Origin of the sequence: Pectobacterium hainanensis (assembly GCF_046237015.1) — a bacterium.
Lineage (GTDB): Bacteria > Pseudomonadota > Gammaproteobacteria > Enterobacterales > Enterobacteriaceae > JBJYIN01.
On the sequence record NZ_JBJYIN010000009.1, the window covers coordinates 1 to 57,671 of the forward strand.

Below are 57,671 nucleotides of genomic sequence, written 5' to 3' on the forward strand. Positions count from 1 at the left end.
ATGTGAGAGTAGGGAACTGCCAGGCATCAAATAAGTGAAGAAGCCTCATGTGAAAACATGAGGCTTTTTTGCGTTGGGGGTTTTAGTCCGGTTAGTGCGGAATATGGCGTTGGTAATACCTTTCCAGTTTTACCTGTAAGGTACTGAGCACGGTGCTGAACATTAAGTAGATGAGTGCGGCTTCAACGTAGAGGAGCAGGGGCTCGTAGGTAACAGAAACAATTCGTTGTGCGGACAAAAACATTTCTGGAACGGTAATGACGGCTGCTAATGATGTATCTTTAATCAATGAAATAAAGGTATTAGACAGCGGTGGTAGTGATACAAAAACAGATTGTGGGAAGATAACCCAGCGAATGGTTTGTGTGCCGTTCATACCAAGCGAGTAGGCCGCGCTCCACTGTCCCTTAGGGACGGATAGGATGGCTCCTCGGACAATTTCAGAGCTGTAGGCACCGACGCTGATAGTAAAACCGATTAATGCAGCGGGGAATGCATCGAGTGTGATACCCGCACTGGGAAGTCCATAAAATATGAGGAAGAGTTGTACCAGAAGTGGTGTTCCTCGGATGACCCAAACGTAGAAATCACCAAACCATTTTAGCGGTTTTGGGCCATAGAGACGGACTAATGCCACGATCACACCAGCGGTTAACCCAAAGATAAAAGCAAGAATGGCGAGAGGGACGGTGAATTTTAGTCCCGCAGACAGCAGACTCCAAAAGGAGTCTGCCATAAGTTGTAGCCAAGGTGGCATGAAAAAATAACTCCGATAATAGTGTGATTATTGAGATACATCCTGACCAAAATATCGCACCGATATTGTTTTATAAGTGCCATCCGCTTTAATGTCGTCGAGCGCTTTATTTAGCGCTTCAGTCAGTGATGCCTGATTTTTGCGGATCAGTATTGCGGAAGGTTCACCTTCCTGTGAAGTGGCGGTGACCTTCACATTAGCGTCTGGTTTGTGTTTTTTGAAATCCAGAAACGATAGATTATCGTTCAGTGTGGCTTCAGCCCGTCCGCTGAGTACCAAATCCAGTGATTGGTTAAAACCATCCGTAGGCACAATTTCTGCACCGTGACTGGTAGCTAGTTGGGCAAAATTACTGGTTAAGCTTTGAGCTGATTTTTTGCCTTTTAGATCGCTGAAATCCTTGATGGAGGTATTGTCACGCCGTGTGATTAACACTGCTTTTGATGCAATATAGGGCTTTGAGAAGTCATATTTAGCCTGACGCTCTTTGGTCACGCCAACTTGGTTAATCACGGCGTCATAGCGTTTGGCATCTAGACCAGCAATGAGTCCATCCCAACGACCTTCAATAAACTGTGCTTTGACTCCTAGTTTTTCCGCGATGGCACGTCCGATTTCTACATCGAAACCAACGAGTTCGCCTGATTTATCGTGATAAGTATAAGGTGCATAGGTACCTTCGGTCCCAATTTTAATGACCCCGGAAGATTTGATTACACTGAGATCGTCTTGTGCCTGAGCAAACGCAATTGAGGCGAATAAGGTACTGGCCAGTAAAGCAAAGCTGATTTTCTTCATGAATGAATACCTGCATTGTGATGTGTATCGATATCATTATCGGTACTAAATAATTTACGGTGTAAGCATTGTGGTTATAAATCACAATAACTGATGGTTTAGAACGGAAATGAATATAGCGTTAGTGTGATAAAACACTAATGGTGAAAAGTGTGCTTAATCAATGGATTGAGTCGGTATGAAGTGATAAATGCATCATAAAAAATAGTTATGATTAAATCAGATAATAATTTATAAAAGCATTTATAAAACATATTGTTAAAAATAAGTTACCCGTATCTGAACGGATCAATAGAAATTACTATCAATATGATTTTAAAGTATATTTTTTCTTTATGAATGTTGCGAAATTGAAAAGGAAAAGATATAAAGTTTTTTCACTATTTGCCGTTTATAAAAAAACACCAGGTAAATAGAGAATATAATTATGATAAGTCTTCTTAAGAAATTCCTAATCGTTGCTGGCACTATGGGTGTTGTTCCCTGTGCTTTTTCTTCTTCTGGCACCATTCATTTTGTTGGAGCGATTGTCGCACCAGTGTGTGAGATTGAAACATCATCAATCTCAAATATGGTGACAGCAAGTTGTTATCAACAAGGAAAGACGCATATCCAGTCAATCACGGATTGGTCGCTGATTAACACATTACCGAAAAATATAGGGTCTGTTGAGTTTAGAGAACTGAGTGCGAATACAAGGTTGGCGATTGTCAAATACGATTAAGCCATGAATTCTGTAATTCTTGTTATGGCATTCTGTTTATAACCGCCCGTATAAAACGGACATAAAAAAATCGCTTATTAAGACTAATAAGCGATTTTTAAAACGATCTGATATGAACGCAAATCAGTTCATGCCGTATTTTTTCAATTTCTTACGCAGAGTACCGCGGTTGATGCCCATCATCAGGGCGGCGCGGGTTTGGTTACCGCGGGTGTATTGCATCACCATGTCCAACAGTGGCTGTTCAACTTCAGCCAATACCAGCTCATACAGGTCACTTACATCCTGACCGTTCAATTGAGCAAAATAGTTCTTCAGTGCCTGTTTAACCGAGTCGCGCAGGGGTTTTTGGGTTACCTGAGCCTGAGAGTTTACGGTGGAAACGGTCAGTACGTCAGAATTCACGCGTTGTTCGAACATAGTTCTGTCAGCTCTTTTTCTGTTTACGCAAGATTTTCAAAATATGCCTTCAACGCCTCCAGCTGCTCGCTGGCATCCTCAATGGCGTTGAATGTGCGCCTAAACTGGTCGTTTGGAGCGTGTTCCTGGAGATACCAGGATACGTGCTTACGAGCAATACGAAATCCCTTGCCTGGACCATAAAAGTCGTGCAATTCCCGTATATGCTCGATCAACAAGCGCTTGACCTCTGCCAAAGGCATTGGTGCCAGCAACTCCCCTGTGTCCAGATAATGCTGGATTTCCCGAAAGATCCAGGGTCTTCCCTGAGCGGCCCGTCCTATCATCAGGGCGTCAGCCCCGGTGTAATCAAGAACCGCTCTGGCTTTATGCGGGTCTGTAATGTCGCCATTCGCAATAACAGGAATGGAAACGGCCTGCTTAACTGCCCGAATGCTGTCGTATTCCGCTGAACCATTGAACAAGCACGCACGAGTGCGCCCGTGAACGGTTAAGGCTTGAATACCACAGTCTTCAGCCAGTTTGGCAATCTCTACACAGTTACGATGCTCTGGTGCCCAGCCGGTACGGATCTTGAGTGTTACCGGTACGTCTACCGATTTCACTACCGCAGAGAGGATTTGTTTCACCAAATCCGGATACTGCAATAATGCAGAACCTGCCATCTTGCGGTTCACCTTCTTTGCTGGACAGCCCATATTGATGTCGATGATCTGCGCGCCGAAATCCATATTGATTCTGGCTGCCGCGGCCATCTCATCTGGGTCACAACCGGCAATTTGCACGGCTCTGATTCCAGGTTCATCGCTATGTACCATACGCAAACGCGACTTGTCTGAACGCCACACTTCCGGATTGGACGAGAGCATTTCAGATACGGTCATCCCAGCGCCCATCGCATGACAGAGTGCTCTGAATGGGCGATCGCTAATACCAGCCATCGGGGCTGCTATCAGGCGATTGGTAAGCTGAAATTGTCCAATATGCATAGACAAAGAGTGACCATACTGTGTCTGCAAGGGCGCGTATATTACGCATTTTTTACGTCAGATGAAAGGACAAACTTTGACCAATTTACCGCTATCGATCAATGAAAATGCAGTTTGTGAACTTGAATGTGGATATTATATATATATTACAATGGGTTGAGCGTTAATGTTTATTTTTAGCGCAAAAAAATATTCTTTCGGTAACAGAATTTTATCTATGCGTAATCTGAATTTCTGCTGAAATTCCCCCCAGCTTATCGCATTTGTCAGAGTAATACGTTGGAGGGGATGCATGAGCCAGTCTGTATGCCAACTGATGAGGAAAGGAAAAACCGCCGTAGCCATTTCATACGGCGGTTCTTCTAGGGTTGATTCTTGAGTGGGGCTATTTACGTTGGCCTGTAATGCGGCACCATTCTTCCCGCTCAGCGACCGGATCAAGGATAAACTTCTCTTGATAGGCTTCTGTCACGCCTTCGGCCTGCGTCGCCAGAACGCCAGACAGACCGAGATAACCACCGGACTTAGGCAGATCGCTAATGAGCGGTGCCAGTTCACGCAGAGGTCCCGCCAGTATGTTGGCTACCACAACGTCAGCCGATAGCTCTGCAGGCTGGTCTTTGGGGAGGTAGAGCTCAAGACGGTCCGAGACGTTATTGCGTTGCGCATTATCGCGACTCGCCTGAATGGCTTGTGGGTCTATATCAATGCCAATCGCCCGTGCCGCACCCAGCTTAAGGGCTGCGATCGCCAGAATGCCAGAGCCACAACCGAAATCGATAAGGGTTTTCCCTGCAAGGTCTAAGCTATCCAGCCATTGGAGGCAGAGCGCCGTTGTCGGGTGTGTGCCAGTGCCAAAGGCCAGACCTGGATCGAGCATGACATTAACAGCCTCTGGGTCAGGAATGTCACGCCAGCTTGGGCAAATCCACAGGCGTTTGCCAAACTGCATCGGATGGAAGTTATCCATCCACTCACGTTCCCAGTCTTTATCTTCCAGTTGCTCGATTTTGTGTTTAAAACCGATCCCCAGCAGAGGCTCCTGTTCCAGGATGGCAATGACCTCAGCCATATCGGTTTCCGCATCATATAAACCAATGGTGTCGGTATCTCCCCACAGACGTGTTTCTCCGGGGAGCGGCTCGAAGACCGGAGTATCATGTGTGTCCTGAAACGTAACGGATACCGCACCGCTCTCTACCAGCGCGTCACCCAGTTGTTCAGCATGGCGACCAGACGTATTAATTTTCAGTTGAATCCACGGCATAGCAGTCTCTATTACATTTAAAATGAAGTTGGAGCAGAAATCGGTTGAGGTGCTTGGTGACCAAACCGATTACCGATAATAAACGCCATTAGGCTGAGCAACAGCGATGGCACAATGGGATGAAAACCGGCCAGTTGAATACTGAAACTGGCGAGCAAGGTGTAGCAAATCGCCCCGCTAAACATGGCGCTCAGTGCGCCTGCGGCATTCGCTTTTTCCCAATAGAGTCCCAGAACCAGCGGCCACAGGAACACCGCCTCCAGTCCACCAAATGCCAGAAGATTGAGCCAGATAATCATTTCTGGCGGCCGCCAGGATGCAATCAGCACCAATAATCCCAATACCAGTGTCGTCATGCTGGAAAGGCGTTTAATCCGACGCTCGTTATGTATCTGCTGTGGCCGCAAACTAAGATAAAGGTCTTTGATTATGGTGGCTGAAGCCTGTAGCAGATGCGCATTGATATTGGACATGATAGCGGCCATGGGCGCCGCGAGAAAGATGCCAGCGGCGAGAGGCGGTAGCACGGTAACCATCAGCGCGGGTAATACCTGATCGGGAATGGTCAGATTTGGCATAACGGCGCGGCCCAGAGCACCGGCCAGATGCATGCCGAGCATCAGGATACCGATGACAATTGTGCCGATGATAATCCCCCGATGGAGTGCTTTGCTGTCACGGTAAGAGATGCAACGCACGGCGGTATTGGGCAGACCGATCACGCCGAAGCAAACCAATACCCAGAAGGATGCCATGAACGGCATGGATAAGATTTGATCGCTACCTTGAGGTGTGACCAGTTCGGGGTTGATTTGCTGCAACTTATCCACGGCGCTGTGCAAACCTCCAGCCGCGTGGATCACACCGACAAGCAATATCACCGTTCCCAGTAGCATAACGATGCCTTGCATGGCGTCGTTCAATACACTGGCGCGGAAGCCGCCAAACGCGGTGTATAGCGCAATGGTGACGCCAAAAATCAGCAGACCAATGTCATAAGGTATATTGGCTGCTGTTTCCAGTAGACGAGCGCCGCCAATGAACTGTACCGCCATGGCGCCGATGAAGGCCACCAGCAGGCTAAAACTGGCAAACCACACCAGCAGATGACTACCATAGCGGGCATACAGCATGTCATTCAGCGTGATGGCGTTGTAGCGCCTGGCGAGAATGGCGAACTTTTTCCCCAGAATGCCGAGTGACAGCAGCATGGTTGGTAACTGAATCATCGAAAGCAGCACCCAGCCGAGTCCATATTTATACGCGGCACCTGGTCCGCCAATAAATGAACTCGCACTGACATAAGTACCGATCAACGTCATCGCCAACACGAAACCGCCCATTGAGCGACCACCGAGAAAATACTCGTTAAGGAAGTTTCCGGCCTGGCGACGACGATATGCATAGACGGAGAGACCAAAAACCAGCAGGAGGTAGCCTAGTAGTGGCAAAAGTACTTCATTTTGCATCGTCATGCTCCAGAGAGATGTCCCGGAAAATAAAACTCACCATCAACCAACACAGTAAGGTAAAAGCAAGCGGTAGCAGTAGACATGCCATTTCAAACCAGTGGGGAAGACCGGTAATGCCTTGTGCGCTATCAGGCAGATATGCAGCCAAAGCCCACGCGAGCAGGTAAGCCAGCGTCAGAAAGAAGGCCCAGCGTGCTTCTTTATGTGCCTGAATAAAACGTGTATCCATTTTTCTCTCCATCGCAAATCGGAGCATGAGTATTGGTATAACGAACATGTCGAGATGACAAAAACGGGAATTTTACGGCATGTGAGCCAATTGCCTAGTAATAATTACGCCTGTGGGCCAAAAGTCTGTCTCAGCAGCGCGCCTGTTATTACTCATGCTAGTGAGTGGTAGATCGTGGTAGCCCTTCTGTTGTTCAAAACGAAAGCCTTTTTTAAATGAGATGTAAAAAATTTGTCTCGACATAGGATGCCATTCATTAATACCAAATGGGTACTGGTATCAATTAGTGATGGTATCAATTTCGACCTTCAAAAATAATATATTGGAGCGTTAATAAAGCTATTTTTTAATTATATTATTTATCAGGTTTTCTATTTTCATTTGGCTAACATTTTGTTTTTATAAACCATTCCTCACATGAAAGAATAATGCTTTGGTAGTATTTCGTCAGGAAATCGCTATTCATTTCATTCTATAATAATGCACCGTTATCATTGAAAAACGTGATGTTGGTGGTTGACCGTTATTGCGCAGCGTGGATAATTTATGTCGAAATATATAAATGTATATAACGATTATCATTCAGCTCTGGTGACATTATGGGAATCAATCGGCGGCAGTTTCTGTCGTATTTGGCCGTTTTTTCAACCTTGTCCTTTCTTCCGTCTGTTTTTGCGCAGGTCGTTAATCGGATTGTCGGACGCTTCGGTCAGATTCCCGAGCCTCATGATATCCATCGTGTTATCAGTGCCGGGCCGCCTGCGGATATATTGCTATTGGCTCTCGCTCCTGAAAAATTATTGGGGCTGTCATCTTTTGATTTATCGGGCAATTCGGGGGCGTTGTTTTCCGACACATTACGTAAATTGCCGCGTCTGGGGCGTTTGTCAGGGCGTGGTAGCACACTGCCATTGGAAACGTTGCTCTCACTGAATCCCGATATCATCATTGACTGCGGTAACGTGGATGAAACTTACCGCTCATTAGCAAAACGTGTGGCAGATCAAACGGGTATTCCTTATGTACTCGTAGATGGCGGACTTCAGGACACGCCTTCTCAACTCCGGCAGGTGGGGCAGTTACTTGGTGTATCAGAACGCGCGGAACGACAGGCATTGCTTGCTGAGCGTATTTTGCAACGGGCGGCCGATTATCGAAGTGATAGCCATTCTGAAAAGCAGCGTTTCTATTTTGCTCGTGGCGCGATGGGGTTGGAAACTGGGTTAAGTGGTTCAATTCATACGGAAGCGGTGGAATTGCTGGGGTTCGAAAATGTTGCCACTGCTGGGGAATTGAATACGCTGACACAGGTGTCCATGGAGCAAATTTTAAGCTGGAACCCTGAAGTGATTATTACTCAGGATATTCAGAGCTATCAGCACATTCTCCATTCCGAATTGTGGCGTGAGGTTCAGGCCGTTACGCAGCAGCGGGTGATCCTGATGTCCGGCATACCATTTGGCTGGCTTGATGCGCCGCCGGGCGTGAATCGATTACTGGGGTTGTGCCGCTTACAAAGCCATTTTGATGTACAGCGTGGACAGTCTATTGCTGATGATGTCCGCCAATATTTCAGTCTGTTTTACCATTCCGAACTGAATGACGCACAGCTTGAGCAAGTGCTGGGGCATTCATGAGTACGCGTCACGTGATTCTGCTGTTTAGCGTGTTGCTTACCAGCGGCATGTTGCTGGCTTTGTTGGTGGGGCATTATGCTCTTTCGCTACGCGAAGTGATCCAAATAGTGTCTTCCCCGTGGAACGATTCACCCCCGGATCCCCGTAAGGCGACGGTTTTTTGGCATATCCGCTTGCCGCGTCTTGTCGCCTCACTGTTGATTGGTTCCGGGCTGGCCGTAGCAGGAGCGGCCTATCAGGGGATGTTCCGTAATCCACTGGTTTCTCCTGATATTCTTGGCGTGTCTTCCGGTGCCGGTGTCGGTGCCACGGTTGGTATTTTCCTTGGGTTGCCGATTCTTTTTATCCAGTTACTGGCATTCGCTGGCGGTTTGGGTACGGTCGCATTAGTGTGTGTGATTGCGAGAATGGCCAGGCGACATGATCCTGTTTTTTCATTGGTTTTGGTCGGATTAGCGCTGGGTTCGCTGGGTGGCGCGGCGATCTCATTGATCAAGATCCTTGCCGATCCTTATACACAATTACCCTCAATCACTTTCTGGCTGCTCGGTGGGCTTTCTGCCATCACTTCCCATGATCTGAAAGGGGCCGCCGTATTGATACTGATCGGTTTAGTGCCTTTGATGCTTCTGCGATGGCGCATGAACCTGCTTAGTTTGCCCGATGATGAAGCGCGTACACTTGGACTCAATATTCCCCGTACCCGGCTGTTGTTTATTCTGGCCGCAACGTTGATCACCGCAAGTGCGGTTTCGATTGCCGGTATTATCGGTTGGGTTGGGCTGGTGGTACCGCATATTTGCCGTTTAATTGTGGGGGATAATTTCAATCGGTTGTTGCCCGTATCTGCGGCGGCTGGAGCATTACTGCTACTGTTAACCGATACGTTAGCACGAACTTTAGCGTCGATTGAGTTGCCATTGGGGATCTTAACCTCGGCTATTGGTGCGCCGTTCTTTCTGATGCTGTTATTGCGCGGAGAGAAGGTATGACTGCCGCTGTCGCCACACTTCGATCGGTTGATGTGGGATATGGCGTAAACGTCGTGAATCGTCAGGTCTCACTATCACTCTTACCCGGCCAGATTACCTGCTTATTGGGGGCGAATGGCAGCGGGAAAACCACGTTAATGCGGACATTACTGGGGCTGATCCCACCGCTTGCAGGGCAAATATGGGTGGCGGGGAAACCGTTAGCGCATTGGTCCGCCGAAGCGTTGGCCCGTATTGTGGCGTATGTTCCTCAAGCCCATCATTCTCCTTTTTCATTCCGCGTGTTGGATATGGTGCTAATGGGGAGTCACGCTCGACTGTCACTGTTTTCCGTACCGGGGAAGCAGGAAGTGGTACGAGCGGAAAATGCCCTGTCGCAGCTTGGCATTTTATCCCTTAGCCAACGTTTATACGCCACGCTGAGCGGAGGGGAGCGGCAACTGGTGCTGATTGCCCGGGCGCTGGTTCAGCAGCCGATACTCCTTGTGATGGATGAACCGGCGGCGAGTCTTGATTTTGGTAATCAAATCAAATTATTGGCGCATATTAAACGGCTGAAATCGTTGGGCATGGCGGTGTTGATGTCAACGCATCATCCCCAGCATGCCATGGCGGTGGCTGACAGCGTCGTGCTGCTGCATCCTGCCGCAGGGGCGGAACAAGGAGAACCGGATGACATGCTGTCACCGGAACGATTAGCCACGCTTTATGGCGTGGATGAAACGGATATTCATGCACATTTCCGGTGCTGACACCTGGCGGTGTTGGGCATGACTGAATGGATACCAGAGGGCCGTATGATTATTGATGAAATTGATTTTTCCGAGTTGTATCAGTCACATTTGGCACGTGCGGCGAGAACGGCCAAAGCGCCAGAACATTGGGATAAACGTGCCGAGAAAATGGCCATTAACTGTGCGGCGCCGCACGATCCGTATCTGGAACAGTTCATTGCCAAAATGAACTTTTCTGGTGCGCAGACATTACTGGATGTCGGCTGTGGGCCTGGTTCGGTGTGTCTGAATGTGGCTTCTCGTTTTGAACAGGTTTATGGCATCGATTATAGCGAAGGGATGCTGGATGTGGCGCGGCGTCGGGCCAACGCTATGGGCGTCACTAACGCGGCGTTTAGCCATTGTGCCTGGGAAGATGACTGGAGCCGTTTACCCGATTGTGATATTGCCGTTGCATCGCGCTCCACGCTGGTTATGGATCTGGAGCAGGCGCTCTATAAGCTGAATCAGAAAGCTCGCTTGCGGGTATATACCACACACACCGTCTCTCCGACTTTTGTTGACTCTCGTATCCTGTCGGCTATCGGAAGAACTTCCGCGTCGTTGCCGACTTACATCTATGCTGTGAATATTCTCTACCAAATGGGGATCCACGCCAAAGTGGACTATATTCGTGGACCAAATTGTCAGGGGAATATTGAAACGTTCGAACGCTTTGCTGAAGGTGTCGCTTGGTCGTTGGGGGGATTAAGCGAGGATGAAATGCGGCGGCTGAAAGCGTATTACCATCGGCATCAACATGGAGATTTACCGCTTGTTTCACCGACCCGGGATTGGGCATTTGTGTACTGGGATACTGTCACTTTGCCGGAGCGTACCCAATGATTTACATTCCGGATGCTTTTCTTGACCAGCTTTTGCTGGAAGATATTCAATACGGCGATTTAACGACCCGGGCATTGGGCATTGAAAAAATCTCAGGAGATATCACGTTTTTCCACCGCCAGGGAGGGTGTATCAGCGGGCTACCCGTAGCGGAATGCTTGTTAAAAAAGCTGGGCTTGCAGATTACCTATCGGCTTGAAGACGGAGAATATGTGCAACCTGGTGCGGCGATATTATCTGCTGAGGGAGATGCAGCCGCGTTACATCAGGGATGGAAAGTCACACAAAATGTTCTGGAATGGTGCTGTGGTGTGAGTGAGTACCTTTACCAGATGCGAAAAATATATACCCGCTATGTTCCATCGGGGCAGATCGCGTGTACGCGAAAATCTATCCCTGGGACAAAACTGCTTTCAACGTTGTCAGTTGTCGCGGCAGGTGGAATTGTGCATCGTTTAGGCTGTGCGGAAACTATTCTGCTATTTACCAATCATCGTCGTTTTTTAGCAAATCCTGAAGACTGGGTGGCGCATGTTGCCCGCTTGCGTGATGCCGCGCCAGAGAAAGCGATTATTGTCGAAGTGGACAATCCCGATGAAGCGAGAATGGCATTAGCCGCGCAACCGGATATTCTGCAACTCGATAAATTTACGCCGGAACAAATTACGTCAACGCTAGCTTATGCAACGCAGTGCGCTCCAGGGTGCACTGTGTCGGCAGCAGGCGGTATCAATCTCCAGTCTATTCAACGCTATGCCGAAACAGGCGTCACGCTACTGGTAACTTCTGCTCCATATCATGCGCCATCGGCGGATATTCGCGTCGTTCTGACGCCTAAACCGTAACGTATCTTTTTCGGACGATGGTGTTCGAGGAGACGTTATTGCTATCGATATGTAAATAAAAATATAACGATGTGACTTAAGGGAAATTGTGATGCAAATAAAAAAACTAAGTTGGATGCTGTCTATTGGGGTATTACCTCTGGCTTCTGGCGCGTCGGCTTCTGAACCGGTCGTAGCGGAAAATCGGGGCTCGGATGTCATGACGGTCTGGAGTAGCCCGGTTGCTGCGACTCACGATGTCGTGAATCAGGAGCAAATCAATAAATTGAATCGTTATAACGTGGCGGAAACGCTGAATATGGTGCCGGGCGTGACGTTGCAGAAGTCTGGCGGACGTAGTGAGCAGCAGGTAAAAGTCCGTGGTTTTGATAGCCGGCAGGTTCCGGTATTCCTTGACGGTGTTCCCATTTATGTACCTTATGACGGTAATTTGGATCTCGGTCGTTTTCAATCATCCGATCTGGCCGCAGTGGAAGTTTCCAAAGGGTATACCTCACTGCTGCAAGGTCCAAATCAGATGGGAGGATCAATTAACCTCACGACGTTAAGACCGAAGAAAGAGTTGGAAGCGAGTATTCGAATGAACCAGGGTTGGTCACGAGGCCGTGACAACGCTTACAACATGGATACGTCTCTGGGTGGAAAAAATGATTTAGGTTTTTTCCAGGTCAGTGGCAGTCGGCAAAAACAGCGTTTTACCGGGTTACCTCATGGTATCGATAGTCCGACAGCGGGCCGTGAAGGCAAACGGACGAATTCTGGTCATGATGATAAGCGCGGTATGGTAAAAATCGGCTTTACGCCGCGAGAGTCTGATGAGTATGTCTTCACCTACATCAATCAGGATGGTGAAAAAAATACACCACCTTATGCGGGCAACAGCGGTCAGTCGGCACGCTATTGGCAATGGCCTGAATACAACAAAGAAAGCTACTACTATCAAGGAACGACGCAACTTACCGATAGGGTCACACTGAAAAGTCGGCTCTATCATGATGAATTTGAAAATACGTTGCTGATGTACAAAACGCTGGCGGATTTCAATGCTAAGAACGGCAACTATAGCCATTATGCGGATTTCAGTAACGGCGCAGGGCTGCAATTGGGCATCGATATGCGCGATGTGGATTTACTGTCGTTTGCCGTGCATTGGAAAGATGATGTGCATCGTGAGAAAGGCGCAAAAGATGCACCCTATGACCGCTATAAGGATCGTACCTGGTCAATGGCGAGTGAATATCAATGGAACGTCTTTGACAAACTGGACATGGTGTTTGGGACGAGCTACGACTGGCGCGATAGCAAGCAGGGCATGAAGCATGAGAAAAATGGTTCGCTAACCACCTATGAGCAAAATAATCCGCATGCATTCAATTGGCAAATGATGGCGAAGTACCGCTTTGATAATCAAGATGAACTGCGATTTTCACTGTCAGAACGTAGCCGATTCCCTACGCTGAAAGAACGTTATACGACATCAAAACCGGCTAAAAATCAGACGGCACTGGTCAATCCGGATTTGAAACCTGAACGTGCGCAGAACGTTGAGTTGAATTATCGCGGCGGTTTTACCAAAGACTGGGGATACGATACCAGCGTGTATTATAACCGGGTATCGGATGCGATTCTGGCACATAATATTACGCCAAGTCTGATCCAAAACCGTAACAGCGGTCGTGTGGATTATTACGGTTTAGATTTGGGTATCCACGGCGCTATTGATGAGTGGTTATCCGTTGGGGTGAATTATGGTTTGATCCACAGCGATGCTAAGCGCCGGGAAATTGGCAACATCGTCGATTTACCCAAGCATAAGGTGTTTGCCTGGGCGACCGTTAAGCCGGTCGAGTCACTCAGTGTGACCGTGATGCAAGAGGCACGTAGCTGGGGATTCAATAACACGGATAATAATGATAAAACCCGCGGGTTTTCCACGACGAGCGTGCGGCTTGATTATGACATTGGCGCGGGGGTTAGCGTGAATGCATCGGTCAATAATCTGTTTGATAAAGCGTATGCCTATCAGGAAGGTTATTTTGAAGAAGGGCGTAATTACTGGTTAGGGTTTGCTTATCAGTATTAATCGGTTTCTGAAGCCGGAATAATAAAAAGCCAGCGCAAGCGCTGGCTTTTTGAGCAAATATGGAAAGGTTTACTGCAAACCGAGTTTCTTTTCCAGATAGTGGATATTTGCTCCGCCTTTCTGGAAATTCTCGTCGTCCATAATTCTCATCTGCAATTCAACGTTGGTCTTGATGCCGTCAATAATCAGCTCAGCCAACGCATTCTTCATACGAGAAATCGCAATCTCACGAGTTTCGCCATAGGTAATCAGCTTGCCGATCATGGAGTCATAGTACGGTGGTACGGTATAACCGGCGTAAATATGCGATTCCCAACGTACACCGAAACCGCCTGGTGCATGAAAACGCGTAATTTTACCTGGACTCGGCAGGAAAGAGTTCGGATCTTCGGCGTTGATACGGCATTCTACCGCATGACCACGCACAACGACGTCTTCCTGTTTGATGGACAGCGGTTGACCCGCAGCGATACGTAATTGTTCTTTGATCAGGTCCACGCCGGTAATCATTTCTGTTACCGGATGTTCCACCTGAATACGGGTGTTCATTTCAATGAAGTAGAACTCACCGTTTTCGTACAGGAACTCGAACGTACCCGCACCGCGATAGTTGATATCGATACAGGCTTTGGCGCAGCGATCGCCGATATTGCGGCGCAGTTCGTCTGTGATGCCCGGTGCTGGCGCTTCTTCCACCACTTTCTGGTGGCGACGTTGCATGGAGCAGTCACGCTCAGCCAGATAAACGGCATGGCCCTGACCGTCAGCCAATACCTGAATTTCCACGTGACGTGGATTTTCCAGATATTTCTCCATATAGACCATATCGTTATTGAAAGCCGCTTTGGCTTCCGCTTTGGTCATATTGATGGATTGTTCCAGTTCTTTATCACTACGGACGACGCGCATACCACGACCGCCGCCGCCGCCAGAGGCTTTAATAATGACCGGATAGCCAATGCGTTTTGCATGAGCGCGGTTAGCGTCCATGTCACCGTCTAACGGGCCATCAGAGCCAGGTACGGTTGGAACACCTGCTTTTTTCATCGCGGTGATGGCAGACACTTTGTCGCCCATCAGGCGAATAGTTTCTGCACGAGGGCCGATGAAGATAAAGCCAGAACGTTCAACCTGCTCGGCAAAATCCGCGTTTTCGGACAGGAAACCGTAGCCAGGGTGAATCGCGACGGCCCCGGTGATTTCCGCAGCGGAAATGATCGCCGGGATATTCAGATAACTTTTGGTGGACGGTGCAGGGCCGATACATACGGTCTCATCTGCCAGTAATACGTGTTTCAGATCGCGATCCGCACTGGAGTGAACGGCAACGGTTTTGATGCCCAGTTCTTTACAGGCACGCAAAATACGCAGCGCAATCTCTCCGCGGTTTGCGATGACGATTTTATCTAGCATGGTAAGCCTCGTTATTCGATGACAACCAGTGGCTCGTCAAATTCAACGGGTTGACCGTTGTCGAGAAGGATCGCTTTGACCACACCAGCTTTGTCTGCTTCGATTTGGTTCATCATTTTCATCGCTTCAACGATGCACAGTGTGTCGCCAACATTGACTTGCTGGCCCACTTCGATAAACGCTTTTGCGTCAGGGCTTGGGGTGCGGTAGAACGTGCCAACCATTGGAGAACGAACGATGTGACCACTGATAGCGGCTGGGGCAGCTGGCGCGGCGTCTGCTGCGGGTGCCGGTGCAACCGCATTCGCCAGTGCAGGCTGCGGTTGTTGCATCATGGGCGCATAAGCCTGTTGCATCATCGGGTAATTCGGCGCTGCTGGAGCACGACTGATACGTACTGATTCTTCACCTTCAGAAATTTCCAGTTCGGCGATGCCGGACTCTTCAACCAGTTCGATCAGTTTTTTGATTTTACGAATATCCATGGATGTGGTTCCGTACTCTTCTTGTTTAATTGGAAGTTGACAAGCGTTTTACCGCAGTCTGTAAAGCATAGTTATAACCATCCGCCCCAAGCCCGCAAATAACGCCTACCGCTACATCTGAAAGATATGAGTGGTGACGGAAAGATTCGCGTGCATGTACATTGGACAGATGAATCTCGATAAACGGAATGGCGACAGCCAGCAAAGCATCACGCAACGCAACGCTGGTGTGAGTAAACGCAGCCGGATTAATCAAAATAAAATCCGTGTTTCCTCGGGCTTGATGAATGCGATCGATCAAGACATATTCCGCATTGGACTGCAAATGGGAAAAATTAACATTCAGCGTCTGAGCTTGCGTTTCCAAATGACTAACAATCTCTGCCAGCGTGGTACTGCCGTATTTTTCCGGCTCGCGAGTCCCAAGCAGATTGAGGTTAGGACCATTCAAAAGCAAAATGTGAAACTTTTCAGCCATTATGCTGCTATCTCCTGCGATTTACCCAGATTGCCAAAAGGGTGTCGCACAAAATAGCGCGAAGCGATTCGTTTGTCACCTTTCGTGTGCAAATTGTCCGACGCCGAAAATGGAAGTCGTGCATTATAACGATAACGTAGCAATTAGCAGCTAAATACTGGTCTTATCTGCGGAGATACTTCCACAGTAGCACGATATGTTCGGCGAAAAGCGAACCGCTTCAATAGTAAATATCAGCGTTATTAGGCTTTTCGACGCCAATATTGACGAAATTTTTTATAACGGAATAGCAACAAAATTAACGCTATCAGCGCATACAGAATAGGTTGTGGTGAAAGTGTTTTGACTGACCAAAGATAGTGTATCGGTGCAAGAATGGCGACCAGGTAGACGAAGTTATGCAATTTTTGCCAGTGAGATCCCAACTTGCGCATCACCGCCTGTGATGACGTCAGCGTTAGCGCCAGCAATATTAACCAACTGAGGATGCCAAGTGTTAAATAAGGGCGCGAGAGTAATTCTTTTCCCAGCAAAGACAGGTGGTTGAGGCCAAGCTCTAATAATGAATAGCTCACCAGATGCAACGTGGCCCACGCAAAACACCAGAGGCCAATCATACGCCGACTGCGGATAAGTAGCGGTTGTTTGGCATATTGAGCCAGTGGGGTGATCAGCAAAGTGGCGAGCAGCAATTTAAGCGCCATTCTGCCGGTAAAATGCTGGATATCCTTGGCTGGATCGGCGCTTAACCATGATTGATCTACGGCCAAAATTAACCACAGCAGTGGCAACGCCGCAGCTAAATGAATGATGAACTTGAGCCACTTTACCTGTCTTAGTGTCAGTCGCATCCCACCTTCCTTTTATGATCGTTCGTTCGCTTTCGATAAAGTGGCGTAATGACGACACTGGTGACTTAGAAATTGTTCCGAAGATTCAGGCCTCGATATAGCGATGCAACGTGTTCAGCATAGCCATTAAACAACTGGGTTGGTTGGCGCTGTACGTTGAGTAGGCCGCCAGACCCGATCACTCGCTCTGTCGCCTGTGACCAGCGAGGATGGTCGACATGCGGGTTTACATTGGCATAGAAACCGTATTCATCTGGTGCGGCAAGGTTCCAGGTGGAGGGTGGGCGTTCGCGGGTAAAACTGATCTTCACGATAGATTTGATGTTTTTGAAACCGTACTTCCATGGCGTAATCAATCTGATTGGCGCACCGTTCTGCGGGGGGAGCGTTTTGCCATAGACGCCAAGTGTGAGGAGGGAAAGCGGGTGCATGGCTTCATCCATGGTTAACCCTTCCACATAGGGATAGCTCAACCCTCCGCCGAGAAAGCTGTCTTTCTGCCCCGGCATTTGTTTGGGATCGTAAAGGGTTTGAAACGCAACATAGCGTGCATGGCTGGTGGGGTTGGCAAACTTGATCAGTTTTGCCAGCTCAAAACCAACCCAGGGGATAACCATTGACCAGGCTTCGACGCAGCGAAAACGGTAAATTCTTTCCTCCAGCGGGAAACGTTTAATCAGATCGTCAATATCCATCGTGATAGGGTTGGCAATCTCACCATCAATCTGAATTTTCCAGTCTTCTGTTTTCAATCCTCCCGCGTTGGCTGCCGGGTCGGCCTTATCCAGACCAAATTCGAAAAAGTTGTTGTAACCGGTAACCTTATCTTCTGGTGTAAGCGGTAGATCGAGCCGCCAATCGGCGGGTTGCATAAAAGATAACGGTTTCCCCGATGGTGCTTTGGGTTGATCGCTGCCTTTGAACCAGGCCAGCAGATCGGCTTTTGCCGAGAGGGGTAATGACAGTGTTGCGGCGGTAATCCCCAGCGCTTTTAATACGCGCCTACGGTCATGGAAAATAGACTCAGGTGTGACATCGGTTTCGGTTAATTGGCGACGTTTATGCATGGTGAGCTCCCGCAGGTGGGTATGATAATCGATTTAATATGGCACTTTTTATCGCTAACTTTCCTGTGTAGATCGTTGCTGGTATGAGGTTGGCAAGCATGCCTGCGTTTTTACGTTGTCATTTATTTATAATAAACGCGTCAGGAAACATCGAGGAAGTAAGTGAAAGACTTCTTTTCGAGGTGTGACACACCATTTAATCAGAATATCTGAATATAGGTACGACCTATGCCGGTCAGGTATATCGTCTCGCATGCCGCACTTTAAAAAAACGAAAATTCTTTCAATAACATAATGCCCTCCTGAACGGTTATCACAGGTACGAATATGTTTCTTAGAGAGTAACGGGAACACGGTAATAAAGCAGAAAAAAGCATAGAAAGTGGAAAGCGCCTCGAAGAAAAATCGGTTTATTTCGAGGCACTGACTGTAGGCAGGACACCGTTGTCGTCAGGCGGCCTCATGTTTTTCTACCGTCAACCGCGCAGGAGCCGTGTCGACATGCAGCGCTGGATGACGACAGAAGCGGACGACGTCACCGACCACCAATAGGCTAGGCGACTGAGGCTGATAGCGTGCCAGCAAGGCGGGTAAGGTCGATAACGTCGCGGTCAATAGCCGCTGATCTGGCTGCGTGCCGCGTTCGATAATCGCAACGGGCGTCTGGGCTGACAAGCCGTGTTCGATCAGACGCTGGCACAGTCGACTGCTGTGGCTCAGCCCCATATAAAACACTAGCGTTTGCTGGCTGTCCGCCAGCGTCGGCCAGTCTAGCTGCGGTTCGCCATCACGCGAATGCCCCGTCACGAAACGTACCGATTGTGCACAAGCGCGGTGTGTCAGCGGTAATCCCACAGCCGCCGCACAGCCTGTCGCGGCGGTAATTCCGGGAACAACATGGCAGACAATCCCTGCCTGCTGGGCATAGTCCATCTCTTCGCCACCGCGACCAAAAATAAACGGATCGCCGCCCTTGAGACGAATCACCCGTTGCCCGGCCTGTGCTAATTCGACCAACAGCTGATTGATTTTTTCCTGTGACAAACGATGGCAGCCGCGCGTTTTACCGACGTCGATACACAGTGCCTGCTCTGGTACCAGATCCATAATCTCCGCCGACACCAGTCGATCGTAGACCACCACATCGGCCTGCTGGATGGCTCGCAGCGCCTTCAGCGTCAATAGTTCCGCATCGCCCGGTCCTGCGCCCACCAGCCAGATTTCGCCGCCGAGTACCGGCTGACGCCGTTGCCCCTGCGCCAATATCGATTGTGTTGTCATCATGTCACACCTCATTACGCCGTGGCGCTCAACCTGCTTTTTTCAATTCATTGGCCGTTATCTGCACATGCTGACTCAATAACGTCTTCAGTTCGGGGATACAGGAGCCGCAGTTGGTGCCGCATTTCAGCGAGCCACCTAACGCTGCCACGCTGTGGCACCCTTTACGAATCGCGTCGATAATGATTTCTTCGCCGACGCTGTAGCAACTGCAAATCGTTGCGCCTTGCTTCTTCTGTCCCTGTGGAGCCTGACCCGCCAACAGCGCGTGGCGCTCGTGTGGTAGCTGCGGTGGATGGATAAATGCTTGACGCACCGCATCGTAATCAATATGCAGCGCCTGTGCGCTGACATAGCAGGCAACCACGACACGGCCATCACGCCAGCCAATCAGATGAAATATGCCGTTACCCTGTGCAACCTGACACTGCATACCCTCCAGCCCGTAGTGTTCCGCTAGCCACGCCTGCCAGTCGTCTATCGGCATGCGGTCGGCAAACAGGTACTGCGTCACGCCCTCATGGGGGATCTTGCTCCAATAGGTCGCAGGCGGTGGCAGAACGTCATGCTCTTCGGGCAATGACGCTGAAACCGGTTCGCTGGCAAAAAATAGCGTGGCCTGCCAGGCGGTATGCCAGGGTTGGACACGCACCCGACTGTGTTTGCTTTCCGGCTGACCAGAATGGGGATCGGTTATGGGGGCGACTAAACTGTCAGCCCGCGCCTGAGCGCTGAACTGCTGATTCCAGTGCATCGGTACAAACACGCTGCCGCGCGCCTGCCCGGCATCGAGCCGCGCTCGCGCCAGCATCCAGCCGTGCACCGACGACAGACGTACTAAATCACCGGCCTGAATATCATGCGTCTGTGCATCCTGTGGGTGCAGTTCGCAGTAAGGTTCACTGATATGACGCATCAGCCGAGCCGCTTTGCCCGTGCGCGTCATGGTGTGCCACTGATCGCGAATACGCCCGGTATTCAGCACCAGCGGATACGCCGCGCTCCACGGGCTTTGCGGCAGCGACGGCGTTACCGCCACCAGATGCGCTTTGCCATCGGCATGCCAGAATCGGCCATCGTCACCCAGTCGGGCGCGTCCGTTCGGGAATGTCGTATTCACCGGCCACTGTATTGGTTCCATCTGCTGCCACTCTTGATTACTGAGCGTCGCCAGCCCGCTGATATCAAACGCCCGGCTGCCGTTATTCTCAAAACCGGATAGCGCCGCATGTTCACGAAAGATGTCCGCCGGATGCTGATAGGAAAATGCTGCGGCAAACCCCATACGCTGCGCCACCTGGCTCAGAATCCACCAGTCGGCTTTGGCTTCCCCCGGCGCAGATAGAAAGGCACGCTGACGAGACAACCGGCGTTCGGAATTAGTCACCGTGCCGTCTTTTTCCCCCCAGCCCAGTGCGGGGAGTAAGATATCGGCGGTTTCTGCGGTATCGGTATGACGCATCACTTCGGAGACGATCACCAGCGGACAGCGCTCCAGCGCTTGTTTCACCCGATCCGCATCCGGCATCGATACCACCGGGTTGGTACCCATCACCCATACCGCTTTAACCTCGCCACACTCAATCGCACGGAACAGGTCTACGGCATTCAGGCCAGGCTGTGTCGCGACGTTATCGCTCTGCCAGAAACGACCAACACGCTCGATATCCTGCGGCGTAAACCCCATGTGGCTGGCGAGCTGATTGGCTAACCCGCCAACTTCCCGCCCGCCCATCGCGTTGGGCTGTCCGGTTATCGAAAAAGGGCCAGAACCCGGCACGCCGATTTTGCCGCTCAGCAGATGGGCATTGATAATCGCATTACATTTATCGCTGCCCGAGGACGACTGATTAATGCCCTGTGAATAGAGCGTCACCACCTTTTCGCTCGTGCTAAACAGGTGGTAGAAACGTGCGATATCGGTTTCATCCAACTGACAGAAATCCGCCACCTGTGCCACCGACCATGTCTGTGCTGACTGCAATGCCGCTTCCACGCCGGAAAAACGCTCGGCCGATTCGGCAATATTGGTACGCGAATCTTGAGCAATCCAATGCAGCAGGCCGTTAAACAACCCCGCATCGCTGCCGGGTTGCAGCGGTAAATGCAGATCGGCGATATCGCAGGTTGCGGTACGTCGAGGATCAATCACCACCACCTGCATCTGCGGCCGCTGCTGTTTCGCCTGCACCAGTCGCTGATACACCACCGGATGCGCCCAGGCGGTATTGGACCCCACTAAAACCACCACATCCGCCTGCTCGATATCTTCATAACTACAGGGAACGGCATCAGCCCCCAGCCCGCGTTTGTAGCCAATCACCGCAGACGCCATGCACAGGCGCGAATTGGTATCCATATTGGCGACGCCAATGAAGCCCTTCATCAGCTTGTTAGCGACGTAGTAATCTTCCGTCAGTAGCTGGCCTGAACCATAAAACGCCACCGACTGCGGGCCGTGTTGCTGCATGGTCGCCAGCAGCCGTTCGGCCACCGTATCGAGCGCCTGCTCCCAGCTCACGCGACGCCCTTCCACTAGAGGCCACAGCAGGCGACCTTTCAAATCCAGCGTTTCTCCCAGCGCGGAGCCTTTGACGCACAGACGACCCAAATTCGCCGGATGTGCGGGATCCCCGCTGATCTTTACCGCACCTTGCCCATCGTGTTCTGCCAGCACGCCACAGCCGACGCCACAATACGGGCAGGTTGTCCGACAGACTCGCGCGTTCATGATGCTTTCGCCATCGCAGAGTCAGCCAACGCGATGTTTTCAGGTACAGCCAGCGGTTGACGGCATACCCAAATTTCACCGGCTTCCACGCGCACCGGCCAGGCGCGCACGTATAGTGCGCTGTCATCCGGACTCACGCCATCCCGCAGCTTGAAGCGTTTTTTGTACAGCGGAGAAATTACCACCGGTTCGCCCGCCACATCGCCGATCAACCCACGGGACAGAACATTCGCCCCGCTGCCCGGTTCGTGGTTTTCTAACGCGTAGACCTGCTGCTCGCTACCCGGCAGATGGAACAACGCAATCTGCTGCTGTCCGAGACGCGCCGCCATACCGGTATGGAGTGGAATATCCCCCAGCGTCGCCACTTGTACCCACTCCGCTTCATGCGCGGCGGGTTTCAGGGCAACCGGCTCTGTTGATGCCGTTTTTTCATGCTCCTGTGCCGGACGGATCTGCCCGCGCTCAGGCACCATCACCACCGCTTCATCCGGGCTATCGCTGTTCAGGAAGCCACGGAACAGTGCCAGACGTTCCGGGCTTTCCAGCGTGGTTTGCCATTCGCACTGGTAAGCATTCACCACGCGCTGCATCTCTTTATCTAATTCTTCGCCGATATTCAGGCTATCTTCGAGAATCACCTGACGCAGATAATCGATACCGCCTTCCAGATTATCCATCCAGGTGCTGGTACGCTGGAGACGATCGCCAGTGCGGATATAGAACATCAAGACCCGATCGATAGTACGCAGCAGGGTTTCTGTATCCAGATCGCTGGCGAAGAGATCCGCATGACGCGGTTTCATACCGCCGTTGCCGCACACGTAAAGGTTCCAGCCTTTATCAGTGGCAATCACACCGATATCCTTGCTCTGCGCTTCTGCACATTCACGGGTACAGCCGGAAACCGCCATTTTGACTTTATGCGGCGAGCGCAGCCCCTTGTAACGGTGCTCCAGTTGAATCGCCAGCCCAGTGGAATCCTGCACGCCGTAGCGGCACCAGGTCGATCCCACGCAGGATTTCACGGTACGCAGCGATTTGCCGTAGGCATGACCGGTTTCAAATCCGGCGTCGATCAGCTCACGCCAGATCGCTGGAAGCTGCTCTAAGCGAGCACCGAATAAATCCACCCGCTGACCGCCGGTGATCTTGGTGTACAGCTTATAGCGCTGCGCCACCTGACCGATAGCGATCAGGCCTTCCGGCGTAATTTCTCCCGCCGGCACACGCGGCACGACAGAATAGGTGCCATCTTTTTGGATATTGGCGAAGAAACGATCGTTGGTATCCTGCAACGGCAGATGTTGCGGTTGCAGCAGGTAGTCATTCCAGCAGGACGCCAGCATCGACCCCACCAGCGGCTTACACACTTCGCAGCCCAAACCATGGCCGTAACGCTCAAGAAGGCTGTCGAACGAGCGGATTTCATGCACGCGAATCAGGTGATACAGCTCCTGACGCGAATAGGCGAAATGCTCACAAATATCTTTCTTCACTTCGACGCCCAGTTGCGTCAGTTCGTACTCCATTACCTGCTTAAGCAAAGGCACACAGCCACCGCAGCCCGTCCCCGCTTTGGTGCAGGTTTTCAGCGCACCCAGTTCGCCGCACCCACCTGCCACCGTCGCCGAGATATCGCCTTTGCTGACGTTATGACAGGAGCAAATCTGTGCGCTAGCGGGTAATGCCGCCACGCCCAATCCTTTCGGCGCATCACCGGAACGCGCGGGCAAAATCAGCCCTTCCGGCTGTGCGGGCAACGGCATATCGTTGAGCATCATTTGCAGCAGCGTACTGTAATCGCTACTGTCACCAATCAGTACCGCACCCAGCAAATGTTTGCCGTCGGCAGAGACGACAATTTTCTTGTAGATCTCATTTGGGCCATCCGTCCACTGGTAGCTTTGGCTTCCCGCCGTGCGGCCGTGCGCATCACCAATCGAAGCCACTTCTACGCCCAACAGCTTCAATTTGGTACTCATGTCTGCACCAGTAAATGCAGTATCGCGCTGCGCCAGCGTATCCGCCACGCTGCGCGCCATCTGGTAGCCCGGTGCTACCAGCCCGAAAATCTGTCCTTTCCACAGCGCACATTCGCCTATGGCGAAAATCGCGTCATCCGAGGTCTGGCAATGGTCGTCAATGACAATGCCGCCGCGCGGCCCTTTCTCTAAATCACAGCTATCTGCCAGTTTGTCACGTGGACGAATCCCGGCGGAAAACAGCACCAAATCGGTTTCCAACACGCTGCCGTCGGCAAAGCAGAGCCGATGTAGCGCCTGCTCGCCGTCGGTGATCTCACGCGTTTCTTTGCTGAGATGAATCTGTACGCCCAGCGCTTCAATTTTGCGGCGCAGCATAGCGGCACCGCCGTCATCCAGCTGCACCGCCATCAGGCGCGGCGCAAACTCCACCACATGGGTATCCAGCCCCAACTGACGCAGCGCGTTTGCCGCCTCCAGCCCCAGTAGACCGCCGCCAATTACCACGCCAGACTTGCCCTTTTTCGCCTGTGCCGCAATCGCGTCCAGATCGTCCAGCGTGCGATACACCAAACAGCCGGGGCGCGTGTTGCCGGGAATCGGCGGAACAAACGCATAAGAGCCGGTCGCCAGCACCAGCTTGTCGTAGGCGGTTTCTCGGCCCTGTGCATCGCAGACGCACTGACGTTCACGATCGATAGCCACGATCTCGCTGGCGCTGCGCAGCTCAATGCCGCTCTCGGCAAAAAAGCCATCTTTTACCAGTGACAACGAAGCAGCGCTGCGGCCGGAAAAATACTCGGAGAGGTGAACGCGGTCATAGGCTTCATGCCGTTCTTCACCGAATACGACAATGTGGTAATGCTGATGCAGGTCACGCTCAACCAGTTGTTCAAGAAAATAGTGGCCGACCATACCGTGGCCGACGACAACCAAAATAGGTTTGCTCATGACAGGAATCCTTACAGCTTCAGGCTGTGGGTCAGAATCAGGGGAAGAAAGGCCGAAAAGCAGCGAGGCAGGCGGAAGCATCTTGCCTTCAGTCGTGTTCTCCATTGCGGCCAGCAGACGCTGACTGTCATCGGTGTCGCCATACAGCAGGACACCGCTCAGCCGACCGTCGCGAACCAGCAGACGACGGTAGTGCTGCGTCTGTGGATCAAACAGGGTGTACACCTCATCATCGGGTGCCACGTTAATATCGCCGCCGCTGACCACGCCAATTCCTGTGACTTTCAGCCGTGTCGCCGCCTGTTCACGCTGATAGTCTTTCGGTGTGAGTCCGGCCAGGCGTTGTGCCACCAGCGTGGCATGGGCGAAACACGGAGCAACCAGCCCGAAGGTTTCGCCATTGAGTTCACAACACTCGCCAATCGCGCTGATGTACGGGTCGGCAGTTTGCAGTTGCCCATCCACCAGCACGCCACGGTTACAGGGCAAGCCACACTCGCGTGCCAATTGGCTGGCAGGGATCACGCCTGCCGTCACCACCACCAGTCCAGCAGAGAGAGTGCGGCCATCCGCCAGTTCGACCGCTGTCACACCGTGTTCATCGCCATGCAGTGCAACAATCTGTACATTCGTCTCACAGACAATGCCGCGCTCACGCAGGCTGTCGCACAACAGCTCGCTCGCCGTCGCATCCAGTTGACGCTCCATCAGAATCGGGTTGCGGTGCAATAAGGTGACGTCGGCACCGCGCAGTTTCAGCGCTGCCGCCGCTTCAATGCCGAGCAAACCGCCGCCAATGACCACTGTGGGAACGGATCGACGAATCGTCGCCAGCATCAATTCAACGTCATCCAGCGTGCGAAAACCGCACACCCCCGCCAAATCGATACCGGGCATCGGTGGCATAAACGGCGTGGATCCGGTCGCCAGCACCAGATGATCGTAATGCAGTTGCCGTTGCGTCGTTGTCACCTCACGCTGCCGGCGATCGATATGGGTTACCCGCTCACCCAGTAGCGTGTTTACCGGCAGCGCTGCATCGTCGTCGATAGTTGCAGGCATCAGCACGGTATCTGTAAACGCCTTTTCACCGCCCAATACCGGCGACAGCATAATGCGGTTGTAGCTGGCGTGGGGCTCATCGCCAATCACCGTGATGCGGTAGCGCGTCGCAGCCAGCTGGCACAGCGTATCGACAAATCTCGCACTCGCCATCCCGTTACCAATCACAATCAGATGCGGTTTCATCATCGTTCCGATCTCGATGTCAGGCTGCTTTCGGCTGTTTTTCATATAAGAAATGCAGCACCTGCTGGCGATAGTGGTGGTAGCGCGGATCGTCAGCCAGTGCGACACGTGAACGCGGACGTTCCAGTCCGACCGTCATGATTTCCCCCACCGTCGCTGCCGGGCCGTTCGTCATCATCAGCACGCGATCCGACAGCAGTACCGCCTCGTCTACGTCGTGCGTAATCAGCACAATCGTGGTTTGCAAACGCTGCTGAATCTCCATCACCGCATCCTGAAGGTGCGCACGGGTCAGCGCATCCAGCGCGCCGAAGGGTTCATCCATCAGCAGCACTTTCGGCTTCATAGCCAGTGCACGGGCAATCCCCACACGCTGCTTCATTCCGCCGGAGATTTCATTCGGCCGCTTGTTCAGCGCATGCCCCATGTGCACCAGTTCCAGATTGTGGGTAATCCATTCGTGCATCTCGTGCTTGTTCATCTGCCCGCGAAATACCTGACGTACTGCCAGCGCCACGTTTTCGTAGGTGGTCAGCCATGGCAGCAGCGAGTGGTTCTGAAACACCACGCCGCGCTCCGGCCCCGGTCCGTCGATTTCACGATTGTCACACAGCAGGCCACCGCTGCTCGGCAGCGTCAAACCGGCGATCAGGTTCAATAACGTAGATTTGCCGCAGCCGGAATGGCCAATCAGGCTGATCGTCTCCCCGGTGTGAATGTCGAAACTCACCTGATCGAGCGCCAGAAACTCACCGCTGGCGGTATTGAAACGCTGGCTCACCTGCTGCACTTGAATAATGGGTGTTGTACGCATCGTCGGCTCCTTAGCGGTTGTCATAGCTGAAACGGTTAGCAATCCACACCAGTCCCTGCTCCAGCAGCAGACCGATAACGCCAATCACCACGATGGCGATGATGATGTTTTCCACATTCAGGTTGTTCCACTCATTCCAAATCCAGAAACCGATACCGACACCGCCCGTCAGCATCTCGGCTGCCACAATCACCAGCCAGGCGACGCCAATCGATAAGCGCACGCCGGTCAATACGTTAGGCAACACCGCAGGCAGCAGAATTTTGCGCATGATGGTGAACTCGGAGAGTTTCAGCACCCGCGCCACGTTCAGGTAATCCTGCGGGATGTGGCGCACGCCTTCGGCAGTGTTGAGGATCATCGGCCAGATGGAGCAAATAAAAATGGTCCAACTGGATGCCGGTTCGGCACGCTGAAACAGCAGCAGGCCGATAGGCAGCCAGGCCAGCGGACTAACCGGGCGCAGCAGAGAAATGATCGGGTTGAGCATGTTAGCCAGAAAGGTAAAACGCCCAATCAGGAAACCGGTGGGAATGCCGACCAGCGCCGCCAGCCCAAAGCCGATACCAACACGTTGCAGTGAGGCCAATACGTTCCAGCCGATGCCCTGATCGTTTGGCCCGGCGATATAAAACGGATCGGCGAAGAGGCTGAGCGCCGCAAGCCAGGTTGTCCACGGCGTCGGGAAGTTCTCGCTGTTGAGTGCGGCAACCTGCCAAACGGTAATCAGCAGCCCTAGCCCGAGTACCGCTGGGAAAAGTGACTGAAACAGCTTACGCAGCCGTGGTCGGTAGGTGAAAGTAGGCGCTGTCGGTGCTTTTTCCAGCATCGCCGGTTTGGTTGGCAGCGGCATAATTTCAGCGCTGTGCACGGTATCAGTGGCGTTATCCGCGACAATAGGAATGATTTTGGCCTGGTTTGTCATCATCAACCTCGCTTATTTCTTCACGCTAAAACTGTTGGCATAACCCACCGGATCGCTGCCGTCCCAACGGACGCCATCGATAAGCACGCTGCTGCGCATGTCGCTACCAGGCAACGGTATATTCCCCACGGCTTCGACGGCCTGCTTGTAGATATCAATGCGGTTAACCTGCTTAGCGACAGCCAGATAGTCCGGCTCCTCGGTGAGAAGGCCCCAGCGTTTGTGTTGGGTGAGGAACCACATGCCGTCGGACAGGTACGGGTAATTCACGGAACCGTCGTGGTAGAAACGCATCGCGTGTTCGTCTTTCCAGTTTTTCCCCAGTCCGTTTTCGTACTGGCCCAGCATACGTCCGACGATAGTGTCTTCTTTGGCATTGATGTAGGCGCGTCCGGCAACGATGCCTGCCGTTTCGCGGCGGTTATCGTCCGATGTGTCAATCCAGCGTGACGTGTCGAGGATCGCGGCGGTCAGTGCCCGGGCGCTATTGGGGTTGGCGTTCGCCCAATCAGCGCGGGTACCCAACACTTTTTCAGGGTGATCCGGCCAGATGTCTTGCGAGGTGGCGGCGGTAAAGCCGATTTTTTCGCTGATAGCACGCTGGTTCCACGGCTCGCCGACGCAGTAGCCCACCATGTTGCCAATCTTCATGTTCATCACCATCTGCGGCGGTGGTACCACCACGGTGCGCACGTCGTTCAGCGGGTGGATCCCGGCAGAAGCCAGCCAGTAGTAGAGCCACATGGCATGTGTGCCGGTAGGAAAGGTTTGTGCGAAGGTGTAGGTGCCTGCCGGGCTGGCGGCGACATACTTCTGTAGCGCGGCGAGATCTGTAACGTTGGCGTCACGCAACTGGTTCGCCAGCGTGATCCCCTGACCGTTCTGATTGAGCGTCATCAGTGCCGCCATGTTGCTCTGCGAGCCAGACAGCCCCATTTGCAGGCCGTACAACTGACCATAAAGAATGTGGGCCGCATCCAATTCACCCGACACCAGCTTGTCGCGTACCGCCGCCCAACTGGCTTCTTTGCTGGGAACAATCGTGATGCCGTATTTCTTATCGAAGCCTTTTACTGCTGCCATCACGACCGAGGCGCAGTCCGTCAACGGGATAAAGCCAACCCGGATTTCCTTTTTCTCCGGGGCGTCGGAACCTGCGGCCCATGCGCTATTCATCAGCCCTGGCAGCATCAGGCTGCCTCCCAGCGCAGCACTCCCCAACAGAAACTGGCGGCGAGAGACGGTCATGCTTTTGGTTTTTGAATCACTCATCAACGATACCTTTGAGCAAAACACCTTTTCAGGCGGTAAAAAACAAAAACGACGTCCACAAGCCCATGCAGAATCTGCACGCTTATGAACGCCGTTGTCCGGTTAACACCTTCCGCACCGCCGTTGGTCCGAAACGCATTATGAATGCTTAGTTGTTGCTAATAAGTTAAAGCAAGGTTTATGCCAAGAGCGATATTTTTGTTGCTAGGAGCGTAAATAACGCTGAAGAAAAAAATAGGCTCAGGATGAGCGGCAAGGACGCCGCGAAAGCTGTTGCCGCGCAGGGAGCGCGTCAACGGCGGTCCGTTAAGAGCCTGTTTTTTTCTGAAGGTATCGCGTAGCGACGTTATTTCCGCGAAAAGCCTCGGGTCACGGGGCGGCGGCGACTGAGCGCCCCGTGTCGGGCGCGTCAACTATACGAACATATTTATGCCAAAATTTATCGCGCACGAAATTTTCACCAAGCGAATATATTCTACGTTTAGCGAATATATTCTACGTTTGAAGAAAACAAGGGGAACAATTGCACCGCCAACTGGCAGAACACGCACAGTTCATGTGCATATACCTCTTAAGGGGTATCATCGAATACATCGGCTACCGCGAGCATAGCGGTGGCGATGTCGATCAGCTTTTTATTCTGGCTCATCGCCATGCGGCGCAGGGTTTTGTAGGCCTCTTCTTCGCTTAATCCACGGTGCTGCATCAGTAAGCCTTTTGCGCGATCGATCTGTTTTCTTTCGTTCAATGTGGCTCGCAGCGCAGCTAATTCATGATCCTGCGCCTGTAAGCGCCGAGACTGTTGTTGCACCAGCGATAGCAGCGATCGTCCCAGTTGTGGGCTGACGCCATCGCTATGCAGCCAACCGGGAGGAGCGTTTTGCCCTTCCACATCGTGACCGGTGATAAATATCGAATAGCCGGGAGCGTCCTTCTCCTGCTGCGCCATCAGATCTTCGAGATCCGCCCGCTGATCGCTGCATGCTTTCTCAGCAGCCGCAATACGGGTACGGCAGCGCTGCATCAGCGTCTGCTCCAGCTCATCTTCCATCTGCTTCATTTCATCAATGCGCTGCGTAGCAATCGAAAACCAGTGCAGGCTATCGGCTTCCGATAGCTTTTCTATTGGGCTGCGAGTGCACACAATGCGGCGGAGACGCTCAAATTCGCTGTCTATCGCGATAGCATTCCAGCGCTGCTGGTTTTCTTCATCGCTAAAACTCAGAAAGGTATCGAAACAGCGCTCCTGCCGTTCAATCAAATCCAGCAGCTTTTGTCGGGTTTTCTCATCGACACTGCCCGCCCCATAGGCCGCTGCGCCAACCGCACGCTCCTGTCCTGCCAGTTCTTTCCCCTGCATAAAACTGAACATGGCAATCAGTGCGCGGGAAATGCCCGGATCGGCCGCCGTGTCCGAGACTTCAAAAACCAATGCCAGCAGATTACGAACAATATCGTTGAAAAATGTCATCGCCTGCGGTTGAGGTAGCAAACGTTGGTGAATTTGCTGACGCAGCGCGGGTAGCTGGCTCAGCGCATAGACCACGCTGGCGACACGGCTGAATAGGCGGCTCGCCTGCGGCAATTCCGCCGTCATTTTTTCTAACCCAGCCAAATGCGTCATCAGGTGCGCCTGTGCCGCCTGCGCGTCTTTCTCACGCAGCACCAGTTCATCGGCGAAAAGTCGGCCGTCAGAACACAGAAACAGGTTGGCTGTTCCTCGTTCACGCTGCAATAGATGCACAAGCTGGCTGATTTTCCCCACCAGTTCACCACTTTGCAGCAGGTAGCGCAGGCTGTTCAGCTCACATTGGCGCGAGGCAAGTAAAAATCGAATCGTCGTTGAAGGCTCCGCTACCATCGCTGTCTCTCCTGAAAAAACATATTCAGAAAGATGCAATTAGTGCGCCAGATTCATTGTTTGAGTATTGTCCGGGGAAAACCGGAATCCTGTCCCCAAATAACCTTACGGTGTTCTACGTAGGGATGGTCGACTTTTTGCGAGTGTTCTGGGAGAGGTAAAGGTGAAATCAGCGTACCATGCGGTGTCTACATGAGAAATCAGAGCATTATTCTATCAAAATCGACTAAGGGACACAGCCTAGCAGCTATATTTGTAACAGGTAGTACGCGAACGGGTAAAAGCAATACACTTTCAGAAACGGCATTATCTGGAAAATAGGACACAGGGATGGGATTAACGACCAGACTCTCTATACTCATGACGCTCCTGACAGCATTAGCGGTTGTTTTACTGCTTTCCAGCAGTCTGGCCAGCCTGTTTTATTATAGTCAGCATCGAATGTCGCAACAGATGAGAGAGGTGGTTTCCAGCATCGATCGGGCATTATCCGTGCAGTCACCTGAGAGCCTCCAATTTTGGCTACCGGCGATGATGAAAACGACGGATATCGTTGCGCTGAAAATTACGAATGCAGACTCGGTGCTGTATTCAGCTCGGTTATCTGAGGTAGAAGATCGCTATCATTATTTTTATCGCGATAGCCAATTTGCCTTAGTGAATCATATGGACACGACGGTGGTGGCGACTCATCGTAATTCCCCTTTGATGGGGACGCCTTATGTTTTGATGCCAATATTATTCGTACTTTTGGCTATCGTGTTGATGGTATCCGTCCTCTATTTATCTACCCGGTGGTTACGCCGCCACACCGTCGGGCAAGAAGAGCTGGAAAGGCGAGCACGCCGCATTCTCAACGGTGAGCGGGAATCAATTACGCAGGGATCGGTACGAGAATGGCCCGTTAACGCCAGCGGTGCTATCGATCTACTGCTATCTGACTTAACGGCCGCACGCGAAGAGCGTAGTCGTGTCGATACGTTGATTCGTGCATTTGCTGCTCAGGATGCAGAAACCGGGCTCAATAATCGCTTATTCTTCGACAATCAGTTGGCAACCCAACTGGAAGATGCTGAAGATGTCGGTACTCACGGTATCGTCATGATGATCCGGGTTCCGGATTTTGAAACGCTACAAGATATTCATGGTTATAACGGTGAATTGTCAGAATACAGGAATATGCTGGTTAACCTGTTGTCGACTTTTGTCATGCGTTATCCGGCGGCTCTGTTAGCGCGTTATTTCGATAACGATTTTACCGTGTTATTACCGCACCGAGCCCTGAAAGATGCTGATAATATTGCGGCCCAGTTAATTAAAGCCATCGATATTCTTCCTGTTACGCCACTAATTGATCGTGACGATATTCTGCATATTGGTATTTGTGCTTATCGTAGCGGGCAAAGTACCGAGCAGGTGATGGAAAGTGTAGAAGACGCGACGCGTAACGCGGTGTTACAGGGAGGCAATGGCTGGTGCGTCTTTGATCGACACGTATCGGATAAAGGCCGTGGCAGTGTGAAGTGGCGAACGTTACTGGAGCAAACGCTGGTAAGAGGTGGCCCGAGGTTATATCAAAAACCGGCCGTGACGCGGGAAAATAAGGTACACCACCGTGAGATGATGGGGCGCATCTATGATGGTGAACAGGAATTGCTCGCGGCGGAATATATGCCGTTGGTTCAGCAACTGGGGTTGACCTCCAGTTATGATCGGCAGCTTGTCTCTCGCATTTTAGTCTTGTCAGCGCGTTGGCCCGAAGAAACGCTGGCGATGCCGGTTAGCGTCGACTCGCTGTTGCAAAAGCCCTTTATCCGCTGGTTACGTGAAACATTAATGCAATGTCCGAAAAAACAGCGGCAGCACATTTTATTTGAACTTGCAGAGGCGGATGTTTGTCAATATATCGGCCGCCTGCGTCCGGTTTTAAAATTGTTACTGGGCTTGGGATGTCGTCTTGCTGTCACGCAAGCAGGATTAACATTGGTCAGTACGACTTATATCAAGTCGTTACCCGTGGAGATCATTAAGCTTCATCCGGGGCTGGTGCGTAGTCTCGATCGCCGTCCGGAAAATCAGTTATTTGTTCAAAGTCTGACAGAAGCCTGCAAAGGTACGCAGACAACCGTTTTTGCTGCAGGCGTTCGTACAAAAGAAGAGTGGCGAACGTTGTTGGATAAAGGTGTTTACGGTGGGCAGGGTGATTTTTTTGCCACTTCTCTTCCGGTAGGGGATGAGTTGAAAAAATATTCACCGCGCTATCGTGTTTAGTGTAAACGTCCTGATTAAATTGACGTAGAATGAGTCAGTTGTTGAATCGGTTAGTGTGTGCTTACGTTAGTGGCAATCCGATTAAATGTTAGATTTTATGTCCTGTGTTCGTACAATTCAGCCAGGCGGAACGCGATAATCTAGCCTACTGCTTAAGGGAGAGGCCGCAGCATGCGGGATCCTTTTAAAAGCCGATCGTACAACACAGACTTTTTTCACCGAAGCAGAGCGTTTTCGTGCCTTGTCGCTGCTTCGTGTGGTTGGTAAAGTAGGCGGATTTATTTTTCGCCCCCAGCTTGCAGGATTATCCTTTAGTTATGTTTAAGAAATTTCGTGGCATGTTTTCCAACGACTTGTCCATCGACCTGGGTACCGCCAATACCCTGATTTATGTTAAAGGGCAGGGCATCGTATTGAATGAGCCTTCCGTGGTCGCTATTCGCCAGGATCGGGCTGGCTCACCCAAAAGTGTTGCCGCTGTCGGACATGATGCTAAGCAGATGCTGGGTCGAACACCTGGTAATATCGCGGCTATTCGCCCGATGAAGGACGGCGTTATCGCCGACTTCTTCGTGACAGAGAAAATGTTGCAGCACTTTATTAAGCAAGTTCATAGCAATAGCTTTATGCGTCCAAGTCCGCGAGTGTTGGTGTGTGTGCCTGTTGGCGCAACGCAGGTAGAACGCCGTGCGATTCGCGAATCTGCGCAAGGCGCAGGGGCGCGTGAGGTCTTCTTGATTGAAGAACCTATGGCTGCTGCAATTGGTGCGGGCTTGCCGGTTTCTGAAGCCACGGGATCTATGGTGGTGGATATCGGCGGTGGTACGACGGAAGTGGCCGTTATTTCTTTGAACGGCGTCGTCTATTCTTCCTCTGTGCGTATTGGTGGTGACCGCTTCGATGAAGCGATCATCAACTATGTTCGTCGTAACTATGGTTCATTGATCGGTGAAGCGACGGCAGAACGCATCAAACATGAGATTGGCTCGGCGTATCCGGGCGATGAAGTGCTTGAGATTGAAGTGCGTGGTCGTAATCTGGCCGAAGGTGTACCACGTGGTTTTAATCTGAATTCGAATGAAATTCTGGAAGCATTGCAGGAACCGTTGACCGGCATCGTTAGCGCGGTGATGGTGGCGTTGGAACAGTGCCCACCGGAATTGGCGTCTGATATTTCTGAACGTGGTATGGTGCTGACGGGCGGTGGCGCACTTTTGCGTAACCTTGATCGTTTGCTGATGGAAGAAACTGGCATTCCGGTTGTTGTCGCCGAAGATCCACTGACCTGTGTGGCTCGTGGTGGCGGTAAAGCGTTGGAAATGATCGACATGCATGGCGGCGATTTGTTCAGCGAAGAATAATCCAGCGAATAAAAAGGGGGACCATATGGATGAAGGCGTATGTTTTTCATCCCGTGAGGTCGCCCTTTTTTTGTATGGTTTATCATGACACCTGCTTTGTCGAGAAATGCGTTACGTTATACAACATCGCCTTCTGACGATTTCATATGCTAGGTTTTTTCTGTCAACTATCCTCCGGGCTGTTGCGATGTGACCATGCTTTACTCATGAAACTCTCCTTGCGGGCCATCGCATGGCGATGTTGAAAAGTGCCGTTGGCAATTTGAGATTGCTGCCGAGGAATACACGAATTTTATGAAGCCGATTTTTAGCAGGGGGCCTTCCCTGCAGTTACGACTTTTTCTCGCTGTGGTTACCGCGATGTCTGTGATGATTGCTGACAGTCGGCTCGGCACGTTCACTAAAATCAGGACGTACATGGATACGGCGGTCAGCCCTTTTTATTTCCTGGCTAATGGTCCACGCGAGGTGCTGGATAATGTTTCTGCATCTTTAGCTACCCGCGAACAACTTGGGGTTGAAAATACAGCGCTTCGTCAGGAATTACTGATGAAGAACAGCGATTTACTGCTGTTGGGGCAGCTTAAGCAGGAAAACGCTCGCTTACGTGAGCTTCTGGGCTCGCCGTTACGTCAGGACGAACAGAAAATGGTGACGCAGGTTATTTCTGCGGGAACCGACCCTTACAGCGATCAGGTCGTTATTGATAAGGGGCTAACGAACGGCGTGTATGAAGGCCAGCCGGTTATCAGCGATAAAGGTGTGGTAGGACAGGTTGTTGCGGTAGGGCAACTCACCAGCCGGGTGTTATTGATTTGTGACGTTTCCCACGCGTTGCCGATTCAGGTGCTGCGCAATGATATTCGCGTAATTGCCGCAGGGAATAGCTGCACCGATGACCTGCAACTTGAGCATCTACCCAATAATACGGATATTCGTGTTGGCGATGTGTTAGTGACGTCAGGATTAGGCGGACGTTTTCCCGAGGGGTACCCGGTTGCCGTTGTGTCGTCGGTAAAAGTGGATACTCAGCGAGCTTATACCATTATTCAGGCTCGCCCGACGGCCGGATTGCAGCGTTTACGTTATCTGTTATTGCTATGGGGCGTAGACAGAAATAACAGCACCGCGTTACCGCCGGGAGAGGTTCACCGTGTTGCCAATGAGCGGTTGATGCAAATGATGCCGCAGGTGTTGCCGTCTCCAGATGAAATGGGGCCACCGCCACCGCCGCTCAATACGCCTGCTCCAGGTCAATCGGGAGGCCAGCAATGAACCGTTACCGCAGACATGGCAACTGGATTATTTGGCTCTCATTTTTAATCGCCATGGTGTTGCAGATTATGCCGTGGCCGGATGAAATCTACGTCTATCGACCTTCCTGGCTCACGTTGTTTTTGATTTATTGGGTGATGGCGTTGCCGCATCGGGTTAATGTGGGCACTGGATTCATGCTCGGCATGGTGATGGATCTGATTTTAGGGTCGACATTGGGCGTCCGTGCGCTGGCGCTTAGTATTGTTGCGTATTTAGTGGCATTTAAATTTCAGCTTTTCAGGAATATGGCATTATGGCAACAGGCGCTGATTGTCATGTTGTTGTCGTTATTGATGGATTTGATTGTCTTTTGGGCTGAATTTTTGGTGATAAATGTTTCATTCAGACCAGAAACATTTTGGAATAGTGTGGTTGACGGTGTTTTGTGGCCGTGGTTGTTCCTGCTGATGCGCAAGATACGTCGCCAGTTTACTGTGCAATAAAAGGTTAATCATGATTCAGCTTTATCTGGCATCCGCATCGCCGCGCCGCAGGGAATTGTTATCGCTGCTGAATATCCCTTTTGCCGTGCTAAATACTTCGGTGGAAGAACAGCGTTTGCCTGATGAAACGGCAGAAACCTATGTTCGTCGATTAGCATATGAAAAAGCGGTAGCGGGTGTATTGGCTGCGCCTGACGATGTGCCAGTGCTTGGTGCGGATACCATCGTGGTATTGAACGGACAAGTGTTGGAAAAACCTCATGATGCGCAGCATGCGGATCGCATGCTGACGATGCTTTCTGGACAACAGCATCAGGTGATGACGGCGGTGGCAATGGCCGACAGAAAGGATTCCCTGACGATGTTGGTCACAACCGATGTGGTATTCCGTACGCTTTCTCAACAAGATATCGCCACGTATATCGCCAGCGGCGAGCCGATGGACAAGGCGGGAGCCTATGGCATTCAGGGCAAAGGAGGATGCTTTGTCCGGTCGCTCAACGGGAGCTATCACGCAGTGGTAGGATTACCATTGGTAGAGACCCATGAGCTGTTCAGTAATTTTGCTGCATTGCGACAGGCAAGAGGAAAACATGACTGCTGAGTTACTGGTAAACGTCACGCCTTCAGAAACACGGGTTGCCTACATTGACGGTGGCATTCTGCAGGAAATCCATATTGAGCGCGAAGCGAAACGCGGCATTGTCGGTAATATATATAAAGGCCGAGTGAGCCGCGTGTTGCCGGGAATGCAGGCGGCTTTTATCGATATCGGGCTGGATAAAGCCGCTTTTTTACATGCCTCCGATATTATGCCGCATACGGAGTGCGTTGCCGGAGACGAACAGAAAAACTTTCACGTCCGTGATATCGCCGAGTTGGTCCGTCAGGGTCAGGATCTGATGGTTCAGGTTGTCAAAGATCCGTTGGGTACCAAAGGGGCCCGTTTGACAACGGATATTACACTGCCATCACGTTATCTGGTCTTTATGCCCGGAGCATCACACGTTGGGGTGTCGCAGCGTATTGAAAGTGAAGATGAGCGTGAGCGTTTAAAAAAGACGGTGGCGGATTATTGTGACGATCAAGGCGGCTTTATTATTCGCACCGCAGCGGAAGGAATTGGCGAGGAAGAGTTATCTCAGGATGCAGCGTTTCTGAAACGCTTATGGGGCAAGGTGATGGAGCGTAAGAAACGCAACCAGACCAAATATAAGCTCTATGGCGAAGTCGCGTTAGCCCAACGTATTTTGCGTGATTTTGCAGGGGCGGCGTTGGATCGTATCCGCGTTGACTCCAAGCTTACTTATGATTCGCTGTTGGAGTTTACCGCTGAATATATTCCGGAAATGACCAGTAAGCTGGAACATTATGCAGGTAAACAGCCGATTTTCGATTTGTTTGATGTGGAAAATGAAATTCAGCGCTCGCTGGATAGAAAAGTCGAGTTGAAATCGGGTGGGTATTTGATTATCGATCAAACGGAAGCGATGACGACCGTTGATATCAATACCGGCGCGTTTGTTGGTCATCGTAATCTTGATGAGACCATTTTTAACACCAACATCGAAGCGACGCAGGCGATAGCACGGCAACTGCGTTTGCGTAATCTTGGTGGCATTATCATTATCGATTTCATTGATATGAATAATGAGGATCATCGTCGGCGTGTTTTGCATTCTCTGGAGCAGGCGCTGAGTAAAGATCGGGTAAAAACCAGTATTAATGGCTTCTCCCAACTAGGATTAGTGGAGATGACGCGTAAGCGAACCCGTGAGAGTATAGAGCATGTGTTGTGTCATGAATGCCCAACCTGCCATGGACGTGGTACGGTGAAAACCGTCGAGAGCGTTTGTTATGAGATCATGCGCGAAATTGTGCGCGTTCATCATGCTTATGACACCGATCGCTTTTTGGTTTACGCCTCGCCTGCCGTTGGGGAAGCTCTTAAAAGCGAAGAGTCGCATGCACTGGCTGAAGTGGAAATTTTTGTCGGTAAACAGGTCAAAGTACAGATTGAGCCTTTGTATAGTCAGGAACAGTTTGACGTAGTAATGATGTAAATCGTGATGATGATGTCAGAGAGTCGCGAATCCTCGTCGTCATCAACGAAAACAAGGAGAAATACGTGAGGCGACTGCCCGGAATATTATTCGTCACGGGCGCCACTCTTATTGTGATGGTTGCGCTGTTAGTCAGCGGTTTAAGATTGGTGCTGCCACAGCTCGATCACTTCCGGCCACAGTTGGTGGCGTGGGCACAGTCTGTCTCTGGCGTTCCGCTGGAGATTGGGACGATAAACGGGCGCTGGGAATCGTTTGGCCCGACGCTTGAAGTGGATAATTTTCAGACCACGTTGCCAGAATCCACCTGGCAGGTTGAACGAATTACGCTAGCACTGGATGTGTGGCAATCTCTATTGCACGGACGTTGGCAGTTTCGCGATCTGACTTTCCATCAATCCCGCATTGATATTAATACGCAACTGAATGAGCAAGGCGGCGAGCGTTCACGTTCTCTATTCGAACAGGAAAAGCTTAACGATCTTTTCTTGCGTCAGTTCGATCATTTTGATCTACGTAACAGCCGTATCTCTTTTCTCACGCCTTCTGGCGCGCGCGCAGAACTGCATATTCCACAACTAACCTGGTTAAATACCGATAATCGGCACCGTGCTGAGGGGCAGATCAGTCTGTCGAGCTTTAACGGCCAGCACGGTGTGGTGCAGGTAAGAATGGATTTACAGGATAATCAGGGGTTGCTGGATAGCGGTACGCTGTATCTACAGGCAGATAATATTGACATGAAGCCTTGGCTCAGCCGCTGGATGAAGAACAATACCGGGTTGGAAAGTGCAGATTTCAGTCTGGCAGCCTGGTTAAACATGCGGGATGGGATGATCCATGGTGGCGACGTGTTACTCAATCAGGGCGCCGCAACCTGGAAAGACGATGAAAACGATCACCGGATGAGCGTTGAAGCGATGTCTTTACATGTAAGGCGTCAGGAAAATGGCTGGCAGATGGATATTCCTGCGCTGAATGTGGCTACCGATGGTGTCGCGTGGCCGAAAGGCCAGCTATCAGCGCTCTGGCTACCGAAAAATGAAGCCATGTTGGGGCCGGATCATCAGGAAGAACTGAGTATTCGAGCCACCCACCTTGAATTGGAACGTATTGCCTCATTGCTGCCTTTGTTGTCTACCACTACGCCTACGCTGAAAACGCGTTGGGCGTCATTACAGCCGAAAGGAACGCTTGAGTCGTTAGCATTGGATATTCCGTTACAGCAGCCTGAAAAGAGCCGTTTTCAGGGGCGCTGGCGGGATGTCAGTTGGCAACAATGGTCGTATTTACCAGGCATCAATCATTTTTCAGGTGCGGTGAAGGGGAGCGCTGAACAGGGACAGTTGGATATCGAACTGCTCGATAGCACGTTGCCTTATGGTGAGATGTTTCGTGCCCCGCTGGAGGTTGGTCAGGCGAAAGGCACAATTGGCTGGCGCAATAACCCACAAGGTTGGGAATTATGGAGTGATGGGCTGGATATTCAGGCCAAATCGCTGTGGGCTAACGGTGATTTCCATTATCGTCATCCTGAAACGGGTGAACCCAAACTGGATATTCTGGCGGGTATTCGCCTGACTGACGCGGCAGAGGCGTGGCGTTACTATCCAGAGCCTTTCATGGGCAAGGAATTAGTCGATTACCTGAGCGGCGCGCTCAAGGGTGGACAGGTGGATAACGCAACCCTGATTTTTGCCGGTAACCCACAGCATTTCCCCTATGTGCATAATGAAGGGCAATTTGAAGTCTGGGTGCCGGTTAAAAATGCGGTATTTGAGTTTGAACCCGGCTGGCCAGCGTTAACTCAGTTGGATATTAACCTCGATTTTGTCAATAACGGTCTGTGGATGTTTGCGCCGCAGGCGTGGTTAGGCAAGGTAGAAGGTAAGAACATCAGCGCGATCATTCCTGATTATCAGAAAGAGAAGTTACTGATAGAGGGTGAACTGGACGGCCTAGGTCCTGAGGTGAATCACTACTTTCAGCAGACGCCTCTGAAGTCATCCGTGGGGGCGGCGCTGGAAGAGTTAAAAATTACTGGCCCGGTGAAAGGTTCACTGCACCTTGATATTCCGCTGGATGGCGACGATGTGCGTGCCAGTGGAGACATTGCATTAAATAATAATGAGTTATACGTCAATCCACTGGACATCACGGTAAAAAATCTCACGGGTCGCTTCCACTATGATAACGGTAATTTACGCAGCGAAACGTTAAATGCTCATTGGCTTGGGCAACCGATGCAGGTGGATTTCACAACAGAAGAGCAGGAAAACGCATTTCTGGTGAACGTCGGGCTGAAAGGTGTGTGGGATCCCTCTCGTGTGTCAGGTATGCCGAAGCCACTTGCCAGTCAGGTTTCGGGAGCGGCTGATTGGCGCAGTGCGGTGGCTATCACGTTACCCTATAAGGGGAAAACAACTTACAACGTTGATATTAATGCCGATCTCACAAAAGTAAGCAGTCACTTACCTCGCCCGTTAAATAAGGCCGCGGGTGAGCGTTTACCTTTACAGATCGGCGCAACCGGAGACTTACACGGGTTCACGTTGAATGGTCTGGTTGGCAAAGATCATCGGTTCAACAGCCAGTGGTTACTGAAAGGAAATACCGTTACGTTGGCACGAGGGAGTTGGAAAAGTGGTGCGGATTCGCAACCTGCATTGCCGGAAAACTCATCGTTAGTGCTTGATCTGCCTGCATTGGATGGTGAGAGTTGGCTTGGGTTATTGCCCTCTGCGCGTTCATCCGTTGGCGGTAACGGTGTAGGCGGAAGTTTCCACTTCCCGACAGAAGTGACGTTACGTACACCGGAGCTGCAACTGCTGGGGCAACAGTGGCATGATTTATCGATTGTCAGCCAAAATCGTCTGAACGGTAGCGAAGTGGTTGCTCTGGGGCGTGAAATTGACGCTACGCTTGAGATACCGCATCGTGGACTATGGCGTGCCGATATTCGCCATCTTTACTACAATCCGCAATGGAAAGGCAATGAAGCCACTAACCCGGTGGCGCTGGCTGAGAAAACATCACCGCTAAATGATCCGAGTATCAGCTTTCAGGATTGGCCTGCGTTACACCTTAATTGCCAGCAATGCTGGATTGTCGGACAGAATTTAGGGCGTATTCAGGGAACGCTACAGCCAGAGGCCGACCGTCTCACGCTGAGTGAAGGAGTGATTGATACGGGCAAGGCACGGCTGACGGTAAACGGCAGCTGGCAGGAAAATGCCGAAGGTGTGCGCACCGCATTGAAAGGCCGTCTGACGGGCGACAGTCTGGTACAAAATGCAGACTGGTTCGGCGTAAATACCCCACTACGTGCTGGCTCGTTCGATGTAGATTACGATCTTTACTGGCGTGGAACCCCTTGGTCACCGGATATCGCTAGCCTGAGCGGGATTCTTCATACCCGAATAGGAAAAGGTGAAATTGCGGAAGTGGGAACAGGTCAGGCGGGTCAACTGCTGCGCTTGGTCAGCTTTGATGCATTGTTGCGCAAGCTTCGCTTTGACTTTAGCGATACCTTTGGCAAGGGCTTTTATTTTGATGGTATCCGCAGCACGGCGTGGATTAAAGATGGGGTGTTACATACCGACGATATGTTAATTGATGGGCTGGAAGCGGATATTGCCATGAAGGGTGACGTTGATTTAGTCCAGCGACAGGTCGATATTGAAGCGGTCATTGCACCAGAAATTTCCGCGACCGTGGGTGTGGCTACCGCTTTTGCGGTCAATCCGGTGGTCGGTGCGGCGGTCTTTGCTGCCAGTAAGGTATTGGCTCCACTATGGAACAAGATTTCGCTGATCCGTTACCACATTTCCGGTAGCATCGATCAGCCGAAGATTCAGGAAGTCTTACGCGAGCCGAGTAAGAAGAAAAGCGAATAGCGATAGGGTGGCTAGCGTCGTGCGTTCACCTGATTTCATTTAATAAAGAGTGAAAAAATATGAGTCTGTCGTTTGTCAGTGAGCAATTACTCACCGCTAACAAATTGAACCTTAATGACCTTTCTTCCATATTGGGGTTATTAAATGAGCGTCGCCTTGATTATGCCGACCTGTATTTTCAGTCCAGCTATCATGAGTCGTGGGTGTTGGAAGATCACATCATTAAGGACGGCTCATATCATATCGATCAGGGTGTTGGTATCCGTGCGATTGATGGCGAAAAAACGGGGTTTGCTTATGCCGATCAAATTACGCTGAATGCGCTACATCAAAGTGCGCAGGCCGCGCGTAGTATTGTTCGTGAACAAGGCAATGGAAAACGGCACACGCTAGGCGAGGTACCGCATCCAACGCTATATCCCCAACTTAATCCGCTCGATAGCCTGACGCGTGAGGAAAAGATTGCGCTGCTGCAACGTGCGGATGCCGTCGCCCGCGCTGCGGATAATCGTGTTCAGGAGGTAACGGCCAGCTTGACCGGCGTGTATGAACTGGTGCTGGTCGCGGCGACGGATGGAACGCTTGCTGCCGATGTTCGCCCCCTGGTGCGCCTGTCAGTAAGCGTTTTGGTTGAGTCGGATGGTAAACGTGAGCGCGGTGCCAGCGGTGGTGGTTCTCGAGGTGGCTATCACTACTTCTGGGAAACGGTTGATGGTGAACCTCGTGTGGAAGCTTGGGCAAAAGAAGCGGTGCGTATGGCGTTGGTTAATCTGTCTGCGATTGCTGCGCCTGCGGGATCGATGCCTGTCGTTCTAGGTTCAGGGTGGCCGGGAGTCTTGTTACATGAAGCGGTTGGGCACGGTCTGGAAGGTGATTTCAACCGCCGTGGGACTTCCGTGTTTAGTGGGCAGATGGGGAAACCGGTGGCGTCTGCGCTTTGCACCGTGGTGGATGACGGTACGATAGCGGGTCGTCGTGGCTCATTGGCGATGGACGATGAAGGTGTGCCGGGCCAGTATAACGTACTGATTGAGAACGGCATTTTGAAAGGCTACATGCAGGACAAACTAAACGCCCGCTTGATGGGCGTAGCGCCAACAGGGAATGGACGACGCGAATCTTATGCCCACTTACCTATGCCGCGTATGACGAACACGTATATGCTGGCGGGGCAATCAACGCCAGAAGAGATTATCGCCAGCGTGGAATATGGTTTGTACGCGCCAAACTTCGGTGGTGGTCAGGTGGATATTACGTCCGGTAAGTTTGTGTTCTCAACGTCAGAAGCTTATCTGATTGAGAATGGCCGTGTGAGCACGCCGGTAAAAGGTGCCACGTTGATTGGTTCCGGTATTGAAGCCATGCAGCAAATTTCCATGGTTGGTAACGATCTGGCGCTGGATAAAGGCGTTGGCGTATGCGGCAAAGAAGGGCAGAGTTTACCTGTCGGTGTTGGTCAGCCGACGCTGAAGCTGGAAAGCCTCACGGTGGGTGGCACGGCATAACCGGTCAATCTCTACCGTTGCAACAAAAAACCGCGCACTGGCAGACAGGCGCGGTTTTTTGTTGGTCACTTCTAGACGGGATGTTTATGCATCACCTTCTGACAACTCTCGCAGGTATTGAAAGATCTGCCGGAGTGATTTTGGTGGTTTATTTGTCGCTTTCTCTTTTTGCGCGTTGCGCACCAGTGAGCGTAACTGCTGGCGATCAGCATGGGGATAAAGCGCTAAAACATCAGGAATCGCATCATCGCCTTCGGCGATCAGACGATCGCGTAGCGCTTCGAGCTTGTGAAAAACGACTACCTGCTGGTTGTGACGGTTTTTGAGTTTATCCAGCGCAGCCTGAATAGGCTCAGGATCGCGGGCGCGCAGCAATTTACCAATCAGTTGCAGTTGTCGGCGGCGACCTTCTTTTTTAATGCGCTGCGCTAATTCAACGGCAGCCCGCAGATCATCGTCCAGCGGGATTTTTTCCAGCGCGTTTTTGCCCAGATCCACCAATTCAGCACCGAGTTCTTTTAACGCTTCAGCATCGCGCTTTATTTCGCTTTTACTGACCCAGATAATTTCGTCATCATCATCGTCTTCCTGATTATCTGGGACGTCATTCAGCCAGTCTTCGGGTTTTTGCTTCATGGGTGGCTCCTAAAAATATCCGAGGGGGAGAAGTATGATTGCAGTACATGACAACCCCGGAACGGCGGACAGCGTGCCCACCATAAAAAAGAGGCTGATACTAACAGGTTTGGGCTTTGTGCGAAATTGTCTGTAGATCCTGTTAGACTCAGGAACACTATGCTACACCTTTTTATGCAGATGGATGACGGTAGATCGCGTGGAAATATTTCATGTGAGGCAGAGGTTCTATCGTGCGGTATGCCAGCAATGTGTGTCGGCTCTGCGTCATCTGTCGAAATGATCCACCCACATATTATGGCAGAACAATGACAATAATCACTCAGGTTGCACAACAGCGCGAAGCGTTGGAACAAGCGGTTGCACAGGCACTGGAGCTCGCGCGAATGGGGTCTGATGCGGCTGAGGTTGCGGTGTCTAGAACGACGGGCATTGGCGTGAGTACGCGTTATGGTGAAGTTGAAAATGTTGAGTTTAACAGTGATGGGGCGTTGGGTATTACGGTGTACTACCAGCAACGTAAAGGCAGTGCGTCATCAACCGATCTAAACCCGGATGCTATCGCGCGTACCGTGCAGGCTGCGCTGGATATTGCCCGTTATACTTCCGCCGATCCTTGTGCTGGACCGGCAGATAAAGATCTGTTGGCTTTCGATGCGCCAGATTTGGATCTGTTTCATCCGGCAGAATTGGACGCCGAGCGAGGTATTGAGCTTGCTGCTCGTGCCGAGCAGGCGGCATTAAAGGTTGATAAACGGATCACTAATACTGAAGGTGGCAGTTTTAATAGTCATTACGGTATTAAGGTCTTTGGTAATAGCCACGGTATGCTGCAAAGCTATTGTTCCAGTCGCCATTCCATGTCGAGCTGTGTGATTGCCGAAGTGAATGGAGAGATGGAGCGTGATTATGCCTACACCATTGGCCGTTCATTGGAGGATTTGCAATCGCCAGAGTGGGTGGGGGAAGAGTGTGCTCGCCGCACGCTATCACGCCTGTCTCCGCGTAAGCTACCTACGATGCAAGCACCGATATTGTTTTCAGCCGAGGTGGCAACAGGGCTGTTTGGTCATCTGGTTGGTGCCATTAGCGGTGGCAGCGTGTATCGCAAGTCGACGTTCTTGTTGGATAAGCTAGGACAGCAGATTCTACCGGAATGGCTGACGATTGAAGAACTCCCCCATTTGCGCAAAGGATTGGCTTCAACGCCATTTGACAGTGAAGGTGTTCGAACTCAACGGCGTGAGATTGTAAAAAATGGTGTTCTGCAAACCTGGTTGTTGACCAGCTATGCGGCGCGCAAATTGGGTATGAAGAGCACGGGGCATGCGGGCGGTATCCATAACTGGCGTATTGCCGGGCAAGGCCTTGATTTTGATGGTCTGCTCAAACAAATGGGTAAAGGTTTGCTGGTAACCGAGCTCATGGGGCAGGGCGTCAGCGGTGTGACGGGTGATTATTCCCGTGGCACATCCGGTTTCTGGGTGGAAAATGGTGAAATTCAGTATCCGGTGAGTGAAATCACGATTGCGGGTAATCTGAAGGATATGTTGCGTAATATTGTCACGGTAGGAAACGACATAGAAACACGTAGTAATATCCAGTGCGGCTCGGTATTGCTGCCTGAAATGAAGATTGCGGGAGAATAATTCGGTTTGTTTTCTCAACGCTGAGAACCGTCACCGTCGGCATTGTCCGACGGTTTGTCATTTTTTCTGCTGCGCGGTCACCGCTTAGCGATGGTATTCACCCGCAGCTTCAGGCTGATAAAGCAACTCCAGCACTTCGATATGTGTTTCTTCCCCATTCGGCAACTGCCAGACAATGGTATTCCCCACATGCATTCCCAGCAGTGCCGCCCCCAGAGGAGCCATGACAGACAAATGTTCTTTGCTGTCTTTCACGGTTGCCGGATAAACCAGCGTGCGGATGTGTTCCTCATTAGCGATCAGATCGCGGAAACGCACCCGACTGTTCATCGTGACCACATCCGAAGGGATATTGGCGGAAGGTAAGATCTCCGCACGATCAAGCTCGTCATTCAAAGCCTGAGCGATATTGCTGCCAGCAAAAGCGGGCTGCTCCAGTAACATATCCAGACGTTCTGCGTCCAATTCACTGATTGTCAGGTTAGGTTTCGTCATACTCCTCTCCAGTTGTTATTTCCAGATGACGTAAAAGCAACACCCCCGCGCCAGTGGAGCGGGGGTGTATAAGAAAAATAGATGTAAGAGGATAGTAGGTGCTTCTGAGGAGAAAGAAAAGAGATCTCTATCACGAAGGACAGTAAACTCCCCGTATCATTGGGCTATTTCTGACATGGGAATACTTCCTATGCAATATAATTCATTGAATAATAATGGTTTTAAATCGACGCTTGTCGAGTTTGTTAACATGCTCGACCAGCGTTGGTCAGGCTAGCCCTTTGCTTGTACCTGCTATGAATTGGTTGCGGTCAGTTTCAGCTTTACGGTGTTCAATCGCGTTGTGTCCAGAGTCGTGCTGCACTCAATCAGCGTCGTATAAAACGATGCCGTCACGACTAAAATGAATATTATTATTTTTCAATTCACTGAATAAAGTAGAGATGAAGCATTCAGCTTGCTTAACAAAGTTAATATAACTCATGTTTTCGTAATACGTGTCACACCAAACGCTGGACAATCTCCAGCCGCTTTGATTTTCCTGGAAGGATAATATAGGCCCATCTTCATAGTCCATTGAGTAATAGATAAAATCGCCGCTTCCTGCTGATATCCAGTCAGTTAGCTCTTTAGCTAACTCAAGTAATAAAATACCGGATTCGTTAAAAAATACGTCATCATTTATTTCTATTAGTAAGTGGCCTTCTATTTCTGATAATAGTTTCGGTCCAGAATGACGAGAGCGGATAATTATGCTATTAAAATAAATTTTTATTTTTTGTTTGTCGTAAAAGTATTCCATATTTTTCAATTAGTCCATCGAAACTAACGTTTCGCGTTGTGAAATACGTTAAGTTTTTTCCTGAAATTTAAATTAATTAGAGTGGAAAGTCACTGTCACAAATAATTTCAGCTAAATATCCATGATTTCTAAATGCATCTAATATCCTCTTTGATAAATTTCTTTGATATTCCATATCTGTTTCAGTAATAGGAAATATAGATATTTCATACTGATAGAACATCCACCCATCTTCATCATAGAGTTTGTTATTATCATGCTCAAAATTCTTCTCTAAGACCAACCTGTTTTTATCCTCTAAAAAGGAAAGTGCAGTACTTCTTGTTAAATGAGGTAATATTTCACCCATAAGATTTACGGTTTCTAAGGCACTACGCCCTGTATTGACTGCAATCGAAAATCTTGTATCTATCTCGTGCTTTTTTTTCATAATAAGTTGTGTTTTTTCTTGGTTTTTCCAAATGGTACGGATTTTGACGTTAGAGATATATTTCACAGGAATCATCATCATTTTAATAATTCAATCAATTTTAAAATGTTTTGATATTCATTGTTATGAAAGTATCCATTCGCCAAATAACCACAAAAATTTCTATGTAGATTCTCCAACTCAGCGTTATTTAAGGTTTTACTTTGTAACACCCGCACCGCTGATTTATAAAAATCAATATGCTGAACGTGACTATTATTTTCTGCATCAATGATGAGATCGGTTAATATATCGATAGCATTATTTATTTTCATAATAGACTCATTCGTTGATTCTATCAGTTATCTGATCCCTTTTCCCCTCAGACACGCTACCGCCACGCTGTGACTTGCCAGTCTGCCTGTGTGACATCATAGCAGCGTCAACCGCCGCTGACATTAGCCATTTGGGTTTTTGGAGACGTATGCATCGCTTTTCATCTTGCTTGAGCGAAAACGATGCAGATTGCGAAATAAATAACGGATAAAATAGGATCGAAAGGATGATTAGAACACTTTCAGCTTTTTATTCGATCATAACTTTATTTTTTACCTTTAGACTTTATTTTTCCATACAGGTAACTGGCTGAAATTAACTTGTCTATAAGTTCGGCGTCATCTGGCCAATCTAAAGCGAATCGGGGGTATCCGGGTTTATAAATACTCGGGTCCATGATTTTTATCATTTGTTTTAACTCTAATGCTGTTTTGTTTAAAAAACTTATAGATAACGGTGCTGGTTGATTATTTTTATGTAACTCAAGCGCATCATAAACAGCATCTAAAGTCTCTTTTAAAACTATCTCGACAGATTGACTCATAGCAAAGAGTATCCATATTTTGATTGAGGTAAAATTTTTCTCTACTAAATCGATATACCCTAAATAATTCAAGTTTCAGGAAGGCGGCAAGCGAAGGAATCCCGATGAGCTTACTTGAGTAAGTGATTCGGGTGACTGAACGCAGCCAACGCACATGCAACTTGAAGTATGACGGGTATAGGCCTATTTAACTAGAAGAATAGCACTTCTTATTAATCATTGCTTTCAGTGTCTCTTAATATTTTCTTAAACACTTTCTTTAGGCTTACGCCCATTCCTGAGATAGACACCCCATAGTTTGCAAAATCACGAGCGACATCTATATTATTTTTTAAAATATGGTAATACATACACATTGATATTAATCTAACCGGCGTCACTCCATTTAATGGAGTAGCAATATTTTTCTCTTTAATGTTATCAATGCTAAGAAGGGAAAAAACATCGTCAATAGAACTAAAAAAATCAAAAAAAGTTCGAGACTTTTCTTCTATCTCATTAATAATGAAAGAAATATCATCTGGTGAGTCCAGCAATGCAATACTCAGGGGTTTATTTGTAGACAGTCGGCTACGGATATAACAATCAATTTCTTTTTTAGGATAAGGGCGATGGTCTAACTGATCAAACATAGGATGAACACCTAAATTGATAAATAAAACGTCGCCTGTCGTTTTTATTTGAAAATTGACACAATTTATAAAACCATTGTTTTCTCTAAAAAAATCAGCATGACTTTCTCTAGAAAATCCATTTGAAATAAAAGATGATGTTATTAATTGAGTATTCATTCTGTTACCTATCAGTCCTTGTTTTCGTCACCCTTCTGTTCCTTGCAGGAGCGCCTATCATTTTATTTGAGATGTCGCATGATTGGGCGATTATTCTTCATCAAAACCGGCCTCAAACAGTTGGATCACCGCTGCCAGCGCTTTTATTTCGTCGGGCCCAGTAGCCTCTACTTCAAGGTATTTTCCTTTGGCCGAGTCGAGCATCAACATGGCAATGACGCTACTGGCTTCGGCCTCCGTGCCGCTATCGTTACGCAAAATCACCTCAGCGTTAAAACTCTGCACCAGCTCAAACAATTTCATGGCGGGTCTGGCATGCATGCCGAGTTTATTTTTTATTTCAACCGTTTGTCGGACCGTCATAGGCTATCCGATATCATGGTTTACGTTTTTCCAGCGTACGATGCCGAGATTGAACGTTTTTGCCGCGTGAGCGGAAGTAGTCCGCCAGTTGCTCTGCAACATAAACGGAGCGGTGCTTGCCACCGGTACAACCAATCGCCACGGTCAGATAGCTGCGATTATTGGTCTCCAGCATGGGGAGCCATAGTTCCAGATAACTGCGTGTCTGATAGATGAAATTATGAACTTCAGTGTGTCGATCGAGGAAGGCGGCGACAGGTTTATCCAGGCCCGTCATGGGGCGGAGTTTAGGATCCCAGTGTGGGTTAGGTAAAAAACGCACATCAAACACATAGTCGGCATCAATGGGAATACCATGCTTATAGCCGAAAGATTCAAAGACCATCGTCAGTTCTCGTTCCCGCTTGCCTAGCAGACGGGTACGTAGCATCTCAGCCAATTCATGTACTGACATTTCAGACGTATCAATGATCAAATCGGCCCGTGAGCGTAATGGCTCAAGCAGATCGCTTTCTTCATCAATTGCGCTTTCCAGTGATAGATTTCTACTGGATAGCGGGTGCAGTCGACGGGTGTCACTATAGCGGCGGATCAGTGTATTGCGATCGGCATCAAGGAATAATAACTGAGGTGAAAAACTTTGTGGCAGCTGCGCCATGGCATGTTCAAACACCTCTGGCGATTCTGGCATGTTGCGCACATCAATACTGACCGCTGCGGAGATATTGCGTGTTGCCAGCGTGCTAGCCAATTCTGGTAACAAGACCACTGGCAGGTTATCTACGCAGTAGAACCCCATATCTTCCAGCGCGCGCAGAGCGACGGATTTCCCTGACCCTGAGCGACCACTGACAATCATCAGTACCATCTGACGACTCCCCCCTGACCATGTGATGGTATGACCACCTTGTCATTGTTTTTATCATACGTTGCCAGAAAATGAACGATGAGCATTCGAGGCATAAAAATGCTGTGATTCCCGACCTCTATGCTTACCACAGGGTTAACCCGCTTCCGTCATAATCTGATACAACTCTTCATCGCTTTGCGCTGCACGTAGACGCCGACAAACGGTTTTATCTGCCAGCCGTTTGGCAATAAGCGACAGCGTATGTAAGTGCGTTTTACATTGTTCTGCTGGAACCAGCAAGGCAAAAAGCAAATCAACCGCTTGATTGTCAATGGCATCGAAAGCGATTGGCTGTTCTAGCTGGATAAATACACCGATTGCCTCCAGCGCGTTATCGTCCTCCAGCTTACCGTGGGGGATAGCAATACCGTTGCCAATGCCTGTGCTGCCCATCCGTTCGCGGGTAAGAATGGCATCAAAAATAATCTGTGAAGGGAGATTTAGCTGTTTGGCAGCCAGTTCACTGATAATCTCCAGCGCCCTTTTTTTACTTTGGCAATGGACGGTACTTCGGGTGCACTCTGGACGTAACACGGTGCTGAGTTGCAAATCAGGAACATTGTTCATTTTATATTCACTTAACGACACTTTCACTTCCGGTAAGCCCAGCCCGTAGTAAGATCTATGGGCTGGGGCAGTTCTTTCGCTACGCGATGGAGCAAAAGAAAAATTAGTGCTGTTTTAGCTTATCCTTATGCTTATTGAGCTGGCGGGCCAGTTTATCGATCAGCAAATCGATCGCGGCGTACATATCTTCCGCTTCTGATGTGGCATGCAACTCTCCACCGTTGACGTGGAGAGTGGCGTCAGCGATTTGCTGCACTTTCTCCACTTTCAGTACCACATTGACCTGATTGATACGGTCAAAATATTGCTCTAACTTGGCAAACTTGGTATTGACGAAATCGCGTAAAGGCTCGGTAATTTCGATGTGATGTCCGGTGATGTTGAGCTGCATAGTGTCTTCCTTCTCTGTTGAGATCAAACCAACTGTTTACGTTGGTTTGATGGTGGGATAGATAAAGACTCTCGGTATTTTGCCACGGTACGCCGTGCCACAATGATGCCTTGTTCCGCGAGCAATGTTGTTAATTTGCTGTCGCTTAAAGGCTTGGCGGGGTTTTCTGCGGCGACTAATTTCTTGACCAATGCTCGAATAGCCGTTGACGAAGCTTCACCTCCGCTATCGGTATTAACATGGCTGGAAAAGAAATATTTTAGTTCAAAAATGCCGCGTGGGCTGTGCAGAAACTTTTGTGTTGTCACCCGGGAGATGGTGGATTCATGCATATCCACGACCTGAGCGATATCTGCCAGCACCATCGGTTTCATGAATTCTTCACCCTGTTCGAAAAAGTCCTGCTGCTGTTCGACAATACAGCGGGTGACTTTGAGCAGGGTGTCATTACGGCTCTCCAGGCTTTTGATTAGCCAGCGCGCTTCCTGCAAATGGCTGCGGATAAACTGACCATCGCTATCGCTGCGGACACTGCTGCCCAACGCAGCATATTGCTGATTAATTTGCAGCCTAGGGACGCTATCCGTATTTAATTCAACCACCCAATGTCCCTGATGCTTGCGAACCAGTACATCAGGGATAACATATTCGGACTCACCCGTGTTGATAGATTGGCCGGGGCGGGGATCGAGGGATTGAATCAGCGTCAGCGCTTCTTTCAGCACCTCTTCTTTCAGGCGCGTTGAGCGAATCAGGCTGCGGAAATCATGGTTTGCCAGCAGATCAAGGTATTCGCTGACGATGAGCGTTGCTTCAGTGAGCCGGGGCGTGTCTGAGGAGAACTGGGATAGCTGTACCAGCAGGCAATCTCGTAGGTCGCGGGCGGCGACGCCCACAGGGTCGAAGCGTTGTACTCGTTTAAGTACGGCTTCCACCTCATCGAGGGTGACGTTTTCATCACCGATACTATCCAGAATATCTTCCAACGGCACGGTGAGATAGCCGGTATTGTCCACCGCATCGACGATGGATGTCGCAATGGCGGTATCCGTCTCTGAAAACGGCGTCAACTCCACTTGCCACATCAAGTAGTCCTGAAGGGTTTGTGTCGTTTCCCCCTGATAAATGGGCAATTCCTCATCGCGATAATCTGTGCCGGTGCCGGATGGCGTACCTGCGGAATAGATTTCATCCCAGGTGGCATCCAGTGGTAATTCTTCCGGCATCTCTTTTTGCTCTAACGCTTCACCCGTATCCAGCGAATCGCTGTCGGCGGTATCGAATGCTTCTATTTCTTCGTGATTGTCCGTTTGTTCCAGCAACGGGTTGCTTTCCAGCGCCAATTGAATTTCTTGTTGCAGTTCAAGCGTGGACAGTTGCAACAGGCGGATTGCCTGCTGTAGCTGTGGCGTCATGGCCAGTTGCTGGCTAAGCCTGAGTTGCAAACCTTGCTTCATAAGTGGTGCTAACGTCCCTATATTGGTTCAATGATGAGAATGAATTGAAAACACTACACTATCAGAGTCGGAAGCCTTCGCCCAGATAGACGCGTTTTACCTGCTCATCGGCGAGTATTTCGGTCGGAGAACCATGGGCAATCAATTGTCCCTGACTCACGATGTAGGCGCGTTCACAAACATCTAATGTTTCGCGCACGTTATGGTCGGTAATTAATACGCCGAGTCCGCTGTCTCGCAGATGCTCAATGATCTTTTTGATGTCAATCACTGAGATGGGGTCAACACCGGCAAAGGGTTCATCCAGCAGGATGAATTTAGGGTTCGCTGCTAGTGCTCGTGCGATTTCCACCCGACGCCGCTCACCACCGGAGAGTGATTGTCCCAGACTATCGCGTAAGTGAATAATATGGAATTCTTCCATTAGTTCATTTGCACGGTCTTCCTGCTGTTCAGGGGTGAGATCTTTACGGATCTGCAAAACGGCCATCAGGTTGTCATAAACGCTTAATCGACGGAATATTGACGCTTCTTGCGGTAGATAACCAATACCGCGCAAGGCGCGATCGTGCAAAGGCAGTAGGCTGATGTCCTCGTCATCAATCACAATTCGTCCGTCATCACGCTGAACGATGCCTACGACCATGTAAAACGTGGTGGTCTTACCGGCCCCGTTCGGCCCTAGCAGGCCGACAATCTCGCCTGAATTAACGGTGAGACTCACGTTTTCCACGACCTTGCGGCCTTTATACGCCTTGGCCAGATTTTCTGCGATTAATGTTGCCATAAGTTATTCAGTGACTCGTGGTTGCGGTTTCTGAGAGGTGGTCGTCGTGTTCTTGTTCCCTTTTTCCTGAAGTTGGGAAGGAACCAATACCGTCGTAACACGTTTACCTTTATCGCTGAAGGCTTCCATCTGTTGTTGTTTCACCAGATAAGTGATGCGGTCGCCTTTTACATTACTGTCCATCTGTTCCAAATAAGCATTGCCCGTCAGAACCAGAAGGTCGCTGGCGAGCTCATAACGTACTTTTTGGGCTCGGCCTTTTACCGGCTTGCCGTTATCCTGCATTTGGTAGAACGTCACGGGATTACCGTAACCTTCTACGACCTCTTTACCCTGTGCGCCTTGAGGACGAATAACGACGACTTTGTCAGCCTTGACTTCAATAGTGCCCTGTTTGACCACGACATTACCGGTAAACGTCACGGTGTTGCTTTGCATGTCCAGCGATTGCTGCGCGGAGTCAATGTGAATCGGCTGGTTACTATCTCCGGTAACGGCCAGCGCAGAAACGCTGATGGCTAACAGCGAGCTGGCGATCAGGGTATTTTGCATCAGATTATTGGTTTTGGATTTCATAAGAGGTTTTTACCTTTTCGATCAACTCGGCTGTCTTGTTGCGTAGATTGCCACGCATTTTCATCCCGTTGGAAGTAAAGCTGGCACCGTATAGGGTCACTTCATCATCGGAAGAGACGTCCTGAGTCACCAGATTTACCTGGGCATTGTTTGTTTTTATTCTCTCCAACTGTGAGTCATTTGTCAGGCTATTGACCTCAACATGACCATACAGATAGAGCATTTTGTCTTTTGTCAGCTTGGCGCGATCCGCGCGTACTGACCAGGTTGCCGTACCTTGCTCGTTAAATAATGTCGCCACTGGCGTCGTAAACCAGCTCAGTTGCTCATCATTAAAATATTCTGCCTTATCCGAAATCAGACGGTAACTCAGCTTTCCGGTGGGGCTATAAACCAGCGTGGTGGTTTTCTCGCTGGTATATACCGGTACGGCCGGGTCCGGAGTATCAATGGGTGCCGTCGTTTCGTTATCCGCTATATTCCAGCCAATCAGAATGAGCGCCAGCAATGCTAGCAACGCGGTCAACCAACGTCTGGTTTTACTCATATTGACAACCCTTTGGCATGCTCCAGCTTATCCTGTGAGAACAGAATTAAATCGCAAAGTTCACGTACGGCACCGCGTCCACCCGCGATACGCGTAACGTAATCGGCACGCGGTAATAACAGAGGGTGCGCGTCGGCTACGGCAACGCTCAAACCGACTTGTGCCATCACCGGCCAATCGATCAGGTCATCACCGATATAAGCAACCTGATTGGCGGGGACAGACAGTTTATCCAACAGATCGTTGAAGGCCAAAACCTTATCGGATTGACCCTGATAAAGATGGGTAATGCCTAATGTTTTACACCGATCCTGCAAGAGCTTGGCCGATCGTCCGGTAATGATCGCAACCTCGATACCGGATGTCAGTAGACAACGAATGCCATAGCCGTCGCGTACATTAAACGCTTTCAACTCTTCACCGTGATTACCCATATAAATCAGGCCATCAGACATGACGCCGTCAACATCACAGATTAACAGGCGAATTTCACGGGCTTTATCCAGTACCTGTTGATCGACAGGTCCATAACAGGTATCGGTTTGTGCCCCGACTTCACTCATTGGCGTTTATCCTTGCTTCACAGTTTTTGCTTCACTCGTGTCGGTTTTTTTCGACACGTTAACGTGTCGTTTGCCACGGCGTCTTACACCACACCAGCACGTAGCATATCGTGCATATGGACAATTCCCACCAGACGATCGTTCTCTGCCACTAAAAGCGCGGTAATGTGGCGTGATTGCATCAGGTTCAGCGCGTCAACCGCGAGTGTCTGTGGTGTAACCCGAATGCCGCCAGCGGTCATCACATCAACAATGCGGGCGCTGTTCAAGTCAATATTCATGTCGAAAATACGGCGTAGATCACCATCGGTGAAGATGCCTTGAATTTTCATATCTGATTCGCAGATTACCGTCATACCCAGATTTTTGCGCGTGATTTCTACCAGTGCGTCGCGTAGCGAGGCATCGTGTGGCACGTGCGGAATCTCATCGCCCGAATGCATGATATCGCTGACGCGTAGCAAAAGTTTGCGGCCCAGTGCGCCACCGGGATGTGAGAGGGCAAAATCTTCGGCGGTAAACCCACGCGCTTGCAATAATGCCACGGCGAGTGCATCGCCCATCACCAGTGTCGCTGTGGTGCTGCTGGTGGGGGCTAACCCCAATGGGCAGGCTTCTTGTGGAACATGGACGCATAAATGGATGTCTGCCGCTTTTCCCATCGTGCTTTCAGGATTTCCCGTCATGCAAATCAGGAAAATTTTCTGGCGTTTCAACACGGGAATTAATGACAGGATTTCGTGGGATTCGCCTGAGTTGGAAATGGCGATGACAATGTCATGCGGTGTGACCATCCCTAAATCACCGTGGCTGGCCTCTCCGGGATGCACAAAAAAAGCGGGAGTGCCAGTGCTGGCAAATGTGGCTGCCATTTTGCAGCCGATATGCCCGGATTTTCCCATCCCCATGACAACCACTTTCCCCTGACAGTAGAAAATTTTCTCGCAGGCTCGTGTAAAAGCGTCATCGATGTATTGATCCAACTGTGCTAAACCTTCACGCTCGGTTTTTAGCACTTGCTTACCTGCCAATTGAAAATCAAAACCGGGTTGTAGTTCAAAATGTGACATACCTGAATAATCCTGCTTGTTTTCATATTTGAGTGAATGCTTGATGTGCTGGTTAATCAAGCAACTTGCCGCTAATCAAGCTATTTTTTGTTCAAACCATTTTGTTGTTTAAACAATCTTTTCATCAAACAATTATCTAATTAAACAATCGGTCGAGCGCGTCATTTATCGATCACATAAAGAACAAGACCGAGAGATAAACGGCAAATGCGCAGAGTAATAGTGCGCCTGCGCGTTGTCCAATACGGCGTTTTCTACTGAGACACAGTGCTGTCAGTAACGCGCTGGCTCCCAACATGACCCAATAGTCACGTCCGAAAGCAAGGGGGTTGAACACGCCCGGTGACAGCAGCGCGGGTATGCCCAGCACAATGGTAATATTAAAGATATTCGAGCCAATCAGATTACCTAGCGCGATATCATCTTCCTTTTTTAGTGTGCCAACAATGGCGGTTGCCAATTCCGGCAGGCTGGTGCCAATGGCGAGTACGGTGAGGCCGATAGTCAGTTCGCTGATGTGAAAATAGCGAGCCAGTACGGTGGCATTGTCAATGACCATACGGGCTGCCATCGGTAAAATAATCAGCCCGAGAATCAACCATAAAACGGCGACGGTTTGGTTACTGTCTGCGTGGGGAAGTTCAGCCACCTGTTCTTGCGTGAGACTATCCACGCCGTCCTGTTGTGCCAGACGCATCATTCGAATCATCAGAAACAAAAATATCCCG

The 57,671-nt window shown here is 50.2% G+C and carries 53 protein-coding genes (1 of these 53 running past the window's edge); 16 read left to right on the top strand and 37 right to left on the bottom strand.

The window, feature by feature from the left end:
* Positions 1-91: 91 nt before the first annotated feature.
* Together ACKPVM_RS10750 and ACKPVM_RS10755 are read right to left on the bottom strand one after the other, a co-directional pair.
* Positions 92-757 carry an amino acid ABC transporter permease gene (locus tag ACKPVM_RS10750; RefSeq protein ID WP_409309043.1) on the bottom strand — a complete coding sequence of 222 codons (666 nt, stop codon included), beginning with the start codon at positions 755-757 and terminating at the stop codon, positions 92-94.
* Between the two features lie 27 nt (positions 758-784).
* The gene (locus ACKPVM_RS10755) at positions 785-1,555 is read right to left on the bottom strand and encodes an amino acid ABC transporter substrate-binding protein (RefSeq protein WP_409309044.1); all 771 of its coding nucleotides are present in this window, start codon (positions 1,553-1,555) and stop codon (positions 785-787) included.
* A gap of 427 nt (positions 1,556-1,982) precedes the next feature.
* On the opposite strand from ACKPVM_RS10755, the gene ACKPVM_RS10760 reads away from it, so the two are divergent.
* Positions 1,983-2,279: a YmdA family protein gene (locus ACKPVM_RS10760; protein ID WP_409309045.1), complete on the top strand. Its 297-nt coding sequence runs from the start codon at positions 1,983-1,985 to the stop codon at positions 2,277-2,279.
* Between the two features lie 123 nt (positions 2,280-2,402).
* Here the strand turns inward: ACKPVM_RS10760 and fis are convergent, their stop codons facing one another.
* From fis to ACKPVM_RS10785, 5 genes are all read right to left on the bottom strand, one after another.
* Entirely contained in the window at positions 2,403-2,699 is a 297-nt protein-coding gene (gene fis / locus ACKPVM_RS10765) for a DNA-binding transcriptional regulator Fis (protein ID WP_005975342.1), read from the bottom strand.
* Positions 2,700-2,722: 23 nt separating this feature from the next.
* Positions 2,723-3,688, bottom strand: coding sequence for a tRNA dihydrouridine synthase DusB (gene dusB / locus ACKPVM_RS10770; RefSeq protein ID WP_409309201.1), 966 nt, complete (start codon positions 3,686-3,688; stop codon positions 2,723-2,725).
* Between the two features lie 385 nt (positions 3,689-4,073).
* Entirely contained in the window at positions 4,074-4,955 is an 882-nt protein-coding gene (gene prmA, locus ACKPVM_RS10775; protein WP_409309046.1) for a 50S ribosomal protein L11 methyltransferase, read from the bottom strand.
* A 17-nt stretch (positions 4,956-4,972) separates the two neighbouring features.
* Positions 4,973-6,424, bottom strand: coding sequence for a sodium/pantothenate symporter (gene panF, locus ACKPVM_RS10780; protein WP_409309047.1), 1,452 nt, complete (start codon positions 6,422-6,424; stop codon positions 4,973-4,975).
* On the bottom strand, positions 6,414-6,656 hold the full coding sequence (locus tag ACKPVM_RS10785; protein ID WP_409309048.1) for a YhdT family protein: 243 nt from the start codon (positions 6,654-6,656) through the stop codon (positions 6,414-6,416). The genes panF and ACKPVM_RS10785 overlap by 11 nt, the downstream gene beginning before the upstream one ends.
* 599 nt (positions 6,657-7,255) lie before the next feature.
* On the opposite strand from ACKPVM_RS10785, the gene ACKPVM_RS10790 reads away from it, so the two are divergent.
* The 6 genes from ACKPVM_RS10790 to ACKPVM_RS10815 all read left to right on the top strand — a co-directional run bounded on the left by ACKPVM_RS10790 (position 7,256) and on the right by ACKPVM_RS10815 (position 13,832).
* Positions 7,256-8,293, top strand: coding sequence for an iron ABC transporter substrate-binding protein (locus tag ACKPVM_RS10790; protein WP_409309049.1), 1,038 nt, complete (start codon positions 7,256-7,258; stop codon positions 8,291-8,293).
* Complete coding sequence (locus ACKPVM_RS10795) at positions 8,290-9,285, top strand: FecCD family ABC transporter permease (RefSeq protein WP_409309050.1); 996 nt, start codon at positions 8,290-8,292, stop codon at positions 9,283-9,285. Before ACKPVM_RS10790 ends, ACKPVM_RS10795 begins: the two co-directional genes overlap by 4 nt.
* Positions 9,282-10,037: an ABC transporter ATP-binding protein gene (locus tag ACKPVM_RS10800; protein WP_409309051.1), complete on the top strand. Its 756-nt coding sequence runs from the start codon at positions 9,282-9,284 to the stop codon at positions 10,035-10,037. Before ACKPVM_RS10795 ends, ACKPVM_RS10800 begins: the two co-directional genes overlap by 4 nt.
* A gap of 45 nt (positions 10,038-10,082) precedes the next feature.
* Positions 10,083-10,904, top strand: coding sequence for a class I SAM-dependent methyltransferase (locus ACKPVM_RS10805; RefSeq protein WP_409309202.1), 822 nt, complete (start codon positions 10,083-10,085; stop codon positions 10,902-10,904).
* On the top strand, positions 10,901-11,749 hold the full coding sequence (modD, locus tag ACKPVM_RS10810; protein ID WP_409309052.1) for a ModD protein: 849 nt from the start codon (positions 10,901-10,903) through the stop codon (positions 11,747-11,749). Before ACKPVM_RS10805 ends, modD begins: the two co-directional genes overlap by 4 nt.
* A gap of 91 nt (positions 11,750-11,840) precedes the next feature.
* Positions 11,841-13,832: a TonB-dependent receptor plug domain-containing protein gene (locus ACKPVM_RS10815; RefSeq protein WP_409309053.1), complete on the top strand. Its 1,992-nt coding sequence runs from the start codon at positions 11,841-11,843 to the stop codon at positions 13,830-13,832.
* Between the two features lie 69 nt (positions 13,833-13,901).
* Here the strand turns inward: ACKPVM_RS10815 and accC are convergent, their stop codons facing one another.
* The 12 genes from accC to ACKPVM_RS10875 all read right to left on the bottom strand — a co-directional run bounded on the left by accC (position 13,902) and on the right by ACKPVM_RS10875 (position 31,194).
* Positions 13,902-15,245 carry an acetyl-CoA carboxylase biotin carboxylase subunit gene (accC, locus tag ACKPVM_RS10820; protein ID WP_409309054.1) on the bottom strand — a complete coding sequence of 448 codons (1,344 nt, stop codon included), beginning with the start codon at positions 15,243-15,245 and terminating at the stop codon, positions 13,902-13,904.
* Positions 15,246-15,256: 11 nt separating this feature from the next.
* Positions 15,257-15,730, bottom strand: a complete 474-nt coding sequence (accB, locus tag ACKPVM_RS10825; RefSeq protein WP_409309055.1) for an acetyl-CoA carboxylase biotin carboxyl carrier protein — start codon at positions 15,728-15,730, stop codon at positions 15,257-15,259.
* 25 nt (positions 15,731-15,755) lie between these two features.
* On the bottom strand, positions 15,756-16,208 hold the full coding sequence (gene aroQ / locus ACKPVM_RS10830) for a type II 3-dehydroquinate dehydratase (protein ID WP_409309056.1): 453 nt from the start codon (positions 16,206-16,208) through the stop codon (positions 15,756-15,758).
* Between the two features lie 242 nt (positions 16,209-16,450).
* Positions 16,451-17,059: a protein-methionine-sulfoxide reductase heme-binding subunit MsrQ gene (gene msrQ, locus ACKPVM_RS10835; RefSeq protein ID WP_409309057.1), complete on the bottom strand. Its 609-nt coding sequence runs from the start codon at positions 17,057-17,059 to the stop codon at positions 16,451-16,453.
* Between the two features lie 65 nt (positions 17,060-17,124).
* Positions 17,125-18,126 (bottom strand): protein-methionine-sulfoxide reductase catalytic subunit MsrP, encoded by a 1,002-nt coding sequence (msrP, locus tag ACKPVM_RS10840; RefSeq protein WP_409309058.1) that lies wholly within the window; start codon positions 18,124-18,126, stop codon positions 17,125-17,127.
* A gap of 450 nt (positions 18,127-18,576) precedes the next feature.
* Positions 18,577-19,410, bottom strand: coding sequence for a uroporphyrinogen-III C-methyltransferase (gene cobA / locus ACKPVM_RS10845; protein ID WP_409309059.1), 834 nt, complete (start codon positions 19,408-19,410; stop codon positions 18,577-18,579).
* Between the two features lie 25 nt (positions 19,411-19,435).
* A complete protein-coding gene (locus ACKPVM_RS10850) occupies positions 19,436-22,138 on the bottom strand; it encodes a molybdopterin-dependent oxidoreductase (RefSeq protein WP_409309060.1) in 2,703 nt (900 codons plus the stop codon).
* Positions 22,135-26,322 carry a nitrite reductase large subunit NirB gene (gene nirB, locus ACKPVM_RS10855; RefSeq protein WP_409309203.1) on the bottom strand — a complete coding sequence of 1,396 codons (4,188 nt, stop codon included), beginning with the start codon at positions 26,320-26,322 and terminating at the stop codon, positions 22,135-22,137. The genes ACKPVM_RS10850 and nirB overlap by 4 nt, the downstream gene beginning before the upstream one ends.
* A 19-nt stretch (positions 26,323-26,341) precedes the next feature.
* The gene (locus ACKPVM_RS10860; protein ID WP_409309061.1) at positions 26,342-27,136 is read right to left on the bottom strand and encodes an ABC transporter ATP-binding protein; all 795 of its coding nucleotides are present in this window, start codon (positions 27,134-27,136) and stop codon (positions 26,342-26,344) included.
* Between the two features lie 10 nt (positions 27,137-27,146).
* Positions 27,147-28,061: a nitrate ABC transporter permease gene (gene ntrB / locus ACKPVM_RS10865; protein ID WP_409309204.1), complete on the bottom strand. Its 915-nt coding sequence runs from the start codon at positions 28,059-28,061 to the stop codon at positions 27,147-27,149.
* 12 nt (positions 28,062-28,073) lie between these two features.
* Positions 28,074-29,333: a CmpA/NrtA family ABC transporter substrate-binding protein gene (locus tag ACKPVM_RS10870; protein WP_409309062.1), complete on the bottom strand. Its 1,260-nt coding sequence runs from the start codon at positions 29,331-29,333 to the stop codon at positions 28,074-28,076.
* A gap of 571 nt (positions 29,334-29,904) precedes the next feature.
* Complete coding sequence (locus ACKPVM_RS10875) at positions 29,905-31,194, bottom strand: nitrate- and nitrite sensing domain-containing protein (RefSeq protein WP_409309063.1); 1,290 nt, start codon at positions 31,192-31,194, stop codon at positions 29,905-29,907.
* Positions 31,195-31,524: 330 nt separating this feature from the next.
* Between ACKPVM_RS10875 and csrD the strand changes: the two genes are divergently transcribed.
* The 8 genes from csrD (at position 31,525) to tldD (ending at position 44,050) form a co-directional block, all read left to right on the top strand.
* Positions 31,525-33,465 (top strand): RNase E specificity factor CsrD, encoded by a 1,941-nt coding sequence (gene csrD, locus ACKPVM_RS10880; protein WP_409309064.1) that lies wholly within the window; start codon positions 31,525-31,527, stop codon positions 33,463-33,465.
* A gap of 317 nt (positions 33,466-33,782) precedes the next feature.
* Positions 33,783-34,826 (top strand): rod shape-determining protein MreB, encoded by a 1,044-nt coding sequence (gene mreB / locus ACKPVM_RS10885; protein ID WP_009114770.1) that lies wholly within the window; start codon positions 33,783-33,785, stop codon positions 34,824-34,826.
* Between the two features lie 294 nt (positions 34,827-35,120).
* Positions 35,121-36,101: a rod shape-determining protein MreC gene (gene mreC / locus ACKPVM_RS10890; protein WP_409309065.1), complete on the top strand. Its 981-nt coding sequence runs from the start codon at positions 35,121-35,123 to the stop codon at positions 36,099-36,101.
* Positions 36,098-36,586 (top strand): rod shape-determining protein MreD, encoded by a 489-nt coding sequence (gene mreD, locus ACKPVM_RS10895; RefSeq protein WP_409309066.1) that lies wholly within the window; start codon positions 36,098-36,100, stop codon positions 36,584-36,586. Before mreC ends, mreD begins: the two co-directional genes overlap by 4 nt.
* 10 nt (positions 36,587-36,596) lie before the next feature.
* On the top strand, positions 36,597-37,190 hold the full coding sequence (locus ACKPVM_RS10900) for a Maf family protein (protein WP_409309067.1): 594 nt from the start codon (positions 36,597-36,599) through the stop codon (positions 37,188-37,190).
* Positions 37,180-38,649, top strand: coding sequence for a ribonuclease G (gene rng, locus ACKPVM_RS10905; protein ID WP_409309068.1), 1,470 nt, complete (start codon positions 37,180-37,182; stop codon positions 38,647-38,649). Before ACKPVM_RS10900 ends, rng begins: the two co-directional genes overlap by 11 nt.
* 65 nt (positions 38,650-38,714) lie before the next feature.
* Entirely contained in the window at positions 38,715-42,545 is a 3,831-nt protein-coding gene (gene yhdP, locus ACKPVM_RS10910; RefSeq protein WP_409309069.1) for an AsmA2 domain-containing protein YhdP, read from the top strand.
* A gap of 59 nt (positions 42,546-42,604) precedes the next feature.
* Positions 42,605-44,050: a metalloprotease TldD gene (gene tldD, locus ACKPVM_RS10915; protein ID WP_409309070.1), complete on the top strand. Its 1,446-nt coding sequence runs from the start codon at positions 42,605-42,607 to the stop codon at positions 44,048-44,050.
* Between the two features lie 84 nt (positions 44,051-44,134).
* On the opposite strand, the gene yjgA is transcribed toward tldD, so the two are convergent.
* Positions 44,135-44,686, bottom strand: a complete 552-nt coding sequence (gene yjgA / locus ACKPVM_RS10920; protein WP_409309071.1) for a ribosome biogenesis factor YjgA — start codon at positions 44,684-44,686, stop codon at positions 44,135-44,137.
* Positions 44,687-44,994: 308 nt separating this feature from the next.
* On the opposite strand from yjgA, the gene pmbA reads away from it, so the two are divergent.
* On the top strand, positions 44,995-46,335 hold the full coding sequence (gene pmbA, locus ACKPVM_RS10925; RefSeq protein ID WP_409309072.1) for a metalloprotease PmbA: 1,341 nt from the start codon (positions 44,995-44,997) through the stop codon (positions 46,333-46,335).
* 84 nt (positions 46,336-46,419) lie between these two features.
* Here pmbA and rnk read toward each other — a convergent pair whose 3' ends face one another.
* The 17 genes from rnk to ACKPVM_RS11010 all read right to left on the bottom strand — a co-directional run.
* Complete coding sequence (rnk, locus tag ACKPVM_RS10930; RefSeq protein WP_409309073.1) at positions 46,420-46,830, bottom strand: nucleoside diphosphate kinase regulator; 411 nt, start codon at positions 46,828-46,830, stop codon at positions 46,420-46,422.
* A gap of 364 nt (positions 46,831-47,194) precedes the next feature.
* Positions 47,195-47,632, bottom strand: coding sequence for a DUF7878 domain-containing protein (locus ACKPVM_RS10935; RefSeq protein ID WP_498044275.1), 438 nt, complete (start codon positions 47,630-47,632; stop codon positions 47,195-47,197).
* Between the two features lie 76 nt (positions 47,633-47,708).
* Positions 47,709-48,143, bottom strand: a complete 435-nt coding sequence (locus ACKPVM_RS10940; protein WP_409309075.1) for a hypothetical protein — start codon at positions 48,141-48,143, stop codon at positions 47,709-47,711.
* Positions 48,140-48,376: a hypothetical protein gene (locus ACKPVM_RS10945; protein ID WP_409309076.1), complete on the bottom strand. Its 237-nt coding sequence runs from the start codon at positions 48,374-48,376 to the stop codon at positions 48,140-48,142. Before ACKPVM_RS10945 ends, ACKPVM_RS10940 begins: the two co-directional genes overlap by 4 nt.
* Before the next feature lie 266 nt (positions 48,377-48,642).
* Positions 48,643-48,921, bottom strand: coding sequence for a hypothetical protein (locus ACKPVM_RS10950; RefSeq protein ID WP_409309077.1), 279 nt, complete (start codon positions 48,919-48,921; stop codon positions 48,643-48,645).
* A gap of 212 nt (positions 48,922-49,133) precedes the next feature.
* A complete protein-coding gene (locus ACKPVM_RS10955) occupies positions 49,134-49,712 on the bottom strand; it encodes a DUF4304 domain-containing protein (RefSeq protein ID WP_409309078.1) in 579 nt (192 codons plus the stop codon).
* Positions 49,713-49,802: 90 nt separating this feature from the next.
* Positions 49,803-50,075, bottom strand: a complete 273-nt coding sequence (npr, locus tag ACKPVM_RS10960; RefSeq protein ID WP_409309079.1) for a PTS phosphocarrier protein NPr — start codon at positions 50,073-50,075, stop codon at positions 49,803-49,805.
* Between the two features lie 13 nt (positions 50,076-50,088).
* Complete coding sequence (gene rapZ / locus ACKPVM_RS10965) at positions 50,089-50,943, bottom strand: RNase adapter RapZ (protein WP_409309080.1); 855 nt, start codon at positions 50,941-50,943, stop codon at positions 50,089-50,091.
* A 135-nt stretch (positions 50,944-51,078) separates the two neighbouring features.
* Positions 51,079-51,552, bottom strand: a complete 474-nt coding sequence (gene ptsN / locus ACKPVM_RS10970) for a PTS IIA-like nitrogen regulatory protein PtsN (RefSeq protein ID WP_409309205.1) — start codon at positions 51,550-51,552, stop codon at positions 51,079-51,081.
* 103 nt (positions 51,553-51,655) lie between these two features.
* Entirely contained in the window at positions 51,656-51,943 is a 288-nt protein-coding gene (hpf, locus tag ACKPVM_RS10975; protein WP_409309081.1) for a ribosome hibernation promoting factor, read from the bottom strand.
* Positions 51,944-51,966: 23 nt separating this feature from the next.
* Positions 51,967-53,400, bottom strand: a complete 1,434-nt coding sequence (gene rpoN / locus ACKPVM_RS10980; protein WP_409309082.1) for an RNA polymerase factor sigma-54 — start codon at positions 53,398-53,400, stop codon at positions 51,967-51,969.
* 61 nt (positions 53,401-53,461) lie between these two features.
* On the bottom strand, positions 53,462-54,187 hold the full coding sequence (gene lptB / locus ACKPVM_RS10985; protein ID WP_409309083.1) for an LPS export ABC transporter ATP-binding protein: 726 nt from the start codon (positions 54,185-54,187) through the stop codon (positions 53,462-53,464).
* Between the two features lie 3 nt (positions 54,188-54,190).
* Positions 54,191-54,763 carry a lipopolysaccharide ABC transporter substrate-binding protein LptA gene (lptA, locus tag ACKPVM_RS10990; protein ID WP_409309084.1) on the bottom strand — a complete coding sequence of 191 codons (573 nt, stop codon included), beginning with the start codon at positions 54,761-54,763 and terminating at the stop codon, positions 54,191-54,193.
* Complete coding sequence (lptC, locus tag ACKPVM_RS10995; protein ID WP_409309085.1) at positions 54,744-55,310, bottom strand: LPS export ABC transporter periplasmic protein LptC; 567 nt, start codon at positions 55,308-55,310, stop codon at positions 54,744-54,746. Before lptC ends, lptA begins: the two co-directional genes overlap by 20 nt.
* Positions 55,307-55,873 carry a 3-deoxy-manno-octulosonate-8-phosphatase KdsC gene (gene kdsC / locus ACKPVM_RS11000; protein ID WP_409309086.1) on the bottom strand — a complete coding sequence of 189 codons (567 nt, stop codon included), beginning with the start codon at positions 55,871-55,873 and terminating at the stop codon, positions 55,307-55,309. Before kdsC ends, lptC begins: the two co-directional genes overlap by 4 nt.
* Positions 55,874-55,956: 83 nt before the next feature.
* Positions 55,957-56,943 carry an arabinose-5-phosphate isomerase KdsD gene (kdsD, locus tag ACKPVM_RS11005; RefSeq protein WP_409309087.1) on the bottom strand — a complete coding sequence of 329 codons (987 nt, stop codon included), beginning with the start codon at positions 56,941-56,943 and terminating at the stop codon, positions 55,957-55,959.
* A 172-nt stretch (positions 56,944-57,115) separates the two neighbouring features.
* A protein-coding gene (locus tag ACKPVM_RS11010) for a calcium/sodium antiporter (protein ID WP_409309088.1) crosses the window boundary here: on the bottom strand, positions 57,116-57,671 show its 3' portion. 407 nt of this gene lie beyond the right edge of the window; 556 of the gene's 963 nt are visible here — the last part of the coding sequence; the start codon falls outside the window, past its right edge — the gene reads right to left on this strand; its stop codon occupies positions 57,116-57,118.

What these genes read in the sequence shown, in the direction of transcription:
- ACKPVM_RS10750 (WP_409309043.1), bottom strand. Translation starts at nt 757, where the DNA reads ATGCCACCTTGGCTACAACTTATGGCAGACTCCTTTTGGAGTCTGCTG.
- ACKPVM_RS10755 (WP_409309044.1), bottom strand. Translation starts at nt 1,555, where the DNA reads ATGAAGAAAATCAGCTTTGCTTTACTGGCCAGTACCTTATTCGCCTCA.
- ACKPVM_RS10760 (WP_409309045.1), top strand. Translation starts at nt 1,983, where the DNA reads ATGATAAGTCTTCTTAAGAAATTCCTAATCGTTGCTGGCACTATGGGT.
- fis (WP_005975342.1), bottom strand. Translation starts at nt 2,699, where the DNA reads ATGTTCGAACAACGCGTGAATTCTGACGTACTGACCGTTTCCACCGTA.
- dusB (WP_409309201.1), bottom strand. Translation starts at nt 3,688, where the DNA reads ATGCATATTGGACAATTTCAGCTTACCAATCGCCTGATAGCAGCCCCG.
- prmA (WP_409309046.1), bottom strand. Translation starts at nt 4,955, where the DNA reads ATGCCGTGGATTCAACTGAAAATTAATACGTCTGGTCGCCATGCTGAA.
- panF (WP_409309047.1), bottom strand. Translation starts at nt 6,424, where the DNA reads ATGCAAAATGAAGTACTTTTGCCACTACTAGGCTACCTCCTGCTGGTT.
- ACKPVM_RS10785 (WP_409309048.1), bottom strand. Translation starts at nt 6,656, where the DNA reads ATGGATACACGTTTTATTCAGGCACATAAAGAAGCACGCTGGGCCTTC.
- ACKPVM_RS10790 (WP_409309049.1), top strand. Translation starts at nt 7,256, where the DNA reads ATGGGAATCAATCGGCGGCAGTTTCTGTCGTATTTGGCCGTTTTTTCA.
- ACKPVM_RS10795 (WP_409309050.1), top strand. Translation starts at nt 8,290, where the DNA reads ATGAGTACGCGTCACGTGATTCTGCTGTTTAGCGTGTTGCTTACCAGC.
- ACKPVM_RS10800 (WP_409309051.1), top strand. Translation starts at nt 9,282, where the DNA reads ATGACTGCCGCTGTCGCCACACTTCGATCGGTTGATGTGGGATATGGC.
- ACKPVM_RS10805 (WP_409309202.1), top strand. Translation starts at nt 10,083, where the DNA reads ATGATTATTGATGAAATTGATTTTTCCGAGTTGTATCAGTCACATTTG.
- modD (WP_409309052.1), top strand. Translation starts at nt 10,901, where the DNA reads ATGATTTACATTCCGGATGCTTTTCTTGACCAGCTTTTGCTGGAAGAT.
- ACKPVM_RS10815 (WP_409309053.1), top strand. Translation starts at nt 11,841, where the DNA reads ATGCAAATAAAAAAACTAAGTTGGATGCTGTCTATTGGGGTATTACCT.
- accC (WP_409309054.1), bottom strand. Translation starts at nt 15,245, where the DNA reads ATGCTAGATAAAATCGTCATCGCAAACCGCGGAGAGATTGCGCTGCGT.
- accB (WP_409309055.1), bottom strand. Translation starts at nt 15,730, where the DNA reads ATGGATATTCGTAAAATCAAAAAACTGATCGAACTGGTTGAAGAGTCC.
- aroQ (WP_409309056.1), bottom strand. Translation starts at nt 16,208, where the DNA reads ATGGCTGAAAAGTTTCACATTTTGCTTTTGAATGGTCCTAACCTCAAT.
- msrQ (WP_409309057.1), bottom strand. Translation starts at nt 17,059, where the DNA reads ATGCGACTGACACTAAGACAGGTAAAGTGGCTCAAGTTCATCATTCAT.
- msrP (WP_409309058.1), bottom strand. Translation starts at nt 18,126, where the DNA reads ATGCATAAACGTCGCCAATTAACCGAAACCGATGTCACACCTGAGTCT.
- cobA (WP_409309059.1), bottom strand. Translation starts at nt 19,410, where the DNA reads ATGATGACAACACAATCGATATTGGCGCAGGGGCAACGGCGTCAGCCG.
- ACKPVM_RS10850 (WP_409309060.1), bottom strand. Translation starts at nt 22,138, where the DNA reads ATGAACGCGCGAGTCTGTCGGACAACCTGCCCGTATTGTGGCGTCGGC.
- nirB (WP_409309203.1), bottom strand. Translation starts at nt 26,322, where the DNA reads ATGAAACCGCATCTGATTGTGATTGGTAACGGGATGGCGAGTGCGAGA.
- ACKPVM_RS10860 (WP_409309061.1), bottom strand. Translation starts at nt 27,136, where the DNA reads ATGCGTACAACACCCATTATTCAAGTGCAGCAGGTGAGCCAGCGTTTC.
- ntrB (WP_409309204.1), bottom strand. Translation starts at nt 28,061, where the DNA reads ATGACAAACCAGGCCAAAATCATTCCTATTGTCGCGGATAACGCCACT.
- ACKPVM_RS10870 (WP_409309062.1), bottom strand. Translation starts at nt 29,333, where the DNA reads ATGAGTGATTCAAAAACCAAAAGCATGACCGTCTCTCGCCGCCAGTTT.
- ACKPVM_RS10875 (WP_409309063.1), bottom strand. Translation starts at nt 31,194, where the DNA reads ATGGTAGCGGAGCCTTCAACGACGATTCGATTTTTACTTGCCTCGCGC.
- csrD (WP_409309064.1), top strand. Translation starts at nt 31,525, where the DNA reads ATGGGATTAACGACCAGACTCTCTATACTCATGACGCTCCTGACAGCA.
- mreB (WP_009114770.1), top strand. Translation starts at nt 33,783, where the DNA reads ATGTTTAAGAAATTTCGTGGCATGTTTTCCAACGACTTGTCCATCGAC.
- mreC (WP_409309065.1), top strand. Translation starts at nt 35,121, where the DNA reads ATGAAGCCGATTTTTAGCAGGGGGCCTTCCCTGCAGTTACGACTTTTT.
- mreD (WP_409309066.1), top strand. Translation starts at nt 36,098, where the DNA reads ATGAACCGTTACCGCAGACATGGCAACTGGATTATTTGGCTCTCATTT.
- ACKPVM_RS10900 (WP_409309067.1), top strand. Translation starts at nt 36,597, where the DNA reads ATGATTCAGCTTTATCTGGCATCCGCATCGCCGCGCCGCAGGGAATTG.
- rng (WP_409309068.1), top strand. Translation starts at nt 37,180, where the DNA reads ATGACTGCTGAGTTACTGGTAAACGTCACGCCTTCAGAAACACGGGTT.
- tldD (WP_409309070.1), top strand. Translation starts at nt 42,605, where the DNA reads ATGAGTCTGTCGTTTGTCAGTGAGCAATTACTCACCGCTAACAAATTG.
- yjgA (WP_409309071.1), bottom strand. Translation starts at nt 44,686, where the DNA reads ATGAAGCAAAAACCCGAAGACTGGCTGAATGACGTCCCAGATAATCAG.
- pmbA (WP_409309072.1), top strand. Translation starts at nt 44,995, where the DNA reads ATGACAATAATCACTCAGGTTGCACAACAGCGCGAAGCGTTGGAACAA.
- rnk (WP_409309073.1), bottom strand. Translation starts at nt 46,830, where the DNA reads ATGACGAAACCTAACCTGACAATCAGTGAATTGGACGCAGAACGTCTG.
- ACKPVM_RS10935 (WP_498044275.1), bottom strand. Translation starts at nt 47,632, where the DNA reads ATGGAATACTTTTACGACAAACAAAAAATAAAAATTTATTTTAATAGC.
- ACKPVM_RS10940 (WP_409309075.1), bottom strand. Translation starts at nt 48,143, where the DNA reads ATGATGATGATTCCTGTGAAATATATCTCTAACGTCAAAATCCGTACC.
- ACKPVM_RS10945 (WP_409309076.1), bottom strand. Translation starts at nt 48,376, where the DNA reads ATGAAAATAAATAATGCTATCGATATATTAACCGATCTCATCATTGAT.
- ACKPVM_RS10950 (WP_409309077.1), bottom strand. Translation starts at nt 48,921, where the DNA reads ATGAGTCAATCTGTCGAGATAGTTTTAAAAGAGACTTTAGATGCTGTT.
- ACKPVM_RS10955 (WP_409309078.1), bottom strand. Translation starts at nt 49,712, where the DNA reads ATGAATACTCAATTAATAACATCATCTTTTATTTCAAATGGATTTTCT.
- npr (WP_409309079.1), bottom strand. Translation starts at nt 50,075, where the DNA reads ATGACGGTCCGACAAACGGTTGAAATAAAAAATAAACTCGGCATGCAT.
- rapZ (WP_409309080.1), bottom strand. Translation starts at nt 50,943, where the DNA reads ATGGTACTGATGATTGTCAGTGGTCGCTCAGGGTCAGGGAAATCCGTC.
- ptsN (WP_409309205.1), bottom strand. Translation starts at nt 51,552, where the DNA reads ATGAACAATGTTCCTGATTTGCAACTCAGCACCGTGTTACGTCCAGAG.
- hpf (WP_409309081.1), bottom strand. Translation starts at nt 51,943, where the DNA reads ATGCAGCTCAACATCACCGGACATCACATCGAAATTACCGAGCCTTTA.
- rpoN (WP_409309082.1), bottom strand. Translation starts at nt 53,400, where the DNA reads ATGAAGCAAGGTTTGCAACTCAGGCTTAGCCAGCAACTGGCCATGACG.
- lptB (WP_409309083.1), bottom strand. Translation starts at nt 54,187, where the DNA reads ATGGCAACATTAATCGCAGAAAATCTGGCCAAGGCGTATAAAGGCCGC.
- lptA (WP_409309084.1), bottom strand. Translation starts at nt 54,763, where the DNA reads ATGAAATCCAAAACCAATAATCTGATGCAAAATACCCTGATCGCCAGC.
- lptC (WP_409309085.1), bottom strand. Translation starts at nt 55,310, where the DNA reads ATGAGTAAAACCAGACGTTGGTTGACCGCGTTGCTAGCATTGCTGGCG.
- kdsC (WP_409309086.1), bottom strand. Translation starts at nt 55,873, where the DNA reads ATGAGTGAAGTCGGGGCACAAACCGATACCTGTTATGGACCTGTCGAT.
- kdsD (WP_409309087.1), bottom strand. Translation starts at nt 56,943, where the DNA reads ATGTCACATTTTGAACTACAACCCGGTTTTGATTTTCAATTGGCAGGT.